This is a genomic window from Pseudomonas delhiensis, assembly GCF_900187975.1.
Taxonomy (GTDB): Bacteria; Pseudomonadota; Gammaproteobacteria; order Pseudomonadales; family Pseudomonadaceae; genus Pseudomonas; species Pseudomonas delhiensis.
In genome coordinates this window covers 1-48,285 of the sequence record NZ_FZPC01000042.1, presented here as the reverse complement: position 1 = coordinate 48,285, position 48,285 = coordinate 1, and the positions used below count along the sequence as shown (strand labels likewise).

General features: G+C 64.9%; 57 protein-coding genes and 1 tRNA gene. 40 read left to right on the top strand and 18 right to left on the bottom strand.

Translation table 11 applies throughout. The annotated features are described in order from the left end of the window. A partial coding sequence (locus tag CHC02_RS27475) for a filamentous hemagglutinin N-terminal domain-containing protein (protein WP_141137703.1) occupies positions 1-272 on the bottom strand: 272 nt, incomplete at its 3' end. Between the two features lie 192 nt (positions 273-464). Between CHC02_RS27475 and CHC02_RS27470 the strand changes: the two genes are divergently transcribed. Next, positions 465-1,103: a DUF746 domain-containing protein gene (locus CHC02_RS27470; RefSeq protein WP_167364861.1), complete on the top strand. Its 639-nt coding sequence runs from the start codon at positions 465-467 to the stop codon at positions 1,101-1,103. Positions 1,104-1,186: 83 nt separating this feature from the next. Here CHC02_RS27470 and typA read toward each other — a convergent pair whose 3' ends face one another. Then, a complete protein-coding gene (gene typA, locus CHC02_RS27465; RefSeq protein ID WP_089394552.1) occupies positions 1,187-3,007 on the bottom strand; it encodes a translational GTPase TypA in 1,821 nt (606 codons plus the stop codon). Between the two features lie 130 nt (positions 3,008-3,137). Further along, positions 3,138-4,643 carry a tRNA uracil 4-sulfurtransferase ThiI gene (thiI, locus tag CHC02_RS27460; protein WP_089394551.1) on the bottom strand — a complete coding sequence of 502 codons (1,506 nt, stop codon included), beginning with the start codon at positions 4,641-4,643 and terminating at the stop codon, positions 3,138-3,140. 332 nt (positions 4,644-4,975) lie between these two features. Here thiI and glnA point away from each other — a divergent pair, with 332 nt between their 5' ends. Both glnA and CHC02_RS27445 read left to right on the top strand, forming a co-directional pair. Further along, positions 4,976-6,385, top strand: a complete 1,410-nt coding sequence (glnA, locus tag CHC02_RS27450) for a glutamate--ammonia ligase (protein ID WP_074980078.1) — start codon at positions 4,976-4,978, stop codon at positions 6,383-6,385. 420 nt (positions 6,386-6,805) lie between these two features. After that, complete coding sequence (locus CHC02_RS27445) at positions 6,806-9,025, top strand: mechanosensitive ion channel family protein (protein ID WP_089394556.1); 2,220 nt, start codon at positions 6,806-6,808, stop codon at positions 9,023-9,025. Between the two features lie 10 nt (positions 9,026-9,035). Here CHC02_RS27445 and CHC02_RS27440 read toward each other — a convergent pair whose 3' ends face one another. Then, positions 9,036-9,803, bottom strand: a complete 768-nt coding sequence (locus CHC02_RS27440; RefSeq protein WP_089394550.1) for a bactofilin family protein — start codon at positions 9,801-9,803, stop codon at positions 9,036-9,038. A gap of 352 nt (positions 9,804-10,155) precedes the next feature. Here CHC02_RS27440 and CHC02_RS27435 point away from each other — a divergent pair, with 352 nt between their 5' ends. From CHC02_RS27435 to ntrC, 4 genes are all read left to right on the top strand, one after another. Beyond that, positions 10,156-10,701 (top strand): DUF4124 domain-containing protein, encoded by a 546-nt coding sequence (locus tag CHC02_RS27435; RefSeq protein WP_089394549.1) that lies wholly within the window; start codon positions 10,156-10,158, stop codon positions 10,699-10,701. After that, positions 10,701-11,255 (top strand): DUF4124 domain-containing protein, encoded by a 555-nt coding sequence (locus CHC02_RS27430; protein ID WP_089394548.1) that lies wholly within the window; start codon positions 10,701-10,703, stop codon positions 11,253-11,255. Before CHC02_RS27435 ends, CHC02_RS27430 begins: the two co-directional genes overlap by 1 nt. Before the next feature lie 229 nt (positions 11,256-11,484). Next, positions 11,485-12,567 carry a nitrogen regulation protein NR(II) gene (gene glnL, locus CHC02_RS27425; protein ID WP_089394547.1) on the top strand — a complete coding sequence of 361 codons (1,083 nt, stop codon included), beginning with the start codon at positions 11,485-11,487 and terminating at the stop codon, positions 12,565-12,567. Next, positions 12,564-13,994, top strand: a complete 1,431-nt coding sequence (ntrC, locus tag CHC02_RS27420; protein WP_009613816.1) for a two-component system response regulator NtrC — start codon at positions 12,564-12,566, stop codon at positions 13,992-13,994. The genes glnL and ntrC overlap by 4 nt, the downstream gene beginning before the upstream one ends. Positions 13,995-14,569: 575 nt before the next feature. Here ntrC and trmL read toward each other — a convergent pair. Then, positions 14,570-15,031: a tRNA (uridine(34)/cytosine(34)/5-carboxymethylaminomethyluridine(34)-2'-O)-methyltransferase TrmL gene (gene trmL, locus CHC02_RS27415; protein ID WP_089394546.1), complete on the bottom strand. Its 462-nt coding sequence runs from the start codon at positions 15,029-15,031 to the stop codon at positions 14,570-14,572. Between trmL and CHC02_RS27410 the strand changes: the two genes are divergently transcribed. Next, positions 15,030-15,479 carry a hypothetical protein gene (locus CHC02_RS27410; protein WP_139210255.1) on the top strand — a complete coding sequence of 150 codons (450 nt, stop codon included), beginning with the start codon at positions 15,030-15,032 and terminating at the stop codon, positions 15,477-15,479. The two genes, trmL and CHC02_RS27410, sit on opposite strands and share 2 nt — an antisense overlap. A gap of 584 nt (positions 15,480-16,063) precedes the next feature. Here the strand turns inward: CHC02_RS27410 and secB are convergent. From secB to CHC02_RS27395, 3 genes are read right to left on the bottom strand one after another with little or no spacing between them, the layout of a single operon-like run. Next, positions 16,064-16,549: a protein-export chaperone SecB gene (gene secB, locus CHC02_RS27405; RefSeq protein WP_089394544.1), complete on the bottom strand. Its 486-nt coding sequence runs from the start codon at positions 16,547-16,549 to the stop codon at positions 16,064-16,066. A gap of 39 nt (positions 16,550-16,588) precedes the next feature. Beyond that, the gene (gene grxC, locus CHC02_RS27400; protein WP_089394543.1) at positions 16,589-16,843 is read right to left on the bottom strand and encodes a glutaredoxin 3; all 255 of its coding nucleotides are present in this window, start codon (positions 16,841-16,843) and stop codon (positions 16,589-16,591) included. 1 nt (position 16,844) lies between these two features. Beyond that, on the bottom strand, positions 16,845-17,267 hold the full coding sequence (locus tag CHC02_RS27395; protein WP_058070782.1) for a rhodanese-like domain-containing protein: 423 nt from the start codon (positions 17,265-17,267) through the stop codon (positions 16,845-16,847). Between the two features lie 145 nt (positions 17,268-17,412). Between CHC02_RS27395 and gpmI the strand changes: the two genes are divergently transcribed. The 4 genes from gpmI (at position 17,413) to CHC02_RS27375 (ending at position 22,444) form a co-directional block, all read left to right on the top strand. Next, positions 17,413-18,948, top strand: coding sequence for a 2,3-bisphosphoglycerate-independent phosphoglycerate mutase (gpmI, locus tag CHC02_RS27390; RefSeq protein WP_089394542.1), 1,536 nt, complete (start codon positions 17,413-17,415; stop codon positions 18,946-18,948). Positions 18,949-19,063: 115 nt separating this feature from the next. Further along, positions 19,064-20,350 carry a murein hydrolase activator EnvC family protein gene (locus CHC02_RS27385; protein ID WP_089394541.1) on the top strand — a complete coding sequence of 429 codons (1,287 nt, stop codon included), beginning with the start codon at positions 19,064-19,066 and terminating at the stop codon, positions 20,348-20,350. Positions 20,351-20,377: 27 nt separating this feature from the next. Further along, positions 20,378-21,682: a S41 family peptidase gene (locus CHC02_RS27380; protein WP_089394540.1), complete on the top strand. Its 1,305-nt coding sequence runs from the start codon at positions 20,378-20,380 to the stop codon at positions 21,680-21,682. A 3-nt stretch (positions 21,683-21,685) separates the two neighbouring features. Continuing rightward, positions 21,686-22,444 (top strand): divergent polysaccharide deacetylase family protein, encoded by a 759-nt coding sequence (locus CHC02_RS27375; protein ID WP_089394539.1) that lies wholly within the window; start codon positions 21,686-21,688, stop codon positions 22,442-22,444. A gap of 285 nt (positions 22,445-22,729) precedes the next feature. On the opposite strand, the gene CHC02_RS27370 is transcribed toward CHC02_RS27375, so the two are convergent. From CHC02_RS27370 to hisB, 7 genes are all read right to left on the bottom strand, one after another. Beyond that, positions 22,730-23,488, bottom strand: a complete 759-nt coding sequence (locus CHC02_RS27370; RefSeq protein WP_089394555.1) for a substrate-binding periplasmic protein — start codon at positions 23,486-23,488, stop codon at positions 22,730-22,732. Positions 23,489-23,636: 148 nt separating this feature from the next. After that, positions 23,637-24,383: a substrate-binding periplasmic protein gene (locus CHC02_RS27365; RefSeq protein ID WP_089394538.1), complete on the bottom strand. Its 747-nt coding sequence runs from the start codon at positions 24,381-24,383 to the stop codon at positions 23,637-23,639. Between the two features lie 203 nt (positions 24,384-24,586). Next, positions 24,587-25,357 carry an imidazole glycerol phosphate synthase subunit HisF gene (gene hisF / locus CHC02_RS27360; RefSeq protein ID WP_089394554.1) on the bottom strand — a complete coding sequence of 257 codons (771 nt, stop codon included), beginning with the start codon at positions 25,355-25,357 and terminating at the stop codon, positions 24,587-24,589. A 60-nt stretch (positions 25,358-25,417) separates the two neighbouring features. Then, positions 25,418-26,167: a 1-(5-phosphoribosyl)-5-[(5-phosphoribosylamino)methylideneamino]imidazole-4-carboxamide isomerase gene (gene hisA / locus CHC02_RS27355; RefSeq protein WP_089394537.1), complete on the bottom strand. Its 750-nt coding sequence runs from the start codon at positions 26,165-26,167 to the stop codon at positions 25,418-25,420. A gap of 41 nt (positions 26,168-26,208) precedes the next feature. Beyond that, complete coding sequence (locus CHC02_RS27350) at positions 26,209-26,469, bottom strand: DUF2164 domain-containing protein (RefSeq protein ID WP_089394536.1); 261 nt, start codon at positions 26,467-26,469, stop codon at positions 26,209-26,211. Between the two features lie 3 nt (positions 26,470-26,472). Further along, positions 26,473-27,111: an imidazole glycerol phosphate synthase subunit HisH gene (hisH, locus tag CHC02_RS27345; RefSeq protein ID WP_089394535.1), complete on the bottom strand. Its 639-nt coding sequence runs from the start codon at positions 27,109-27,111 to the stop codon at positions 26,473-26,475. Then, complete coding sequence (gene hisB, locus CHC02_RS27340; protein WP_089394534.1) at positions 27,111-27,704, bottom strand: imidazoleglycerol-phosphate dehydratase HisB; 594 nt, start codon at positions 27,702-27,704, stop codon at positions 27,111-27,113. Before hisB ends, hisH begins: the two co-directional genes overlap by 1 nt. A 151-nt stretch (positions 27,705-27,855) precedes the next feature. On the opposite strand from hisB, the gene CHC02_RS27335 reads away from it, so the two are divergent. From CHC02_RS27335 to CHC02_RS27225, 26 genes are all read left to right on the top strand, one after another. Then, positions 27,856-28,254: an acetyl-CoA sensor PanZ family protein gene (locus CHC02_RS27335; RefSeq protein WP_089394533.1), complete on the top strand. Its 399-nt coding sequence runs from the start codon at positions 27,856-27,858 to the stop codon at positions 28,252-28,254. 45 nt (positions 28,255-28,299) lie between these two features. Next, positions 28,300-28,536, top strand: a complete 237-nt coding sequence (locus CHC02_RS27330; RefSeq protein ID WP_089394532.1) for a Pathogenicity locus — start codon at positions 28,300-28,302, stop codon at positions 28,534-28,536. After that, positions 28,533-29,633 (top strand): NAD(P)/FAD-dependent oxidoreductase, encoded by a 1,101-nt coding sequence (locus tag CHC02_RS27325; protein WP_089394531.1) that lies wholly within the window; start codon positions 28,533-28,535, stop codon positions 29,631-29,633. The genes CHC02_RS27330 and CHC02_RS27325 overlap by 4 nt, the downstream gene beginning before the upstream one ends. Positions 29,634-29,695: 62 nt before the next feature. Beyond that, a complete protein-coding gene (locus tag CHC02_RS27320; RefSeq protein ID WP_089394530.1) occupies positions 29,696-31,933 on the top strand; it encodes an AsmA family protein in 2,238 nt (745 codons plus the stop codon). Then, on the top strand, positions 31,930-32,997 hold the full coding sequence (gene mutY, locus CHC02_RS27315; protein WP_089394529.1) for an A/G-specific adenine glycosylase: 1,068 nt from the start codon (positions 31,930-31,932) through the stop codon (positions 32,995-32,997). Before CHC02_RS27320 ends, mutY begins: the two co-directional genes overlap by 4 nt. Beyond that, complete coding sequence (locus tag CHC02_RS27310; RefSeq protein ID WP_089394528.1) at positions 32,994-33,266, top strand: oxidative damage protection protein; 273 nt, start codon at positions 32,994-32,996, stop codon at positions 33,264-33,266. The genes mutY and CHC02_RS27310 overlap by 4 nt, the downstream gene beginning before the upstream one ends. Positions 33,267-33,343: 77 nt before the next feature. Then, a tRNA-Phe gene (locus tag CHC02_RS27305) sits at positions 33,344-33,419 on the top strand. A 208-nt stretch (positions 33,420-33,627) separates the two neighbouring features. Then, on the top strand, positions 33,628-34,839 hold the full coding sequence (locus CHC02_RS27300; RefSeq protein ID WP_089394527.1) for a tyrosine-type recombinase/integrase: 1,212 nt from the start codon (positions 33,628-33,630) through the stop codon (positions 34,837-34,839). Continuing rightward, positions 34,836-35,339 carry a hypothetical protein gene (locus CHC02_RS27295; RefSeq protein ID WP_139210254.1) on the top strand — a complete coding sequence of 168 codons (504 nt, stop codon included), beginning with the start codon at positions 34,836-34,838 and terminating at the stop codon, positions 35,337-35,339. The genes CHC02_RS27300 and CHC02_RS27295 overlap by 4 nt, the downstream gene beginning before the upstream one ends. An 82-nt stretch (positions 35,340-35,421) precedes the next feature. Beyond that, the gene (locus CHC02_RS27290; protein WP_089394525.1) at positions 35,422-35,631 is read left to right on the top strand and encodes a helix-turn-helix transcriptional regulator; all 210 of its coding nucleotides are present in this window, start codon (positions 35,422-35,424) and stop codon (positions 35,629-35,631) included. Positions 35,632-35,909: 278 nt separating this feature from the next. Beyond that, a complete protein-coding gene (locus tag CHC02_RS27285) occupies positions 35,910-36,173 on the top strand; it encodes a hypothetical protein (RefSeq protein WP_089394524.1) in 264 nt (87 codons plus the stop codon). Beyond that, the gene (locus tag CHC02_RS27280; RefSeq protein ID WP_089394523.1) at positions 36,166-36,399 is read left to right on the top strand and encodes a hypothetical protein; all 234 of its coding nucleotides are present in this window, start codon (positions 36,166-36,168) and stop codon (positions 36,397-36,399) included. The genes CHC02_RS27285 and CHC02_RS27280 overlap by 8 nt, the downstream gene beginning before the upstream one ends. Next, on the top strand, positions 36,392-36,550 hold the full coding sequence (locus CHC02_RS30320) for a hypothetical protein (protein ID WP_167364860.1): 159 nt from the start codon (positions 36,392-36,394) through the stop codon (positions 36,548-36,550). Before CHC02_RS27280 ends, CHC02_RS30320 begins: the two co-directional genes overlap by 8 nt. Further along, entirely contained in the window at positions 36,547-36,801 is a 255-nt protein-coding gene (locus CHC02_RS30105; protein ID WP_139210253.1) for a hypothetical protein, read from the top strand. The genes CHC02_RS30320 and CHC02_RS30105 overlap by 4 nt, the downstream gene beginning before the upstream one ends. Further along, positions 36,798-37,343, top strand: a complete 546-nt coding sequence (locus CHC02_RS27275; protein WP_089394522.1) for a hypothetical protein — start codon at positions 36,798-36,800, stop codon at positions 37,341-37,343. Before CHC02_RS30105 ends, CHC02_RS27275 begins: the two co-directional genes overlap by 4 nt. A 5-nt stretch (positions 37,344-37,348) precedes the next feature. After that, positions 37,349-37,630 carry a hypothetical protein gene (locus tag CHC02_RS27270; RefSeq protein ID WP_089394521.1) on the top strand — a complete coding sequence of 94 codons (282 nt, stop codon included), beginning with the start codon at positions 37,349-37,351 and terminating at the stop codon, positions 37,628-37,630. Next, positions 37,623-37,841 carry a hypothetical protein gene (locus CHC02_RS27265; RefSeq protein WP_089394520.1) on the top strand — a complete coding sequence of 73 codons (219 nt, stop codon included), beginning with the start codon at positions 37,623-37,625 and terminating at the stop codon, positions 37,839-37,841. Before CHC02_RS27270 ends, CHC02_RS27265 begins: the two co-directional genes overlap by 8 nt. Beyond that, positions 37,838-38,716 carry a toprim domain-containing protein gene (locus CHC02_RS27260; RefSeq protein ID WP_089394519.1) on the top strand — a complete coding sequence of 293 codons (879 nt, stop codon included), beginning with the start codon at positions 37,838-37,840 and terminating at the stop codon, positions 38,714-38,716. Before CHC02_RS27265 ends, CHC02_RS27260 begins: the two co-directional genes overlap by 4 nt. Then, on the top strand, positions 38,709-40,247 hold the full coding sequence (locus CHC02_RS27255) for a DUF3631 domain-containing protein (protein WP_089394518.1): 1,539 nt from the start codon (positions 38,709-38,711) through the stop codon (positions 40,245-40,247). The genes CHC02_RS27260 and CHC02_RS27255 overlap by 8 nt, the downstream gene beginning before the upstream one ends. Beyond that, positions 40,247-40,546, top strand: coding sequence for a hypothetical protein (locus tag CHC02_RS27250; RefSeq protein WP_089394517.1), 300 nt, complete (start codon positions 40,247-40,249; stop codon positions 40,544-40,546). The genes CHC02_RS27255 and CHC02_RS27250 overlap by 1 nt, the downstream gene beginning before the upstream one ends. Continuing rightward, a complete protein-coding gene (locus tag CHC02_RS27245) occupies positions 40,539-40,805 on the top strand; it encodes a hypothetical protein (RefSeq protein ID WP_089394516.1) in 267 nt (88 codons plus the stop codon). The genes CHC02_RS27250 and CHC02_RS27245 overlap by 8 nt, the downstream gene beginning before the upstream one ends. 98 nt (positions 40,806-40,903) lie before the next feature. Then, entirely contained in the window at positions 40,904-41,923 is a 1,020-nt protein-coding gene (locus CHC02_RS27240) for a phage major capsid protein (RefSeq protein WP_167364859.1), read from the top strand. Next, positions 41,923-42,138: a hypothetical protein gene (locus tag CHC02_RS27235; RefSeq protein WP_089394514.1), complete on the top strand. Its 216-nt coding sequence runs from the start codon at positions 41,923-41,925 to the stop codon at positions 42,136-42,138. The genes CHC02_RS27240 and CHC02_RS27235 overlap by 1 nt, the downstream gene beginning before the upstream one ends. Continuing rightward, the gene (locus CHC02_RS30100; protein WP_139210252.1) at positions 42,135-42,320 is read left to right on the top strand and encodes a hypothetical protein; all 186 of its coding nucleotides are present in this window, start codon (positions 42,135-42,137) and stop codon (positions 42,318-42,320) included. The genes CHC02_RS27235 and CHC02_RS30100 overlap by 4 nt, the downstream gene beginning before the upstream one ends. Positions 42,321-42,329: 9 nt before the next feature. Continuing rightward, positions 42,330-44,786 (top strand): phage tail tape measure protein, encoded by a 2,457-nt coding sequence (locus CHC02_RS27230; RefSeq protein WP_089394513.1) that lies wholly within the window; start codon positions 42,330-42,332, stop codon positions 44,784-44,786. After that, on the top strand, positions 44,786-45,103 hold the full coding sequence (locus CHC02_RS27225; protein ID WP_089394512.1) for an HNH endonuclease: 318 nt from the start codon (positions 44,786-44,788) through the stop codon (positions 45,101-45,103). Before CHC02_RS27230 ends, CHC02_RS27225 begins: the two co-directional genes overlap by 1 nt. 246 nt (positions 45,104-45,349) lie before the next feature. Here the strand turns inward: CHC02_RS27225 and CHC02_RS27220 are convergent, their stop codons facing one another. Next, a complete protein-coding gene (locus CHC02_RS27220) occupies positions 45,350-45,760 on the bottom strand; it encodes a hypothetical protein (RefSeq protein ID WP_089394511.1) in 411 nt (136 codons plus the stop codon). Continuing rightward, positions 45,741-45,971, bottom strand: a complete 231-nt coding sequence (locus tag CHC02_RS27215; protein WP_089394510.1) for a helix-turn-helix transcriptional regulator — start codon at positions 45,969-45,971, stop codon at positions 45,741-45,743. Before CHC02_RS27215 ends, CHC02_RS27220 begins: the two co-directional genes overlap by 20 nt. 555 nt (positions 45,972-46,526) lie before the next feature. Here CHC02_RS27215 and CHC02_RS27210 point away from each other — a divergent pair. Both CHC02_RS27210 and CHC02_RS27205 read left to right on the top strand, forming a co-directional pair. Beyond that, positions 46,527-46,760: a hypothetical protein gene (locus CHC02_RS27210; RefSeq protein WP_089394509.1), complete on the top strand. Its 234-nt coding sequence runs from the start codon at positions 46,527-46,529 to the stop codon at positions 46,758-46,760. A 111-nt stretch (positions 46,761-46,871) separates the two neighbouring features. Then, positions 46,872-47,336, top strand: a complete 465-nt coding sequence (locus CHC02_RS27205; RefSeq protein ID WP_089394508.1) for an ImmA/IrrE family metallo-endopeptidase — start codon at positions 46,872-46,874, stop codon at positions 47,334-47,336. Between the two features lie 323 nt (positions 47,337-47,659). Here CHC02_RS27205 and CHC02_RS30865 read toward each other — a convergent pair whose 3' ends face one another. Beyond that, on the bottom strand, positions 47,660-47,974 hold the full coding sequence (locus tag CHC02_RS30865; RefSeq protein WP_341845160.1) for a hypothetical protein: 315 nt from the start codon (positions 47,972-47,974) through the stop codon (positions 47,660-47,662). Between the last annotated feature and the right edge of the window lie 311 nt (positions 47,975-48,285).

Here is a 48,285-nt window from a genome sequence, read left to right as displayed (position 1 = left end):
TGGGTGCTGGCGGTCTTGCCGGTGGCGTTGTTGAGGATCAGGCCCTGCTGGCCCACCGAGTAGTCGCTGAATTTGTTGTGCGACAACCCCGCGCCGTTGGGCGTGGCGATGTTGACGATGGGCACGCCGTTGCCCGCCGCGCCGAGCTGGGTGTTGCCACCGGCGGCCGCATCCACCGCCAGCTGGGCCGCGGCCGCGACTATGGGGTTGAGGAACAGGATGCCGGCCAGGGCACTGGCGATGGCCTGGTGGAGGGGGCGGCGGATGTCCATATCGGGGGGCTCGCGCGGGGGTGGTGATTGGCCCGGCGGACTCTATTCCCCCGCATGGCGTGGGGCCTTGAGCGTTTCGCGCGCCCTTTTGTAGGACTTTTCCGAACTACGCCCTGCTCCCCATGGAGCGCATTCCCAAGGCCCCGGCGCCGCGGCTCAAATAGCGCTCCGACGTCACGCAAAGCCCGCCCCATGCCCCGCCGCCAACTCGACCACGCCTTGCCCATCCTCGACCGTGGCCAGGACATCCCCCGGCACGAAGACCCCGCGCTGACCGCCTTCCTGCAACGGCACATCGACGAAGCCCTGTCCAAGGACCCGACACCGCCGCCCTGCCATCACTGCGGCAGCCACCAGGTGGTGTTGCGCTACCGGGGCAGGCCGCCGAACGGCATCCCCTATTTCAATTGCCAGCGCTGCGGCAAGGGCTTCAACCGGCGTACCGGCACGGCGCTGAGGCACTTCCTGCGCTGTGACAAGCTGGAGGCGTTCCTGCCCCTGCTGTCGCAACAACGCTCGATCGCCAACGCCAGCGAGCGGCTGGGGGTATCGCACATGATGCTGGCCCGCTGGGTCAGGGTGTTCCGCCAGTGGCTGCTCAGGCTCGACCCCAGCGGCGAATGGGAGGCGAAGGTCAAGCTGGGCATGCGCCCCGAACTACCTGCCCTGCAATGCCCGAACTGCGGTAATCGCGAACGGTTTTTCCGCTACGGCTTCGTCGACGGCAACCGCCAGGGCAAGCGGATGTTCCAGTGCAAGACCTGCCGACGCTGCATAAGCGAGCCGGACGAGCACTTCAAGAAACGCACCGCCAACCGCCCGGAAGAATGAAAAAGGCCCCGCCGGATCGCTCCGACGGGGCCTTCGTCTTTCGCTTGCAGCTTGCCGCTTGAGGCCTGCAGCCGCTCTTGGACTTAGACCTTGCTACGCTCGTAACGCTTGCGGTCGTTCTCGTTCAGCAGTTTCTTGCGCAGGCGGATGGACTTCGGCGTCACTTCCACCAGTTCGTCGTCGGCGATGAATTCCAGCGCCTGCTCCAGGGTGAAGCGGATCGGCGGAACCAGGGCGATGACTTCGTCCTTGCCCGAAGCGCGCATGTTGTCGAGCTTCTTGCCCTTGGTGGGGTTGATCACCAGGTCGTTGTCGCGGCTGTTGATGCCGGCCAGCTGGCCTTCGTAGATTTCGTCGCCCGGGCCGAGGAACAGCTTGCCGCGGCTTTGCAGGGTTTCCAGCGAGTAGGTCAGCGCGGTGCCGGTGGCCATGGAGACCAGTACGCCGTTCTGGCGGTTGCTGACTTCGCCGGCCTTGATCGGGCCGTAGTGGCTGAAGGTCGAGGTCAGGATGCCGGTGCCCGAGGTCAGGGTCAGGAAGTTGTTGCGGAAGCCGATCAGGCCGCGCGCCGGGATGGTGTATTCCAGGCGCACGCGGCCCTTGCCGTCGGGGATCATGTTGCTCAGGTCGCCCTTGCGCAGGCCCATCTGCTCCATCACCGAGCCCTGGTGCTGCTCTTCGATGTCGATGGTGACGTTCTCGTAGGGCTCCTGCTTCTCGCCGGCCTCGTTCTCGATGATCACCACTTCCGGACGGCCCACGGCCATCTCGAAGCCTTCACGGCGCATGGTTTCGATCAGGACGGACAGGTGCAGCTCGCCACGGCCGGAGACCTTGAATTTCTCCGGGCTGTCGCCCTGCTCGACGCGCAGGGCCACGTTGTGCAGCAGTTCCTTCTCCAGGCGCTCCTTGATGTTGCGGCTGGTGACGAACTTGCCTTCCTTGCCGGCGAACGGCGAGTCGTTGACCTGGAAGGTCATGCTCACGGTCGGCTGGTCGACGGTCAGCGGCGGCAGGGCCTCGACGTTCTGCGGGTCGCACAGGGTGTCGGAGATGAACAGTTCTTCCATGCCCGAGACGCAGACGATGTCGCCGGCTTCGGCTTCCGGCACTTCCACGCGCTGCAGGCCGGAGTGGCCCATGATCTTCAGGATGCGGCCGTTGCGCTTGCTGCCGTCGTCGCTGACCGCCACCACCGGGGTGTTGGCCTTGACCTTGCCGCGGGTAATGCGGCCGATGCCGATCACGCCGAGGAAGCTGTTGTAGTCCAGCTGCGAGATCTGCATCTGGAACGGGCCTTCGGTGTCCACCACCGGGGCCGGGACGTGGTCGATGATCGCCTGGAACAGGGCGTCCATGTTGTCGTCCATCTTCTCGTGGTCCATGCCGGCGATGCCGTTCAGGGCGCTGGCGTAGACGATCGGGAAGTCGAGCTGCTCATCGGTGGCGCCGAGGTTGTCGAACAGGTCGAAGATCTGGTCGATGACCCAGTCGGGACGGGCGCCCGGGCGGTCGATCTTGTTGACCACGACGATCGGGCGCAGGCCGGCCTTGAAGGCCTTCTGGGTCACGAAGCGGGTCTGCGGCATGGGGCCGTCCTGGGCGTCGACCACCAGCAGCACGGAGTCGACCATGCTCATCACGCGCTCCACCTCGCCACCGAAGTCGGCGTGGCCGGGGGTGTCGACGATGTTGATGTTGTAGCCGTTCCACTTGATCGCGGTGTTCTTCGCCAGGATGGTGATGCCGCGTTCCTTTTCCTGGTCGTTGGAGTCCATCACGCGCTCGGATTCCGCTTCTTTGCGGTCGAGGGTGCCGGACAGCTTCAGCAGCTTGTCCACCAGGGTGGTCTTGCCATGGTCGACGTGGGCGATGATGGCGATGTTGCGGAGATTTTCGATCACGGTGTTTTCCTAAAAGAGAGCGGCAAGCTTCAAGCCGCAAGCTGCAAGTAAAAGCGTTGGAAAGGGTGCGCAGGCCAGAGGTCGGGTGGATGCCGACGGCGCCGCGCGCTGCGGCGAATATGGCAGGTTCTCATGACCGTTCGCTCTGCTCTTGCAGCTTGCCGCTTAGAGCTTGCGGCTGCCCAACGGGCCTGTATACCCGCACGTTGGTATGCCCTTCGTTGACCAGGTGGTGAGCGTGCAGCCGGCTCATCACGCCCTTGTCGCAGAACAGGAGGTACTGGCGGTTGGGGTCCAGTTCCTTGAACTTGCTGTTGATCGCGTAGAACGGCATGGCCAGCACTTCGATGCCTTCCAGCGCCAGGGGTTCATCTTCCTGGGCGTCGGGGTGGCGGATGTCGACCACGATCTGCCCGGGCAGCACTTCGTCGACCATCTCCACCGGCAGGTCCTTGCCCAGCTCGTCGATGACGCGGTCGACGGTCATCTGGGTGGCGCGCTCCAGGGCGCGGTCGAGCACGGCCATGTCGAACCGGGTCTCTTCGTGCTCGACGCGGTAGGGCTTGGCCTGGGTGGTCGGGTTCACCGAGATCACGCCGCAGTACTCGGGCATGTGCTTGGCGAACTCGGCGGTGCCGATCTTCGTCGCGGTGTCGATGATGTCCTGCTTGTGGCTGACGATCAGCGGGCGCAGCACCAGGGTGTCGGTCACCCGGTCGATCACCGAGAGGTTCGGCAGGGTCTGGCTGGACACCTGGGAGATCGACTCGCCGGTGACCAGCGCGTTCAGCTCCAGGCGCTCGGCCACGCGGCTGGCGGCGCGCAGCATCATGCGCTTGAGGGTCACGCCCATGTAGCTGTCGTCGACCTTGGTGAGGATCTCGCCGACCACTTCCTCGAAGGGCACGCTGACGAACAGCACGCGCTGCGAGCGGCCGAACTTCTCCCACAGGTAGTGGGCCACTTCCATCACGCCCAGTTCGTGGGCGCGGCCGCCGAGGTTGAAGAACACGAAGTGGCTGATCAGGCCGCGGCGCATCATCTGGTAGGCCGCCACGGTGGAGTCGAAGCCGCCGGACATCAGCACCAGCACCTGCTCCAGGGCGCCCAGCGGGTAGCCGCCCAGGCCCTCGTGCTGGGCATGGATGACGTACAGGCGGTCGTGGCGGATTTCCACGCGCACCTGCACTTGCGGGTTCTTCAGCGACACGCCCGCCGCGCCGCAGTGCTGGCGCAGGCCGCCGCCGACGTAGCGCTCCACGTCGATGGAGGTGAAGGCGTGCTTGCCGGCGCGCTTGCAGCGCATGGAGAAGTGCTTGCCGGGCAGCAGGTGGCCGAAGTGCTGCTTGCACTTCTCGAGGATGTCGTCGAAGTCGCCCAGCGGGTATTCGTGCACTTCCAGGAAGTGGCCGATGCCCGGCACGCAGGTCAGGCGCTCGATCATCTCGCGCAGGGCCTTGGCGTCGGTCACCCGGGTTTCCACCTCCAGGTTGTCCCATTCGCCCTCGACCAGCAGCGCCGGGTCCAGGTCGCGCAGCACGGTGCGGATGTTCTTCGCGAGCTGGCGGATGAAGCGCTTGCGCACCGGCCGGCTCTTGATGGTGATTTCCTGGAAGACCTTGACGATGAGTTTCATGCGAGAAAAGGCGCAAGCCCGAAGGGACGAAAAAAAGGGGCGGAATTATACCCGAAATTGCTCAAGACTTGAGCAGCCGCGTGCAGATTCTTTTTGATGCACCAAAATGGACTCATGCAGCATTGCGTAGCACCAAATCGGTGCAACAATTCCGCCATCCACGCCCAGCACCCTGCGCAAAGCCCTGTAGCGCGGGGCTCTGTCCAAAATCGGGCACTGGCACGCTACTTGCTCTCTTGTGAGGCAGGTTGCCCTGGCGGAGTATTCCGGCCGGCATCACCCGATACTGGGGCACAGAAAGCTCCCAGCTCTAATCCCTCCTGGAGGACAGCATGTCGTACAAGTCGCACCAACTGATCAAAGACCATGACGTGAAGTGGGTAGACCTGCGCTTCACCGATACCAAAGGCAAGCAGCAGCACGTCACCATGCCGGCCCGCGACGCGCTGGACGATGACTTCTTCGAAGCCGGCAAGATGTTCGACGGCTCCTCCATCGCCGGCTGGAAAGGCATCGAAGCCTCCGACATGATCCTGCTGCCGGACGACAGCACCGCCGTGCTCGACCCCTTCACCGAAGAGCCGACCCTGATCCTGGTGTGCGACATCATCGAGCCGAGCACCATGCAAGGCTACGAGCGCGACCCGCGCAACATCGCCAAGCGCGCCGAGGAATACCTGAAGTCCACCGGTATCGGCGACACCGTGTTCGTCGGCCCGGAGCCGGAGTTCTTCATCTTCGACGAAGTGAAGTTCAAGTCCGACATCTCCGGCTCGATGTTCAAGATCTTCTCCGAGCAGGCTTCCTGGAACACCGACGCCGACATCGAGTCGGGCAACAAGGGCCACCGTCCGGGCGTGAAGGGCGGCTACTTCCCGGTACCGCCGGTCGACCACGACCACGAAATCCGTACCGCCATGTGCAACGCCCTGGAAGAAATGGGCCTGGTGGTCGAAGTTCACCACCACGAAGTCGCCACCGCCGGCCAGAACGAAATCGGTGTGAAGTTCAACACCCTGGTCGCCAAGGCTGACGAAGTCCAGACCCTGAAGTACTGCGTGCACAACGTCGCCGACGCCTACGGCAAGACCGTGACCTTCATGCCGAAGCCGCTGTACGGCGACAACGGCTCGGGCATGCACGTGCACATGTCCATCTCCAAGGATGGCAAGAACACCTTCGCCGGCGAAGGCTATGCCGGCCTGTCCGACACCGCCCTGTACTTCATCGGCGGCATCATCAAGCACGGCAAGGCCCTGAACGGCTTCACCAACCCGTCGACCAACTCCTACAAGCGCCTGGTCCCGGGCTTCGAAGCCCCGGTGATGCTGGCCTACTCGGCCCGCAACCGTTCCGCCTCAATCCGTATCCCCTACGTTTCCAGCCCGAAAGCCCGGCGCATCGAAGCGCGCTTCCCGGACCCGGCCGCCAACCCCTACCTGGCCTTCGCCGCGCTGCTGATGGCCGGCCTGGACGGCATCCAGAACAAGATCCACCCTGGCGACGCCGCCGACAAGAACCTGTACGACCTGCCGCCGGAAGAGGCGAAGGAAATCCCGCAGGTTTGCGGCAGCCTGAAAGAGGCGCTGGAAGAACTCGACAAGGGCCGCGCGTTCCTGACCAAGGGCGGCGTGTTCACCGACGAGTTCATCGATGCCTACATCGAGCTGAAGTCCGAGGAAGAAATCAAGGTGCGCACCTTCGTGCACCCGCTGGAATACGACCTGTACTACAGCGTCTGATCCACGAATACCTATATAAGTAGCGGCAACATTAAGGCCTCCTTCGGGAGGCCTTTTTTATTGTTGGTGTTCCGGACTGTCGCTTTTCGTAGGAGCGTGCTTGCTCGCGAACGGTGTTTCCAGGCGACCTGGGTGTTTCGGGTTGACTCCGCCCCTCTCCCCAGCCCTCTCCCTGAAGGGAGAGGGGGTTTGTCCGTGCCGAGAGAAGGAGTGGTTTCAGCTGAAAGCCACTGGAGCTGCCGGCTGACTCAGGAACACCCGAACACGCCGAACGGTCCCCTCTCCCTTCAGGGAGAGGGTTAGGGAGAGGGAAAGGGGGTTCAACCCCAAGGCACCGAAGCCACCGGCGAGCACCGTTCGCGAGCAAGCTCGCTCCTACAGATTGCCCCCCAATTCGGCTCAGCCCCCGGCATCTGTATGATGTGCCGAGTTTCGCCCTGCTCCGGAGTGCCATTCGTGACCGACCTTCTTCGCCGCTTCCTGCTGCTGTGCTGCCTGGGCCTGTTCCTCGCCGGGCCGGCATCCGCCGCGCTGCCCAGCATTCCCGGCGTGACCGGCGGCGGCGATGGCAAGGTCAGCGAGGCGCAGCTGCAGCAGTCGCTGGACCAGGTGATCAAGACCCTGGAGAACGACCAGCAGCGCGCCGACCTGCTGAAGAAGCTCAAGCAGTTGCGCGACGTCACCCGGAAAGGCGCGGAGGACCAGGGCGGCGTGCTGGGCCTGATTGGCGACACCCTGGGCAGCCTGGAGAAGCGCTTCGAGGGCAGCAACAGCCCGGCGCTGCGCTGGAGCGGCCTGTTCCAGCAGGCCGGCGCCGAGCTGCAGGAACGCACCCCGTCCCTGCAGGAGTGGCCGGGGATGATCCTCGACTTCTCCCTGGTGATCCTGCTCTGGGCCTGCCTGGCCCTGGGCCTGCGCTGGGTGGCGCGGCGCATGCGCGAGCGCTTCGGGCTGGCCGAGGAGCTGCCGCAGCACCCCAAGACCCGCGACCTGCTGCTGTTCGCCCTGCGCAAGCTGGGGCCCTGGCTGGTGGCCTTCCTGATCACCGTCTACCTCTCCGTGGTGCTGCCCAGCTCCCTGGGCAAGCTGGTGGCCATGGTGGTCGCCTACGTGCTGGTGTGCGGCACGCTGTTCTCCGCGCTCTGCGTGATCTCCCTGTCGCTGCTCGGCGGCCCGCACCGCGCGCGGGCGCTGAACATCCTGCGGCGCCGCGCCTTCCGCCCGCTGTGGCTGATCGGCAGCCTGGCCGCCCTGGGCGAGGTAATGCACGACCCGCGGGTGACCGACAGCCTCGGGCAGAACATCGCGCTGGCCGTGGGCTCGCTGGCGAACATCTGCGCCGCGCTGTTCACCGCCCTGTTCGTGCTGCAGTTCCGCCGGCCCATCGCCCACCTGATCCGCAACCAGCCGCTGGAGCGCCGCCTCAAGCGCCGCGGCCTGCACGAGCTGGTGGAGCTGGTCGGCTCGCTGTGGTACGTGCCGGTCCTGCTGCTGGTGGGCATCTCGCTGTTCGCCACCGTGGTCACCGCCGGCGACAGCAGCTACGCCCTGCGCCGGGCCCTGCTGTGCGCGCTGATCGCGGTGGTGGCGATGACCGTCAACGGCCTGATCCGCCGCGCCCACCTGCGTTCGGCGCAACGCAGCAGCCGGCGCAGCGCGCCCTACATCGAGCAGTTGCAGAACTTCGGCTACACCCTGCTGCACATCGCCACCCTGCTGGTGTTCCTGGAGGTGGGCCTGCGCGTCTGGGGCATGTCGCTGATCGGCTTCGCCGAGGGCGACGGCTCGCAGATCAGCCTCAAGCTGATCAGCTTCGGCAGCACCCTGCTGGTGGCCTGGCTGATCTGGATCCTCACCGACACCGCGGTGCAGCACAGCCTCGGCCTGGGCGGGAAGAACCGCGCCAACACCCGCGCGCTGACCATGCTGCCGCTGATCCGCAACGTGCTCTTCATCACCATCGCGGTGATCGCGCTGATCGTCGCCCTGGCCAACATGGGCATGAACGTCACGCCGCTGCTGGCCGGCGCCGGCGTCATCGGCCTGGCCATCGGCTTCGGCGCGCAATCGCTGGTGGCCGACCTGATCACCGGGCTGTTCATCATCATCGAGGACTCGCTGTCGATCGACGACTACGTCGACGTCGGCGGCCACCTGGGCACGGTGGAGGGCCTGACCATCCGCACCGTGCGCCTGCGCGACCTGGACGGCGTGGTGCACACCATCCCGTTCAGCGAGATCAAGAGCATCAAGAACTACTCGCGGCAGTTCGGCTACGCCATGTTCCGCTGGCCGGTGCCGGCGAGCATGCCGATCGACGACGCCCTGGCGCTGGTGAAGGACGTGGCCGGCGAGCTGCGCAACGACCGCAGCATCAACCGGGCGATCTGGTCGCCGCTGGAAATGCAGGGCGTCGAGAGCTTCGACAACGGCCAGGCGATCCTGCGCTTCCGCTTCAAGACCGCGCCGATCCGCCAGTGGGAGGTGCAGCGCGCCTTCAACCTGCGCCTGCGCCAGAAGCTGGACAAGGCCGGGCTGGAGCTGGCCATGCCGCGCCTGAACGTGCAGCTCTCGCGCATGCGCAAGCCGCGCGAGGAAGATCCGCAGGCCCCCGCCGAACCCGCCGACGGCGGCATCTGAAGCCGCCGGCTCAGACCGGCTCGCGCGAGGCCTCGGCGCCGGCCAGGGCGTTGACCTGGGCGCCCTTCTCGGCCAGCACCTGGCCGTAGACCTTGCAGCCTTCGTTGATCCGCACCCGGTCGGCGCTCACGGTGGTCGGCCTGCCCTGCGCGCCGACCACGCAATCGCGCCCCAGGCTGATGCTGCGCCCGGCGCTCAGCGGCCCGGCGACGCGCGAACGGCGGCCGACGCGCACCGAGCCGCGGGCCAGGATGCCGCCGGCCACTTCCGCGCCCTCGTCCATCCATACGCCACCCTCGACCTGCACCGAGCCGAGCACGCGGGAATAGCGGCCGAGGAACAGGTCGCCACGCACCAGCAGGTCGCCCTCCAGGCAACCGCCAGCGGCCACGCGGTACTCGCCCTCCTCGACCTGGTTGCGGCCAGCGCCGGCCCTGGCGATGCCGGTCGGCGTGCGCGAACAGTCGCCGAAGCGGATTTCCCCCGCGCAGATCCGCCAGAACTGCAGCGGCGGGCGGATGCGTATCAGCCCTTCCACCACCAGCGGCCCATGCAGGCAGCGGTCGGCCGGGTGCAGGCCCAGGGGCAGGTAGAGCAGGTTGCTCGGCGCCGCGCCGGCCTGCGGCCTGGGCGAGGCCGGTGGATCGGGCAGCTCGCAGGCGTGCCAGGTGGCGGCGGCAGCGGCCGGCGCGCCGGCGGTGCTGGCCACGGGCAGCGGCAACAGGCGCGGCAGGGCCACCAGCAGCAGGGCGATGAACAGGGGCAGCAGCAGGGTCATGCTCGGCACCTCCCGCGGCAGGTGCCAGCGGCCAGGCGCGAGGAGAGGCGCGGGGGATGAGAGGAATGAATGGACATGGCGTCAACTCCGGGCGCCCCGGCACGAGGCGCGCGTACGATTCGGTGCGCCTATCTCAAGCCATGCCCCCGGGAATACCGTTGACATTCGTCAGAAAACGCAGAAATCACCAACGAAACCGCGCTAGATATCAAATAAGTTCTAGAAAAGCAGCAGCTGTCCGTCGGCTGCGCACTGTTAACTTCCACGCAAACCGGACCGCGGGATGGCGTTTCGCTTGCCACCCGTCGGCGCCGATGCAAGGCTTAGCCCATTGCCTTTCGGGAGATCACGCATGCGCGTGCCAGTCCTCTGCCTGCTGCTCGCCCTGGCCGTGCCGGCCAGCGCGCAGATCTACAAGTACACCGATGCCAACGGCAAGACGGTCTTCACCAACCAGCCGCCCAGCGGCGTGAGCGCCAAGCCGGTGGAACTGCCGCCGACCAACACCGTGGGCGCCCAGTCCCCCGGCGCACCGCTGGGCGGCGGCGACGGCGAGCAGCGCCAGGCCCGCTACGCCATCCTGGCCATCACCGGCCTGCCCGACGAGGAGGCCCTGCGCGCCAACAACGGCAACTTCGACATCGAGGTGGCCATCCAGCCGCAACTGGCCATGGGCGACCGCCTGCAGCTGCGCCTGGACGGCCAGCCCTACGGCGCGCCCAGCAGCGCCACGCGCTTCAGCCTGAGCAACCTCGAACGCGGCGAGCACAGCCTCTCGGTGGACGTGGTGCAGGGCGAGCGCGTGCTGCAATCCAGCGCGCCGGTCAGCTTCACCCTGCAACGCATCAGCACCAACAGCCCGGCGCGCGTCAGGCCCATGCCGAGGAGCGGCAACTGATGAAACGCCCACTGCTGCTCGGCCTGCTTTTGCTGGCGGCGTTCCAGGCCAGCGCCGAGGTCTATACCTACATCGACAAGGACGGCAACCGCGTCTTCACCGACCAGCCCACGCGCAGCAATGCCCAGCGCCTGAACCTGGCGCCGCCCAACGCCATGCCGAACATGCCGCCGCCACTGTATGCGCCCGCCGCGCAGGCCCTGCCGCCACAGCCGCCGCAATACCAGGTGCTGCGCATCCTGGTGCCCGAGCCCGACGCCACCGTGCGCGCCAACGACGGCGAGCTGATCGTCACCGTCTCCAGCGACCCCAACCTGCTGCCCGGGCACAGCTACCGGCTGTTCCTCGACGGCGTGCCGGTGGGCGCGCCCAGCCGCAGCCCGGTGTTCCCCCTGCACAACCTGGATCGCGGCACCCACCAGCTGTCGGTGGAAATCCTCGACCAGCGCGGCCAGACCCTCGAACAGACGCCGAACCAGCCGTTCCACATGAAGCGCGTCTCGGTCGCCGAGGCCGACGCCAGCGGGCAACCGGCCCTGGCCGCCCAGCGCTGAGCCCGGCGACGCTTCGCACGCCCTCTTAAGAAGCCTTTCCCGAGAATGCGCACCACTTTGGTGCGCAAGCCTGCACCACTTTCTATACTCTCCCCATTTCGGGTCACGACTACGGCGCGTTTTCCCTGAGGAAATGCCACGAGTCGGCGCAGATCGCGGCCTGGCGCGTCTTTTCGGGGCTTGGTTTGCTTTTTGCATTTTCCTGCCCAACCTTGGAACGCTGCCCGCCATGCCTACAGAAACCCAGCTCAGACTGTTGCTCGACAACCTCACCACGGCGGTGATCCTGCTCAACGCCGAACTGCGCCTGGAGTACATGAACCCGGCCGCCGAGATGCTCCTGGCGGTCAGCGGCCAACGTAGCCACGGGCAGTTCATCAGCGAGCTGTTCACCGAGTCCCAGGAGGCCCTGCAGTCGCTGCGCCAGGCGGTGGAGGAAGCGCACCCGTTCACCAAGCGCGAAGCCACCCTGACCTCGCTCACCGGCCAGAGCATCACCGTCGACTACGCGGTGACGCCCATCCTCAACCGCCGCGAGACCCTGCTGCTGCTGGAGGTCCACCCGCGCGACCGGCTGATGCGCATCACCAAGGAAGAGGCCCAGCTGTCCAAGCAGGAGACCACCAAGCTGCTGGTGCGCGGCCTGGCCCACGAGATCAAGAACCCCCTGGGCGGCATCCGCGGCGCCGCCCAGCTGCTGTCCCGCGAGCTGCCCGACGAGTCGCTCAAGGACTACACCAACGTCATCATCGAGGAGGCCGACCGCCTGCGGAACCTGGTGGACCGCATGCTCGGCTCGAACAAGCTGCCGCAACTGCGGGTGACCAACATCCACGAAGTGCTGGAGCACGTCTGCAGCCTGGTGGGCGCCGAGACCCAGGGCAGCATCCCGCTGATCCGCGACTACGACCCGAGCATTCCCGACCTGCTGCTCGACCGCGAGCAGATGATCCAGGCGGTGCTCAACATCGTGCGCAACGCCATGCAGGCCGTCGCCGCGCACAACGAACTGCGCCTGGGCCGCATCACCCTGCGCACCCGCACCCTGCGCCAGTTCACCATCGGCCACACGCGCCACCGCCTGGTGTGCAAGGTGGAAATCATCGACAACGGCCCGGGCATCCCGGCCGAGCTGCAGGACACCATCTTCTACCCCATGGTCAGCGGCCGCCCCGACGGCACCGGGCTGGGCCTGGCCATCACCCAGAACATCATCAGCCAGCACCAGGGGCTGGTCGAATGCGAGAGCCACCCCGGCCACACCGTATTCAGTCTGTTCCTGCCCCTGGAACAAGGAGTGCACCACCCATGAGCCGTTCAGAGACCGTCTGGATCGTCGACGACGACCGCTCCATCCGCTGGGTACTGGAAAAAGCCCTGCAACAGGAAGGCATGACCACCGTCAGCTTCGAGAACGCCGACAGCGTCATCCACCGCCTCGGCCGGCAGCAGCCGGACGTGATCATCTCGGACATCCGCATGCCCGGCTCCAGCGGCCTCGACCTGCTGGCGCAGATCCGCGAGCTGCACCCGCGCCTGCCGGTGATCATCATGACCGCCCATTCCGACCTGGACAGCGCGGTGGCCTCCTACCAGGGCGGCGCCTTCGAGTACCTGCCCAAGCCCTTCGACGTCGACGAGGCCGTGTCCCTGGTCAAGCGCGCCAACCAGCACGCCCAGGAGCAGCAGGGCCTGGAGGCGCCGGCCAACCAGGCGCGCACCCCGGAGATCATCGGCGAGGCGCCGGCGATGCAGGAGGTGTTCCGCGCCATCGGCCGCCTCAGCCATTCCAACATCACGGTGCTGATCAACGGCGAGTCCGGCACCGGCAAGGAACTGGTCGCCCACGCCCTGCACCGCCACAGCCCGCGCGCGGCCGAGCCGTTCATCGCGCTGAACATGGCGGCGATTCCCAAGGACCTGATGGAGTCCGAGCTGTTCGGCCACGAGAAGGGCGCCTTCACCGGCGCCGCCGCGCAGCGCCGCGGGCGCTTCGAGCAGGCCGACGGCGGCACCCTGTTCCTCGACGAGATCGGCGACATGCCGGCCGACACCCAGACGCGCCTGCTGCGCGTGCTGGCCGACGGCGAGTTCTACCGCGTCGGCGGCCACACCCCGGTGAAGGTCGACGTGCGGATCATCGCCGCCACCCACCAGAACCTGGAAAACCTGGTGCGCGAGGGCAAGTTCCGCGAGGACCTGTTCCACCGCCTGAACGTCATCCGCATCCACATCCCGCGCCTGGCCGACCGCCGCGAGGACATCCCGGCGCTGGCCCGGCACTTCCTCGCCCGCGCAGCGCAAGAGCTGGCGGTGGAGCCCAAGCTGCTCAAGCCCGAGACCGAGGACTACCTGAAGAACCTCGGCTGGCCGGGCAACGTGCGCCAGCTGGAGAACACCTGCCGCTGGATCACCGTGATGGCCTCCGGCCGCGAAGTGCACATCGACGACCTGCCGCCGGAGCTGCTGACCCAGCCCCAGGACAGCCTGCCGGCGGCCAACTGGGAACAGGCCCTGCGCCACTGGGCCGACCAGGCCCTGGGCCGCGGCCAGTCGAGCCTGCTCGACAGCGCCGTGCCGGCGTTCGAGCGGATCATGATCGAGACCGCCCTGAAGCACACCGCCGGCCGCCGCCGCGACGCCGCCGTGCTGCTGGGCTGGGGACGCAATACCTTGACGCGCAAGATCAAGGAACTGGGCATGAAAGTGGATGGCCCGGACGACGAAGGCGACGACTGAAACGCCCTTGGAGCGATCGAAGGGGCCTGCGGGCCCCTTTTTCGTGGGGAAGCGTTCTGCACCTTGTAGGAGCGAGCTTGCTCGCGAACCGCATTACCCCTTGGCGACGGTGTGTCGGCTCAACTCCGCCCCTCTCCCTAGCCCTCTCCCTGAAGGGAGAGGGGACCGTTCGGTGTGCTCGGGTGTTTCGGCGTTAGCCGGTTAGCGCGTGGTTTCCGACTGACTCCAAATTCTTTCTCGGCACGGACAAGCCCCCTCTCCCTTCAGGGAGAGGGTTGGGGAGAGGGAGCGGAGTCAAACTGAAATACCAAGGCCGCCTGGAAACTCCGTTCGCGAGCAAGCTCGCTCCTACAACACCCCCGAAATACCCCCATAACCTGTGGATAACCCTGTGCACAGGCCGGGGAACGATCGCCCCGCAGCCCAGGCCCCGCGCCCCTTACAGCCCCGGCTGAATTCTGTGCAGGATTTCCCACCTTGCCCACAATCACTGTGCGCCCACCTGTGGACAACCTTGGGATGAATGGCCACGACGCAGACCCCACGGGCCCTGCGCCGGATCGATCAATCGCTGCTCAATCCATGGCGAAGCCGAGCTGGCGCCAGGCTTCATAGACGGTCACGGCGACCGTGTTGGACAAGTTCAGGCTGCGGCAATCGGGGCGCATGGGCAGGCGCAGGCGCTGCTCCGGCGGCAGCGCGTTGCGCACCTCCTCCGGCAGGCCGCGGCTTTCCGGACCGAACAGGAAGGCGTCGCCGCGCTGGTAGGCGACCTCGTGGAAGGCATGGGAGCCCTTGGTGGTGAAGGCGAACAGGCGCGGGTGGCCGAGCTTCTCCAGGCAGGCCTCCAGGCTCGCGTAGCGCTGCACCGGGGCGTACTCGTGGTAGTCCAGGCCGGCGCGGCGCAGGCGCTTGTCGTCCAGTTCAAAGCCCAGCGGCTCGATCAGGTGCAGGCTGCAGCCGGAATTGGCGCAGAGCCTGATAATGTTGCCGGTATTCGGTGGAATTTCCGGTTGGAAGAGGATGACGTGGAACATGCAGCGCTCCGGGCCTGAGGACGGCCGGCATTCTACTCCCGCGGCGGCGGATGTGCGGCCCCGGCCGTGGCTGCGGGTATTTTCGGCACTGGCCATCGGCGGGCTGATGATCGGCCTGATGCTCGGCCGCCTCACCGGCCCCACCCCGGGCGAGCCGCGCCTGCTCGCCGTACAGGCCCAGGAGGGCACCCTGCTGCTGCGCTTCGACCAGCGCGCCACGGTCGAGGCCGGGCAGATCGAGGGCGCCCTGGCGCTGCGCGTGCGGGCGGCGGGCGCGGCGACGGAAGGCCGGATGCGCCTGGACGGCCAGCCGCTGCGCTGGCGCGTGGAAAACCGCGACGGACAATTGTGGATAACCCTGCTGTCCACCCGCCACCTGGGCGGTAGCTGGGACAGCGAGGAGAAGGACGGGGACTGGGTGCTGCGGGTCCATCCGCAATTGCGCTGAGGGCGCCGGCGGCAACCCTCGGGAAGAAAGAAGGGGATTCCCCGGCCTGCCTGAACCGAGGGCCCCGAAAGGGGCGGAGGCCGCATTGCGGCCCTCCGGTGTAAAAAGGGGGTTTCCCCGGCCTGCCTGTACCAGGACCCCCGAACCGTTCGCGCCATCCACCGCATCGGGTCGCGGCGGCGCGCCTTGTGTAAAAGTGGGGTTTCCCCAGCCTGCCTGTACCGAGGCCCCCGAAATCGTCATTGGGACCATTGCAGGGGCTGTGCCAATTTTGCGAAAGGACCGGGATTTCACTTCCACACAGCCGCGCAGGCCAGTATTCATGGGGTTTTCAGAGAATCCCCCCGTGGACGTCCAGGCCAAAACGGCATGGCCGAAATGCCCGCACAGGCTGGCCGAGAAGGCGCCTTGCTAGTGCACGCGCACCAAAGTTGAACGCGCAGAGATGCTTTTCGTAGGAGCGCGCCCTGCGCGCGAATCGCGGGCAGGGTCCGCTCCTACAGGTGCGGCAGAAACGTCATCGCCAAAAAACCACGGGCAAAAGAAAAGGCGCCCTGGGGCGCCTTTCTTCGCTACGACGGACCTTACTGGACCGAAGGAATCTCGCCGGAAGCCTGCAGGCGGGCGATTTCCTGGGCGTACAGGGCGTCGAAGTTCACCGGCGAGAGCATCAGCGCCGGGAACGAGCCGCGCACCACCAGGCTATCCAGGGCTTCGCGGGCGTAGGGGAAGAGGATGTTCGGGCAGAAGGCGCCCAGGGTGTGGCTCATGCTGGAAGCGTCCAGGCCCTTGATCAGGAAGATGCCGGCCTGCTGCACTTCGACGATGAAGGCCACGTCTTCCTTGTTCTTCACGGTCACCGAAACGGTCAGCACCACTTCGTAGAAGTCGCCGTCGAGCTGCTTCTGGCGGGTGTTCAGGTCCATGCTGATCGCCGGCTGCCATTCCTGGCGGAAGATTTCCGGAGCCTTGGGCGCCTCGAAGGACAGGTCGCGGATGTAGATGCGCTGCAGGGAGAACTGCGGGCCGTTTTCTTGCTCGTTGGCGCCGTTGCTAGCTTGCTCAGTCATTTCAGGACCTTCTTGTGGCTCGTTTGCAGTAATAGGGGATCACGCCGACAGCAGCGCATCCAGCTTGCCCGCGCGTTCCAGCGCGTAGAGATCGTCGCAGCCGCCGACGTGGGTGCTGCCGATCCAGATTTGCGGTACCGAGGTACGGCCGGCCTTGCGGCTCATTTCGGCGCGCAGGTCGGGCTTGCCGTCCACGCCGATTTCCTCGTAGGCCACGCCCTTGCTGTCCAGCAGCGCCTTGGCACGGATACAGTAGGGGCACCAGGCCGTGGTGTATATCAGAACCGCCTGCATCTCACTTCACCAGGGGCAGGTTGTCACCGCGCCAGCTGCCGATGCCGCCGCCCAGCTTGGCCACGTTGTAGCCGGCCTTCTTCAGCACGCCGCACCAGGTGCCCGAGTGCTGGCCCATGGCGTCGACCACGATGATGGTCTTGGCCTTGTGCTTGTCCAGTTCGCTCATGCGGCTGTTCAGCTTGTCGGCCGGAATGTTCAGCGAGCCGGAGATGTGGCCGCCGGAGAACTCCTTGCTCGGGCGGATGTCCAGTACGACACCCTGCTCGGCATTGACCAGCGCGGTCAGTTCGCGGGTCGACAGCGCGCGGCCGGCCTTGTTCAGCTCGTGCAGCGCGAGCAGGACCAGGAGCACCACCAGGGCGCCGACCAGCAGGTAGTGATGGGTGGCGAATTCGATCAGACGGGGAAGGAACGACGACATGGCGCAAGGCATCCACAGGTAAAAATGCCGGCCAGTATACACGCGCCCTCCTGACGGCTGAACCCTGCCAATCATGGCGCCCGTCGCCCCCAGACGGTAAAATGCCGATCCTTTTCTGACCCCCGTTTTGGAAAGAGCCGCACCTATGACTGCATCGCCCAAACCCTTGGTCCTGATCATCCTGGACGGCTTCGGCCATAGCGACAGCCCCGAGTACAACGCCATCTTCGCCGCGAAGAAGCCGAATCTCGACCGCCTGCTGGCCACCCAGCCGCACGGCCTGATCTCCGGTTCGGGCATGGACGTGGGCCTGCCGGACGGGCAGATGGGCAACTCCGAGGTCGGCCACATGAACCTCGGCGCCGGGCGCGTCGTCTACCAGGACTTCACCCGCGTGACCAAGGCCATCCGCGATGGCGAGTTCTTCGACAACCCGGTGCTGACCAGCGCGGTGGACAAGGCCGTGGGCGCCGGCAAGGCCGTGCACATCCTCGGCCTGCTTTCCGACGGCGGCGTGCACAGCCACCAGGACCACCTGGTCGCCATGGCCGAACTGGCCGCCCAGCGCGGCGCGCAGAAGATCTACCTGCACGCCTTCCTCGACGGCCGCGACACCCCGCCGCGCAGCGCCGAGCCGTCGCTGAAACTGGTCGACGAAGCCTTCGCCCGCATCGGCAGGGGCCGCACCGCCAGCATCATCGGCCGCTACTTCGCCATGGACCGCGACAACCGCTGGGACCGCGTCGAAGCCGCCTACAACCTGATCACCGAAGGCGCGGCCGAATTCACCGCCGACAACGCCGTGGCCGCGCTCAACGCCGCCTACGCGCGCGGCGAGAGCGACGAGTTCGTCAAGGCCACCCGCATCGGCGAGCAGGTGCGCGTGGAAGACGGCGACGCCGTGGTCTTCATGAACTTCCGCGCCGACCGCGCCCGCGAACTGTCGCGCGCCTTCGTCGAGCCGGGCTTCAAGGAATTCCCGCGCCGGCGCGAACTGCGCCTGGCCGACTACGTGATGCTCACCCAGTACGCGGCGAACATCCCTGCGCCCAGCGCCTTCAAGCCCGAGTCCCTGGACAACGTCCTGGGCGAATACCTGGCCAAGAACGGCAAGACCCAGCTGCGCATCGCCGAGACCGAGAAGTACGCCCACGTCACCTTCTTCTTCTCCGGCGGCCGCGAAGAGCCCTTCGAGGGCGAAGAACGCATCCTCATCCCCTCGCCGAAGGTCGCCACCTACGACCTGCAGCCGGAGATGAGCGCGCCGGAAGTCACCGACAAAATCGTCGAGGCCATCGAGAACCAGCGCTATGACGTCATCGTGGTCAACTACGCCAACGGCGACATGGTCGGCCACACCGGCGTGTTCGAGGCCGCGGTCAAGGCCGTGGAGTGCCTGGACACCTGCGTCGGGCGCATCGCCGCGGCGCTGGACAAGGTCGGCGGCGAAGCCCTGATCACCGCCGACCACGGCAACGTCGAGCAGATGGAAGACGAGAGCACCGGCCAGGCGCACACCGCGCACACCTGTGAGCCGGTGCCCTTCATCTACGTCGGCAAGCGCAAGCTGCGCATCCGTGAAGGCGGCGTGCTGGCCGACGTGGCGCCGACCATGCTGACGCTGATGGGCCTGCCGGTGCCGGCCGAGATGACCGGCACCTCCATCGTCACCCTGGAGTGACTCGCCGCGGGGCGCGGGCGGCGTGACGCTTTTCACTCGCCGCTCGCGCCTTGCAGCTTGTAACGATTTTTTTATGCATACTAGGCCGACCCCGCCCTCAGGTGCCCGCCACTCCATGCATCGCGCCCTCGCCTCCCTGCTGCTGATCTGCCTGCTGAGCCCGCTGGCGGCCGTCGCCGACGATCGCGCCGAGACGCAGAAACAGATCGAGCAGACGCAGAAAGACATCGCCGAGCTGAAGAAGACCCTCAGCGGCATCCAGGAAGAGAAATCCGGGGTGCAGAAGCAGCTCAAGTCCACCGAGACCCAGATGGGCGACCTGGAGAAGCAGGTCAAGGCGCTGCAGGAGGAGCTGGAGAAGAGCGAAAAGGAGCTGCAGCGCCTGGACGAGGAGAAAAAAAAACTCCAGGGCGCGCGCCTTGAACAGCAAAGGCTGATCGGCATCCAAGCCCGCGCCGCGTACCAGAGCGGCCGCGAGGAATACCTCAAGCTGCTGCTGAACCAGGAACACCCCGAGAAGTTCAGCCGCACCCTCACCTACTACGACTACATCAACCGCGCGCGCCTGGAACAGCTCGCCGCCTTCAACGAGACCCTGCGCCAGCTGGAGAACGTCGAGCGCGACATCACCACCCAGAAGAGCCAGCAACTGGCCCAGCAGCAGGACCTCGAGTCCCGCCGCCAGGCATTGGCCGAGGCGCGCAAGCAGCGCCAGGCGGCCCTGGCCAAGCTCAACAGCGACTACAGCGACAGCAACCGCAAGCTCCAGGACCGCCAGCAGGCCCAGGCGGAACTGAACAGGGTGCTCAAGACCATCGAGGAAACCCTCGCCCGCCAGGCCCGCGAAGCCGAGGAAGCGCGCCAGCGCGCCCTGGCCGCCGAACGCGAGCGGGCCCGCCGCGAACGCGAGATGGCCAGCAGCGGCGGCAGCGTGAAGCCCAAGGCCCGCGCGGACTACAGCGGCCCGCTGGTGTCCAGCGGCACCGGCTTCGGCGGCGCCTTCGACGCCACCCGCGGCAAGCTGCCCTGGCCGGTCAACGGCCGCATCCTGGCGCGCTTCGGCAGCCCGCGCGGCGACGACCCCCGCGCCACCTGGGACGGCGTGCTGATCGGCGCCAGCGCCGGCAGCACGGTACGCGCCGTGCATGGTGGGAGGGTGGTGTTCGCCGACTGGCTGCGCGGCGCGGGGCTACTGGTTATCCTCGACCACGGTGGTGGATACCTGAGCCTTTATGGTCATAATCAGAGTCTTCTGAAAGGCGCCGGGGATACGGTCAAGGCCGGTGATCCCATCGCCACTGTCGGCACCAGCGGCGGGCAGGACACTCCGGCGGTGTATTTCGCCATTCGTCATCAGGGCCGCCCGACGGACCCCACTACCTGGTGCCGCACGCAAGGATAAGCGGCGGACACGCCTTAGGAGCCAAACATGTCGCATCGCTTCCGTCTCATCACCCTGGCCCTGCTGCTCGGTATCGGGGCGGCCCAGGCCGCCGAGACACCGCCCGCCGCGCCCGCTGCGGCCAGCGGCAAGGAGGCGCCGCTGCCGCTGGATGAACTGCGCACCTTCGCCGAGGTCCTGGACCGGGTGAAGGCCGCCTACGTCGAGCCGGTGGACGACAAGACGCTGCTGGAGAACGCCATCAAGGGCATGCTCAGCAACCTCGACCCGCACTCGGCCTACCTGGACCCGGAAGAGTTCGCCGAGCTGCAGGAAAGCACCAGCGGCGAGTTCGGCGGCCTGGGTATCGAGGTGGGCACCGAGGACGGCTTCATCAAGGTGGTCTCGCCGATCGACGACACCCCGGCGGCCGCGGCCGGCATCCAGCCGGGCGACCTGATCGTGCAGATCGACGGCAAGCCGACCAAGGGCCAGTCGATGAACGAGGCGGTGGACAGCATGCGCGGCAAGCCCGGCTCGCCCATCACCCTGACCATAGTGCGCGGCGGCGGCCGGCCGTTCGACGTCAGCCTCAAGCGCGCCATCATCAAGGTCAAGAGCGTCAAGAGCCAGCTGCTGGAGCCGAACTACGGCTACCTGCGCATCACCCAGTTCCAGGTCAACACCGGCGACGAGGTGGTCAAGGCCCTGGCGCAGCTGAAGAAGGACAACAAGGGCAAGCTCAAGGGCCTGGTCCTGGACTTGCGCAACAACCCCGGCGGCGTGCTGCAGTCCGCGGTGGAAGTGGCCGACGCCTTCCTCACCAAGGGCCTGATCGTCTACACCAAGGGCCGCATCGCCAACTCCGAGCTGCGCTTCTCCGCCGACCCGGCCGACCCCAGCGAGGGCGTGCAGCTGGTGGTGCTGATCAACGGCGGCACCGCCTCGGCCGCGGAAATCGTCTCCGGCGCCCTGCAGGACCAGAAACGCGCCATCCTCATGGGCACCGACAGCTTCGGCAAGGGCTCGGTGCAGACCGTGCTGCCGCTGAACAACGACCGCGCCCTGAAGCTGACCACCGCGCTCTACTACACCCCCAACGGGCGCTCCATCCAGGCCCAGGGCATAGTCCCGGACATCGAGGTGGAACGCGCCAAGGTGACCCGCGAGCAGAGCGACTTCGAAGGCTTCAAGGAAGCCGACCTGCAGGGCCACCTGGCCAACGGCAACGGCGGCAAGGACCGTCCGACGCAGTCGGGCAAGGCGCCGGCGGCCGCCCCGCAGGACAGCGACTTCCAGCTGAGCCAGGCCCTCAGCCTGCTGAAGGGGCTCAGCGTCAGCCGCGGCAACTGACCGGTGCGCCGGGCACGGCTGCTGTTCGGCCTGTGCCTGGCCGCCCTGCTCGGCCAGGCGCAGGCCAGGCCGCTGCTGAGCGTGGTGATCGACGACCTCGGGCAGAACCTGGCGCGCGACCGCCAGGTGTTCGAACTGCCACCGGCGGTGGCCCTGGCGATCATGCCGGACACCCCGCACGCCGCCGAACTGGCCCGCGAAGCCCACCAGCGCGGGCGCACCCTGATCCTGCACCTGCCGATGGACCCGGCCGGCGGCCCCTACGCCTGGCGCCCGGACCTGCCACGGGCGGAACTCGCCCGGCGCCTGGACGCGGCACTGGCCGCGGTGCCCTTCGTGCAGGGCGTGAACAACCACGAAGGCAGCCGCATGACCGCCGACCGCGCCGGCATGGACCTGCTCATGGGCACCCTGCAGGAACGCCACCTGTTCTTCCTCGACAGCCGCACCAGCGCCGCCACGGTGGCCGCCGCCGAGGCCCAGAAGCGCGGCCTGGCCAGCCTGTCCCGCGACGTCTTCCTCGACGACCAGCCGGATGAAGCGAGCATCGCCCGCCAGTTGCAGACCGGCGTGGCCCTGGCGCGCAAGCAGGGCTCGGCGCTGCTGATCGGCCACCCGCGCCCGGCCACCCTGCGGGTGCTGCTGCGCGAGCTGCCGAAGCTGAAGGCCGCCGGCATCGAACTGGTGAAGCCCGACCTGCTGATCGCCGAACGCGGCAACCGCGCCATGGCTGCCCACGGCAAGGATGGCGTCTACCGCTGAGCCCCCCGCTCCAACCGCGCCTCAGCGCTTTTCGTAGGATGGGTTGAGCGAAGCGATACCCATCGCTGCGCCCGTTGCAGGCGAGCATGGCTCGCTCCTACGAAGAGCACCCCGGTGCGGCCTTCGCACCCACACCTGTAGGAGCGCGCCCTGCGCGCGAATCGCGGGCAGGGCCCGCTCCTACAATCGTGCATCCGCGGATAACCGCGAACGGTTATCCGCCCTACAGATGCATGGCGGGCGCAGGAGCGGACTCCGTCCGCGATCCGGCCGACAGGCCGGGTCTCAGAGGTAGTTGTTGGTGACCTCGTCCACGTACCCCTCGGCGCGCATCTGGTCCAGGGCCTTCTGCAGGCGCTCGACCACCTCGTCCGGGGTGTCCTTGTTCAGCGCCAGGTACAGCTGCGCCTCGTTGAAGCGCAGCACCGTCTGCAGGCCGGTCACGCCCTCCTGCTTGGCCAGGTAGCGGCCCACCGGGTCGGTGGTGGCCCAGAGGTCGATCTGCCCGCTCATCAGCTTCTTCACGTTCTCCTGGTCGCGCAGTGCGTTGACCACCGGGATGCCCTGGCTCTCCAGGGCCTGGCTGACGGCGTCGTTCTTGTAGGCGCCGAGCTTGTACTTGCCGGCTTCCTTGACGTCCTTCAGCGTCGTGATCTTGCTGCCCGGCGGCGCCAGCACCACCCAGCCGGTCTTCGCCAGCGGGCCGACCCACTTGAACAGCGGCACCCGCTCGGGGGTGTAGGTGGTGGAGAACAGGCCGTAGCCGGCGCGGTCCAGGGTCAGCTTGTACAGCCGGTCCCAGGGGAAGCGCAGGCTCAGGGTGTAGCCGATGCCGGCGCGCTTGAACATCTCGCGGACGATGTCCGCGCTGATGCCGTCGATGCCTTCGTCGCGGGCGAAGTTCTTGTCGTCCACCGCCATGTTGAACGGCGGGAAGTTCTCCGTCAGCAGCACCACCTTGTAGTCGGCGGGCAATTCGGCGCGGGCCGTGGCGGCCCCCAGCAGCAGGCCGATGAACAGCCCGCAGGTCTTGAGTTTCAGCATGGTCATACCGCTCGCTTGGTTATCGTTATGGCTAGCGGCATCCCTGCATCGCGGACGCGATTCCCGTCCCGTACACCGTCCCTGGCACAGCTCCGGCCGTGGCCGGCAACGCATCGCGGCGCCGCCCCCCTCGGGCGGCGCCGGCGAATCACAGGTAGCTGTTCAGTACATCGTCGACGAAGCCTTCGGCGCGCATCTTGTCCAGCGCGGCCTGCAGCTTCTGCACCACTTCGTCGGGGGTTTCCCTGTTCAGCGCCAGGAACAGCTGGTCGCTGTTGAAGCGCAGCACCGTCTTCAGGCCGCCGACGCCGACCTGCTTGGCCAGGTAGCGCCCGGCCGGGTCGCCGCTGGCCCAGAGGTCGATCTCACCCTTCTGCAGCTTGCCGGCGTTCTCCTGGTCGCGCAGCGCCAGCACCGGCTCGAAGCCGTGCTCGGCGAGGTACCCGGCCATGGCGTCGCCCTTGTAGGCGCCCACCTTGTATTTCTTCGCCTCGTCCAGGCTCTTCAGGGCGATGGGGCTGTCGCCGCGGGCCAGCAGCACCCAGTCGTCCGGGCCGATGGGGCCGACCCACTTGAAGGCGTTTTCCCGCTCCGGCAGCCGTGCGGTGACGAACACGCCGTAGTCCGGCTTCTCCAGCGCCAGCTTGTAGATGCGCTCCCAGGGGAAGCGCAGGGTCATGCTGTACTTGATGCCGGCGCGCTTGTACATCTCCCGGACGATGTCCACGGCAATGCCGTCGATGTTGTCTTCCTGGGCGAAATTCTTGCCGTTGATGGCCATGTTGTAGGGCGGGAAGTTCTCCGTCAGCGCCACCATGCTGTAGTCCGGGGAGATTTCCGCATGCGCTGTGCCGGCCAACAGCAGGGTACTGGCCAGCAGGAGGCGTTTCAGCATCGAGAAGCATTCCTGGTCGAAAACGAAGGCACAGAGCTTACCGCAAGTTTGCCATCATTCGGCCTTGCATCTTTCGGACCGCGTCACGCCTTCCGGAAGCCGTGTCGGAACGCTCTGGCGCGGGCCCCGCGGCCGGCCATGAAAAAGGCCCGGGCCGTCGCGGGACGGGCCGGGCCTGCACAACGGGCGTGCGCCGCGCCGCCTCAGCGCACCACGATGCCGCGGCTGGCCAGGTAGGCCTTGGCTTCCGGCACGCTGTATTCGCCGAAGTGGAAGATGCTCGCCGCCAGCACCGCATCGGCCTTGCCTTCGAGGATGCCGGCGGCCAGGTGCTCGAGGTTGCCGACGCCGCCGGAAGCGATCACCGGCACGTTCACCGCCTCGCTGATGGCGCGGGTCACGCCCAGGTCGTAGCCGCTCTTCACGCCGTCCTGGTCCATGCTGGTCAGGAGGATCTCGCCGGCGCCCAGGCCTTCCATCTTCTTCGCCCACTCCACCGCGTCCAGCCCGGTGGGCTTGCGCCCGCCGTGGGTGAAGATTTCCCAGCGCGGGGTTTCGCCCGGCGCCGAGACCTTCTTGGCGTCGATGGCGACCACGATGCACTGCGAGCCGAAGCGCGCGGCGGCCTCGCCGACGAACTCCGGGGTGAACACCGCGGCGGTGTTGATCGAGACCTTGTCCGCGCCGGCGTTGAGCAGGTTGCGGATGTCCTGCACGGTGCGCACGCCACCGCCGACGGTCAGCGGGATGAACACCTGGCTGGCCATGCGCTCGACGGTGTGCAGCGTGGTGTCGCGGCCGTCGACGCTGGCGGTGATGTCGAGGAAGGTGATCTCGTCGGCGCCCTGCTCGTCGTAGCGCCGGGCGATCTCCACCGGGTCGCCGGCGTCGCGGATGTTCTCGAACTTGACGCCCTTGACCACGCGGCCGTTGTCCACGTCGAGGCAGGGGATGATGCGTTTTGCCAATGTCATGGCTTTCTCCGAAAGCAGCTCCAAGCCATAAGCCTCAAGCTGCAAGTAAGAGCTTGTGGCTTACAGCTTGCCGCTTGCCGCTGCCTTGTCGCAAAGCGCCTGCGCCTCGGCGACGTCCAGGGTGCCCTCGTAGATCGCCCGGCCGGTGATGGCGCCGATGATGCCCGGGGTGCGCGCGTCGAGCAGCTTCTGGATGTCGCCCAGGTTGTGGATGCCGCCGGAGGCGATCACCGGAATCTTCGTGGCGTTGGCCAGGGCGGCGGTGGCTTCGACGTTGCAGCCCTGCATCATGCCGTCCTTGGAAATGTCGGTGTAGACGATGGCGGAGACGCCGTCGGCCTCGAAGCGCCTGGCCAGGTCGATGACCTGCACTTCGCTGACCTCGGCCCAGCCGTCGGTGGCGACGAAGCCGTCCTTCGCGTCCAGGCCGACGATCACCTTGCCGGGGAAGGCACGGCAGGCTTCGCCGACGAATTCCGGCTGTTTCACCGCCTTGGTGCCGATGATCACGTAGCTGACGCCGGCGCGCACGTAGTGCTCGATGGTCTCCAGGGAGCGGATGCCGCCGCCGATCTGGATCGGCAGGTCCGGGTAGCGCCTGGCGATGGCGGTGACCACCTCGCCGTTGACCGGCTTGCCCTCGAAGGCGCCGTTGAGGTCCACCAGGTGCAGGCGGCGGCAGCCACCTTCGACCCATTTGGCGGCCATGGCCACCGGGTCGTCGGAGAAGACGGTGGCGTCTTCCATCAGGCCCTGGCGCAGGCGCACGCAGGCGCCGTCCTTCAGATCGATTGCGGGGATGATCAGCATCGGTTGAACCTGCTCGAATCCAAGTCGTGAATGGGGTCGGGTCAGCTCTTCTCGAGCGCCCACAAGTCGCTTTCGATGCTTTCGAACCTGTCCTTCAGGTGCGCTTGCACATCGAGAATCGCCTTGTTGTAGAACAGCGGGCCGAACTCGCGCATGAAGAAGTCCAGCGCTTCCTCGGCCTCGAAGGAGCCGACGTCCAGCTCGAAACGCTCCTCGAGGAAGCGCTGGATGGCCCGCGCCGCGCTCTGGCGCTGGGCGCCATCGAGCTGGAGGATCGCCGGCTTGTCCTTCTGGCGCGCCATGGCCTACCAGCGGCCGTCCCAGGCGGCGAAGTTCTGCAGCAACTGCAGGCCATGGGTATGGCTCTTTTCCGGGTGGAACTGCACGGCGAAGCGCGGGCCCTCGGCCAGCGCGGCGGTGAAGTCGCGGCCATAGTGGCCGCGGCCGGCGACCTGGCGCGGGTTGCCCGCCTCGATGTAGTAGCTGTGCACGAAGTAGAAGCGCGCCTCGTCGGGGATCTCGTGCCACAGCGGGTGATCGAGGGTCTGCTTGACCTGGTTCCAGCCCATGTGCGGCACCTTCAGGTGCTCGCCGTCCTCGTACAGGTCCTTGCCGAAGAAGCGCACCTGGCCGGGGAACAGGCCGATGCAGTCGACGCCGCCGTTCTCCTCGCTGTGCTCCAGCAGCGCCTGCATGCCGACGCAGATGCCGAGGAAGGGGCGGTCCTGGCTGACTTCACGCACCAGCGCGTCGAAGCCCAGGCGCCTGATCTCGGCCATGCAGTCGCGGATGGCGCCCACGCCGGGGAACACCACGCGGTCGGCCTCGCGGATCACCGCGGCGTCGCTGGTCACCAGCACGCGGCCGGCGCCCACGCGCTCCAGCGCCTTGGACACCGAGTGCAGGTTGCCCATGCCGTAGTCGATGACGGCGACCGTCTGCATTACAGGCACCCCTTGGTCGACGGCATCTGCCCGGCCATGCGCTCGTCCAGCTCGATGGCCATGCGCAGGGCGCGGCCGAAGGCCTTGAACACCGTCTCGATCTGGTGGTGGGTGTTGTGCCCGCGCAGGTTGTCGATGTGCAGGGTCACCTGGGCGTGGTTGACGAAGCCCTGGAAGAACTCCATGAACAGGTCGACGTCGAAGCCGCCGACGCTGGCGCGGGTGAAGGGCACGTGCATCTGCAGGCCGGGGCGGCCGGAGAAGTCGATGACCACGCGCGACAGCGCCTCGTCCAGCGGCACGTAGGCGTGGCCGTAGCGGCGGATGCCCTTCTTATCGCCAATGGCCTTGGCGAAGGCCTGGCCGAGGGTGATGCCGATGTCTTCGACGCTGTGGTGGTCGTCGATGTGCAGGTCGCCCTTGCACTCGATGTCCAGGTCGATCAGGCCATGGCGGGCGATCTGGTCCATCATGTGCTCGAGGAAGGGCACCCCGGTATCGAAACGGGCCTTGCCCGTGCCATCCAGGTCGATGGACACCTTGATCTGGGTTTCCAGGGTGTCGCGCGCGACGGTTGCCTTGCGTTCGGCCATCACCAGCTCCACAGCTAACACTGCACTTAATTATAAGAGGGCCCGCATTATAGGCGCGGCGGGCCCCGCAGGGCTACGGGCGACGGTCGGCGGCGCTGGCCGCGGGCCACCGCTTGTCCGTAAACTGCGCGTCCCCGCCGAGGATGCCGCCATGCCCGTGATCGTCGAACACCTTGCCCAGCCCTCCGCCCAGGACCGCCAGGACCTGGCCAGGCTCTACGCCGAGGCGCCGGCCTGGCTGCTCGCGCCCTTCGCCGATGGCGAGGCCCTGGTGGACGCCGCGCTGGCCGCCGGCACGCTGCTGACCGGGCGCTTCAACGACCGCCTGCTGGGCGCCGCCTGGCTGCGGCGCGACGCCGACGCCTGGCGCCTCTCGCGCCTGTGCGTGCGCCGCGTCACCCGCGGCCGCGGCGTGGCCCGGCGGCTGCTGGAAGAAGCCCAGCGCCAGGCCGTGCTCGCCGGCTGCCCGCTGCACCTGCAGGCCCCGGCCGGGCAGGAAGACGCCGCGAAACTGGCCGGGCACCTGGGCCTGGCCCTGGAATGGACCTGAGCTGCTAGCCTGGGACGGACTGCGCAACCACGAGGTACGAGGCACATGCCTTTCGAAGAGCGCGAACGCGCGGCCCTGCTCGCCCTCAAGGGCGTCGGCCCGACGGTGCTGCAGCGCCTGGAGCAGATGGGCCTGGACAGCTTCGGCAAATTGCGCGGAAGCGATGCGCAGAGCATCCTCGGCGCCGGCGCCGCGCTGACCGGCAGCAGTTGCTGGAAAAACAGCCCGCAGGCCCGCGCCGCCATCGCCGCGGTGCTGCAACGGGCCACCGAGGACGCATGAACGACATCGACAGCCTGGTCATAGGCGCCGGCGCGGTCGGCCTGGCCTGCGCCGCGCGCCTGGCCGCCGCCGGGCGCAGCGTGCTGGTCGTCGAGGCCGAGCGGCTGATCGGCAGCCACACCTCCAGCCGCAACTCCGAGGTCATCCACGCCGGCCTCTACTACCCGCCCGGCTCGCTCAAGGCCGAACTCTGCCTGGAGGGCCGCGAGCGCCTGTACGCCTGGTGCGCCAGCCACGACGTGGCGCACAGCCGCATCGGCAAGCTGCTGGTGGCCGTGGAGGACGCCGAGCTGGGCAAGCTGGAAACCCTCGCCGCCAATGCCCATGCCTGCGGCGTGCACGACCTGCAGCCGCTGGACGCCGCCCAGCTGCACGGCCTGGAGCCGGCGGTGCGCGGCGTGGCCGCCCTGCTCTCGCCGAGCACCGGGATCATCGACAGCCACGCCTACATGCTGTCGCTGCAGCACGCCGCGGAAAACCGCGGCGCGCAGCTGGTGCTGGACACCCGCATCGACAGCCTGCGCCGAGCCGCCGATGGCTGGATCGCCGAGGGCGTCAGCGTCGGCGAACCCTTCAGCATCCAGGCCGCACAGGTGGTCAACGCCGGCGGCCTGTTCGCCCAGCAACTGGCCGCCCGCACCGAAGGCCTGCAAGGCGTGCCGCCGCTGCACCTGTGCCAGGGCCGCTACTTCACCTACGGCGGCCGCTCGCCGTTCAGCCACCTGATCTACCCGATGCCCGAGGCCAACACCGCCGGCCTGGGCGTGCACGCCACCCTCGACCTCGGCGGCCAGCTGCGCTTCGGCCCGGACGTGCGTTACCTGGAAACCATCGACTATCTGGTCGACGAGGCGCTACGCGAGCCCTTCGCCCAGGCCATCCGCCGCTATTTCCCGGGCCTGGACGCCGGGCGCCTGCAGGCCGGCTACGCTGGGATTCGTCCTAAACTGAGCGGCGCCGGGGAACCCGCTTCCGACTTCGTCATCCAAACCGCCGTGGACCACGGCCTGCCGGGCCTGGTCAACCTGTTCGGGATCGAGTCGCCGGGGCTCACCGCCAGCCTGGCCATCGCCGAACGCGTCGCCGCCGCCTGCTGAAGCGGGCGGGCGCATTGATATACTCCCGCCAATTCACCCGCCGCCAGAACAAGGACCCGTCCATGAAAGCGTTCGGCAAGATCCTGGGCATAGCCGTCCTCGCCCTGCTGCTACTGGTAGTCGCCGCCGGCTTCATCCTCACCCATTTCTTCGACCCCAACGACTACAAGGACGAGATCCGCCAGCTCGCCCGCGACAAGGCCAACCTGGAGCTGGACCTGCGCGGCGACATCGGCTGGAGCCTGTTCCCCTGGCTCGGCCTGGAACTGCACGACACCAGCGTGGCCAGCGTGCGCAGCCCGGCCAAGCCGTTCGCCGACCTGCAGCTGCTGGGCCTGTCGGTGCGGGTGCTGCCGCTGCTGCGCCGCGAAGTGCAGATGAGCGACATCCGCGTGCAGGGCCTGACCCTGACGCTGAACCGCGACAAGGCCGGCAAGGGCAACTGGGAAGACATCGGCAAGCCGGCCCAGCCTGCCGGCGCCACTCCCGCCACGCCGGCCGGCCAGGCCAGCGCGCCCGCCGAAGCGCCCAAGGCGCCGGCCGAAACCGCGTCCACGCCGATGAAGCTGGACATCGACAGCCTCAACGTCAGCGGCGCGCGCATCGACTACAGCGACGAGCAGAGCGGCAAGCAGTACACCGTCGAAGGCCTGGACCTGAACACCGGCGCCATCCGCGAAGGCAGCAGCATCCCCTTCAAGCTCAACGCCTACCTGGGCACCAACCAGCCGGTGACCCGCGCCAAGACCGAGCTGACCGGCAACCTGCGCTTCGACCGCGCGCTCAAGCGCTACCAGCTGGAAGACGCCAAGCTCTCCGGCGAGCTGGCCGGCGACCAGCTGCAGGGCCGCACCGCGACCTTCTCCGCCCAGGGCCAGCTGCTGCTCGACCAGGCCGCGCAGGTCGCCGAATGGAACGGCCTGAAGCTGTCGATCAACCAGTTGCGCGCCCTCGGCGAGCTGAAGGCGCGCAACCTCGACAAGGAGCCGCAGTTCACCGGCGGCCTGTCCATCGCCCCGTTCAACCTGCGCGAATTCCTCGACGGCCTCGGCCAGAAGCTGCCGGAGATGGCCGACGGCAACACCCTGACCAGGCTGGAACTGGCCGCGCGCCTGGACGGCAGCCGCAACGCCGTCAATCTCAGCGACATCCAGCTCAAGCTCGACGACAGCAGCTTCAGCGGCAGCCTGGGCCTGGCCGACATCGCCAGGCAGGCCGTGCGCGCCCAGCTCAGCGGCGACAAGCTCAACCTCGACCGCTACCTGCCGGCCAAGGCCGCCAAAGGCGCCGAGGCGGCCAGCGCCAGCCGCAAGGCGGAAGTCGACGCCACCGTCGCCAGCGCCACCGGCAAGGGCGACAGCCCGCTGCCCAACGCCCCGACCCAGCAGGCCTGGAGCGACGCGACTCTGCTGCCGCTGGCCAAGCTTCGCACGCTGGATCTGGACCTTAACCTGAATCTCGGCCAGCTCACCCTGGACAAGCTGCCGATCGAGAACGCCGTGCTCAAGCTGCGCGGGCAGAACGGCCAGTTCAGCCTCGACGACATGCGCGGCGAACTCTACGACGGCCGCTTCAACGCCAAGGCCAGCCTCGACGTGCGCCAGGACGTGGCGCTGCTGGCGGCGCAGAAGCACATCGAAGGCGTGCCGGTGGAGAAACTCCTCGAAGCCCGGGGCCAGAAGCCGCCGGTCACCGGCCTGCTAAACCTGGACGCGGACATCACCACCCAGGGCAACAGCCAGAAGGCCTGGATCGACAACCTGAACGGCAAGGCCAACTTCAAGCTGAGCAAGGGCGTGCTGCTCAACGCCAACCTGGAAGAGCAGCTGTGCCGCGGCATCGCCACCCTCAACCGGAAGAGCCTGAGCGCCGAGCACGGCGGCAAGGACACCCCCTTCCGCGAGCTCAACGGCAGCCTGACCTTCCACAACGGCGTGGCCAGCAACCCCGACCTGCGCGTCGCGGTGCCCGGCCTGACGGTGAAGGGCGACGGCGACCTCGACCTGCGCGTGCTGGGCATGGACTACCGCGTCGGCGTGATCATCGAAGGCGACAAGAGCGACATGCCCGACCCGGCCTGCGAAGTGAACAAGCGCTACGTCGGCATCGAATGGCCGCTGCGCTGCCGCGGCCCGCTGGAACTCGGCGCCAAGGCCTGCCGCCTGGACCAGGAAGGCATCGGCCGCATCGCCGGGCAACTGGCCGGGCAGCGCCTGAACGAGAAACTCGAAGAGAAATTCGGCGACAAGGTCAGCCCCGACCTGAAGGACGCCCTGAAGAACCTGCTGAAGAAGAAATGACCCCCGAACGCTTCAATACCGCGGTCCTCGACTGGTACGACCGCCACGGCCGCCACGACCTGCCCTGGCAGCGCGACATCAACCCCTACCGGGTGTGGGTGTCGGAAATCATGCTGCAGCAGACCCAGGTAAGCACCGTGCTGGGCTACTTCGACCGCTTCATGGCGGCGCTGCCCACGGTCGCCGACCTGGCCGCAGCGCCCGAGGACGAAGTCCTGCACCTGTGGACCGGGCTGGGCTACTACACCCGCGCGCGCAACCTGCAGAAGACCGCGAAGCTGGTGATGGAGCGCCACGGCGGCGAATTCCCCCGCGACCTCGAGCAGCTCACCGAGCTGCCCGGCATAGGCCGCTCCACCGCCGGGGCCATCGCCAGCATCTCCATGGGCCTGCGCGCGCCCATCCTCGACGGCAACGTCAAGCGCGTGCTGGCCCGCTACCTGGCCTGCGACGGCTACCCGGGCGAGCCCAAGGTGGCGAAGCAGCTGTGGGAAGCCGCGGAACGCTTCACCCCGCACGCGCGGGTCAACCACTACACCCAGGCGATGATGGACCTGGGCGCCACCCTCTGCACCCGCAGCAAGCCCAGCTGCCTGCTGTGCCCGTTGCGCGAAGGCTGCCGCGCCCACCTGCTCGGCCGCGAAAGCGCCTACCCGGTGCCCAAGCCGCGCAAGGAGCTGCCGCAGCGGCGCACGCTGATGCCGATCCTGGCCAACCGCGAAGGCGCCATCCTGCTCTACCGCCGCCCGTCCACCGGCCTGTGGGGCGGCCTGTGGAGCTTCCCGGAACTGGACGACCTCGCCCAGCTCGACCCGCTCGCCGCGCAGCACGCCCTGCGCCTGGGGCAGCGCCACGAGCTGCCCGGCCTGACCCATACCTTCAGCCACTTCCAGCTGGCCATCGAGCCCTGGCTGGTGCGCGTGGAGGACGCAGACGGCGGCGTGGCCGAGGGCGACTGGCTCTGGTATAACCTGGCCACCCCGCCGCGGCTCGGTCTCGCGGCCCCGGTCAAGAAGCTGCTCAAACGGGCAGCCGACGCGTTGAATGCAGGAGAGATGACATGAGCCGAATGGTGATGTGCCGCAAGTACAAAGAAGAGCTGCCCGGCCTCGATCGCCCGCCCTACCCCGGCGCCAAGGGCCAGGACATCTACGAGCACGTGTCGCGCAAGGCCTGGGACGAGTGGCAGAAGCACCAGACCATGCTGATCAACGAGCGCCGGCTGAACATGATGAACGCCGAGGACCGCAAGTTCCTCCAGGCCGAGATGGACAAGTTCCTCTCCGGCGAGGAATACGCCCAGGCCGAGGGCTACGTCCCGCCGAGCGCGTAAGTTTCGGTATTAACTGAAAATTTTTTCGCGGCACGCTTGACACCCCAAACGAAAACCCTTTTAATGCGCGCCACGTTGCCCAGGTAGCTCAGTTGGTAGAGCAGGGGATTGAAAATCCCCGTGTCGGCGGTTCGATTCCGTCCCTGGGCACCACATACTAGTCCCGAGAGTTCTCTAGCAGTCTCGGAACCCCAAGAAAACCGGCCTCTGAGCCGGTTTTTTTGTTTCTACCGATCCCAAGCGATCCCTTGTAAGCCCAAAACTTTGTGAGTAGATTCGTGAGTAGACGCAGTTCGGTCATGAATTTCTACTCACACCCGGATGCCTATCCGGCGCCCGGTGTGGCTTTCCGGGGATATCCGTGCCTCTCACCGACTCCGCAGCCCGTACCGCCAAGCCCCGCGAGAAGCTTTACCGCCTCGCTGACACCCTGGGCCTGAGCCTCGAAATCCCTCCCACCGGCAGTAAGCTCTGGCGCTTCCGCTACCGCTTCGCCAGCAAGCCAAAGATGATCAGCCTGGGTTCCTACCCGGCCGTCACGCTCGCCAAGGCCAGAGAATTGCGCGACGTTGCACGATCACAGGTTGCTGCTGGGGTAGATCCGTCCAAGCACAAGCAGGCCGAGAAACGCGCCAGAGAGGCCGAGGCGTACACCTTCGAGAAACTGGCCAACGAGTGGTACGCCTACAGCGCCCCTCGATGGGCAGACGCCACCGCCTACAAGGCCCGCCTGTACCTGAACAACGACATCATCCCTGGCATCGGCAAGCGCCCGGTGGCCGAGATCACCCGGCCCGATCTGGTGGAACTAGTGCGCAAGGTCGAAGCCCGGGGAACCCTGAACGCCGCCGGCAAGATCCGGCAGTGGCTCAACCAGATATTCCGCTTCGGCCTGGCCAAGGGGGTGGCCACCACCAACCCGGCCACCGACCTCGACGTGGTGGCCGCGCACGCGCCCCAGGTGAAGCACCACCCTCACGTCCCGCTGGCAGAGCTCCCCGAGCTGCTGGAGAGGCTGGCCGGGGCCAGGTGCGATCAGCCCACCAAGATAGCTATTCGCCTGCTGGTGCTGACCGGCGTGCGCCCCGGCGAGCTGCGCCAGGCACCTTGGAATGAGTTCGATCTGGACGCCGCCACCTGGACCATCCCAGCGGCCAGGATGAAGGCCAGGCGCCCGCACATCGTCCCGCTACCCACCCAGGCCGTGGACCTGCTGCGCGACCTGCAGGAGATCACCGGCCGGTATGACCTCGCCTTTGCCGGCAAGGCAAACCCCGGTCGCCCGCTGAGCGAGAACACTATCAACAAGGCGCTCAGGATCATCGGCTACGAGGGGCGGCAGACAGGCCATGGCTTCCGGCACCTGATCAGCACCGAGCTGAACAGCCGCGGCTACAACCGCGACTGGATCGAGCGCCAGCTCGCCCACGGTGACGCCGACGAGATGCGCGATACCTACAACCATGCCCACTACCTCGAGCAGCGCCGGGAAATGATGCAGGCTTGGGCGGATGCAATCGACGCAGTCTGCACAGGCGGCCGAGTTGTCGGAATTAGGACTGGTTCTAGATGAGCAAGAAGCCCAATCTTCCCCGCCACAAGAGAGCCAAAATGGCCTTCACCTTCGAAGGCGGAGATATTGAGACCAAGGACCTCTCCGAGATAACCGAAAGCCTAATCATCCAGTTCGCCAGGATGGCGATATCTGACGATCCAATGCTTAGAGCTCAGGGATTGGAGCGAATTAAAATGGTGGCCGAGCTTTGTATCGCAGGACAGTTCTACCTAGCAGACCAAGCTCCCAAGTCCAAGAAAAGCCGAAGCACAGTTGAGTCAGACGAAGGCCGAACCAGCGTCACAGAAATCATCAAGGGGCTTGCATCTAAAAAGGATTCGCTAGGGGACTACCTGAAGCCAAGCGAGCTATGGGGAGAGTACGTCTCCGTTCTGGATGAACTTGGGTTATGCCCCAAAGAGGACAAGCTAGAGGTAACGTTTGAAGGAGGGAAAACTACAAAAGACTCCTTCCGTGCAACTCTATCCAGAATCCGAAAGCACACACGCGTCGACTAAAAGCGAAACATAGCCGGGCTACCGTTCGTTCGCCGGAAATATCTAGCCATCGCTCCCAACCAGCCCCAAGGAGGGTAGTGCGATGGCAGACAATGCAACCCAGCCCCAACGCTTCATCCGCATCAAAGAGGTGCTTTCCATCACCTCGCTCAGCAAGTCGGATCTCTATCGTCGGATCGCGGACGGCACCTTCCCCTCTCAAGTAAAACTTGGCCCCATGACCACGGCTTGGCAGGAAAGCGAAGTACGTGCCTGGATGGACGCGCGTATCGCCGAGAGGAGTGCCGCCTGATGCTTGCGCTCATCTCCCCTCGGAGCTACATTGGTGCCGTCACGGTAAATCCCGTGGCCGACCTTGGCCGGTCGAACTTCTCTAGGCGCACAGGCGCCCTCCATCCGAAAGCAGGCGCTTTTTTTGTGCCCGCAGTTTCGTGTTATGGCGGCTGTGCGTGGGACACCTTCGGGTGTGCCGGGTTCCTAGAGTCCCGGTCGGCCAACCCGCGTACAGCTGCCACCCTCCAATCGCTTGGCCGCGATCGGTGGCAGCTCCTCAACTCTAGGAGCTACACCATGCACACCCGCAATCCGTCTAAAGCACGCGCCGCCGCCCATCGGGCCATGGCCCTTGCCGCACTCCGTAGCAATTCCTCCCTCTCCGTCCGCCTGGCTCGCTACAACCACCACCGCGCTATCCAGCGCGCCCTTGAAGCCCGGCCCAACGCCTGCGATTGGCTGGAGAACCTGGAAGGGGATGCCTGGGCCGATGCCTGCGAAGAGATTGCCGCCGCTCTGAGAGCCCGCGCCCTGGAAGCTCAGGAGGTGGACCATGCATAGCCTCACTCGCCTCTCCGGCCGGGTCGGAAATAACCTTGTCGGCGCCGGCCTTGCGCTTGAAACGCTGTGCAATCTGCTAACCGCTCATCGCTCCAAGTACAACTTGGAAGAGCGCGATATCGATGGCCTGAACCAAGCAGTGCTGACCATCTCGGCCTACGTCATGTCCGCTGGATACGACCTCTGCGAGGCAGCAGAAGCAGAGCAGGAGGCGAGCCATGTGTAACCTCAAACTCGTTCCCAAGAAGCCTAAGCCCACCGCCGAGCAACTGAAAGAGATGCTCAAGGACAGAGCGCGCACCATTGATGGTGAACAGTGGATTTCGATTCGTGACCTGAATGCGGCTATCCGCCTGATCATGGGGGATGAGCAATGAACGCTATCACTGATTTCGAGCTCGAGTCGGCGCTGGCAGCCTCGCGCGCAAGTTTTGTAGTTCGAGCCTTCGATCACCAGGGCCGAATTCTTGCCGAATATGGCCCGATTCTTGGCGTTCACGCCATGCGTCAATTGGCTGATCAGGTTAGCGAGGAGAATCCGGATTGCCATCTCACCATGTGCCGCATGCGTGCCAACCACCCCATCGTTCAAGCGAACATTGCTGAAAGCAAAGGCGGTGCTCAATGAATGCGTCCGTAAAGATTCAGCGTCTCAACGCAATCCCAACCACTCTGAAAGAGACCTACCCCAAGGCCCAGAAGAATCGTTTGCGCTTCAAAAAACCGCAAAAGCGCGGCGGCGATTTCTTCACCCTCCCCTTCGTTGGCAAGGATCACGGCCAGTTCAGCTACTGGGATGTCCCACTGACAACCGATTTCTTGGTCGGTACCTATCTCGGCAGCGCTCTTGCTGGCATCTACCTCAACTACATCCAGCGCTCTGAAAACGTCATCAAGCATTGCTTGCTTGGCGATATCGCAGAGGCCTGGGCGGAAAAGTCTCGCTCGTGCACACAGTCTGAGCTCGAAGGGCTGCGCGGCCAGATCAAGGGCTTCATAGGCAAGGTTAATCCCTGCCAGATCGAAACCTCTTGGCCCGGCGCCGCTGAAGCAAATGCGCCGCGGAGCGATGGGCAGTGGCTCGCCGAGGCCAACCGCTGGCTGGCGTTGGGAAGTGACGATGCGCTGCTCGCCCTCGTGAAAGCCTCCGAAAAGCCGGCCAAGGAGTAACAGCCATGACGATGAAAAACGGCGCCTGCGCGCCGACGGGATCGGCTTACCCGAAGAAAGCCACCGAGCTGTTCGACGTGTCCCATCCGCAGGCCACCCGGGCGTTGCTCGGGCCGTTCCTGAGCGTGGCCGATGCCAAGTGCAGCCGCACTGTCATGCACAGTGCTGGTGCGGTGGTGACGTCGTCTCTGGTCGAGCACCTGGACGACCTTACCTACTGGCATGAGGTGAACAACGGGCAGGTTTTCCGGGCCTTCGCTGACGTCCGGGAGGTGGCCCATGGATAACGTCACGCCGATGAAGCACAAGGGAAGCGGCGAGCAGCCTGCCCATATCGACAGGACCAGCTATGTGCTGCTGGTGGATACCTTGATCGGCTTTATGCAACTGCGAATTGCCGAGGGCGACGCCGGCCGTCATTGCGATGAACTGGATCGCCTCATTGGCCAACTGGATCGCCTCGCTGATCGCTTCACGCCGCCGAAGGGGGTCGCATGACGGACGCATCGATTCTCTTCCGCGATGCCCTTCAAGGCGTGTTCGGCAAACTGGACTGGCTGCCTGCCGCCGATGGAAGCATTCACCGTTTCCACGTCCAGGGCGACAGGACGGGCAGTCTCAACGGATGGTATCTGCTATTCGCGGACGGCATCGCATCGGGGTGTTTCGGTAGCTGGAAGGCCGGCGAGGTTCACCATTGGAGTAACCGTGGCGAGGTAACAGCCCTCGAAGCCGAGCAGATGCGCCAGCGCATCGAGCAGGCCCGGCGCCAGCGTGAAGCCGAGCAGCGCCAGCGCCAGCAGCAGGCATCCGAATACGCTGGCTGGCGCTGGGACAGTGCCCGGCGCGCAGATCCTACTCACTCCTACCTGCAGGCCAAGCAGGTTCGCTCCTACGGCCTGCGCCAGCACCGGGACGAACTGCTGGTGCCGCTCTACCTGGACGGCGTGCTGGTGAACCTGCAGCGCATCGATGCCGGCGGCGGCAAGCGCTTCTTGCGCGGTGGCCGCATCACCGGCTGCTATTCACCTCTCGGCAACTTCACCCCGGGGCGCCGGCTGTACGTGTGCGAGGGGTGGGCGACCGGCGCCAGCATTCACGAAAGCAGCGGCAGCCCCGTCGCCTGTGCGATGAACGCCGGCAACCTCAAGCCAGTAGCTCTGGCCCTTCGTGCGAAGTACGGCGACCTGATGGAACTGGTTATTGCCGGCGACGACGATCGCCAGACGCCAGGTAATCCAGGCCGCACTTCGGCAACCGCAGCCGCCTTAGCTGTGGGTGCGATGGTCACGTTCCCCGACTGGCCTGATGCCGCGCCGATCCATTTGACCGACTTCAACGATCTGGCCAATTGGAGCGCTGCCCATGAGTAAAGTCCTGACGCTCAAAGCTGAGAGCCCCATCCAGGAGGCTATCCACAGCCTCAAGAACGATGCTGGCGCGTTGTACGCGCCAGCGATCCTGGAGCAGCTTCGACAGATGCGTGGGAAGGATCCTGCAGCGTTCGCTCGACTGCGTATCCAGGTCAAAGAAACCAAGATGCTGAGCATGTCGGAGTTCGATCGCCTGACCGCTCCAGGGGAAGCAGAGAGCGAGGCAGCAAACTCCGACATCTTCGCCGAGGTCGAGCCATGGGCCGATCCCGTGGATGGGGCAGACCTGCTGGATGACATCACCCATGCCCTCGCCCGCCATGTGATTGCCGACAAGGAGACGCTGCGAGCGGCCGCACTATGGGCAACCTTCACCTGGTTCGTCGACGTGGTTCAGGTGGCTCCCATCGCCAACATCACAGCCCCGGAGAAGCGCTGCGGCAAGTCCATCCTGCTCACCGCCCTGGGCAAGCTGGCGAATCGCCCCCTGCAGGTATCCAACATCGCACCGGCCGCCCTCTTCCGGTCCATCGAGTTGTGGTCGCCAACCCTGCTGATCGATGAGGTGGATGCTTTCCTGTCCGCTCACGATGATGCCCGAGGCATCCTCAATGCTGGCTTTACCCGGGACAGTGCAATCGTCATCCGTTGCGTGGGCGACGATCACATGCCAACCCCGTTCAATGTCTGGGGCGCCAAGGCCCTCTGCGGTATCGGCAAGATTGCCGACACCCTGGCCGACCGTAGCGTGCCCTTGCGCCTGCGTCGCCGCACTCCAGGCGAGAACGTGGAGAGCCTGCGCCACTCCGATCCGGTCTTGTGGGGGCGGCTGCGCTCGAGGCTGGCGCGCTTTTCCCTCGATGCTGCTGCGTCGATCAGCAAGGCCAGACCCACCCCCATCAACGGCTTGAACGACCGCGCCAACGATACCTGGGAACCGTTGCTGGCCATCGCTGATCTGGTAGGTGAGCACTGGCCAAAGTCGGCCCGCAATGCCGCCATCACGCTCCACGGCCTGGAAGGTGAAGCGCCAAGTATTGGCGCCGAACTGCTGGCCGATGTGAAAGCCATCTTCGACGACAAGAAAGCCAGCAAGATCTTCAGTGCCGATCTGCTTGAAGCCCTGGTCGCAGACGAGGAAGCACCGTGGGCCACCTGGAACAAGGGCAAGCCTATTTCACCTCGGCAATTGGCGAACAGGCTGGCTGACTTCGGCATCAAATCCGGAACAGTTCGCCAGGGCTTCGACACCAAGAAAGGCTATTCCCTGGATCAGTTCCGTGACGCCTTCGATCGATACCTTTCCAGCGTCGCACCCTCTACAAGCGTCACACCGCCACAAGCCAGTAACGGCGCGGCATCCAGCGATTTTCAAAGCGTCACACACCCCAGCAATGTGACGGATAAAAAGCCGCTGAAAGCCACGGCTGACACGGGTTGTGACGATGTGACGGATAGAACGCCTATTCAGCCAATGGAAGAAGGAGAAGAACTTCCGCAGTGGGATGACACCGACAAGGAGGAGTTCTGATGGGTGCCGCTATCGACTTCCTCCATGACCATGGGCTCAGCGCCAAGGTGAATGGCAAGCGTCTGGTCGTTTCACCGGCCTCAAGACTCACCCCGGACGTTCGCCAGTACATCAAGGTGCACCGCCTGGAGTTGTTGGCGGAGTTGGCAGCCAACGATGGACAGGAACGCCGCAGCCATTGGCAGATCACTCTTGGCGGGAAACCTCTCTGTATCATGATCGGGGAACCGATGACGGAGGCAGAGGCACTCGAGGCGGCAACCTGGCGCTGGCCCGGGGCGGAGGTTCGTCATGGCTGAGTCCTTCGAAGATCGCGTTGAAGCAACCGCTCGGATGCTCCTCGCCTCCTGCCGCGAACAGGGGATCATTCTTTCAGGTGATCTACGAGTGACCGAGGCTGACGCCGCTGCGCTGCTCAACATCGCACCTGGCTATCTGAAACAGATGCGAACAGGCGACGGGAGCGCACCGAGGCATTATCGAATCCCAATGTCGGGTTGCCAGGTTAGCTACCGGCTGCGGGACATCGCCGTGTGGATAGAAATAGGCGCCGAGTAAGTGCGCGTTAGCTGATGTACTTCCACGTCAGTTGGCGGCATGGTTCCAAGGCCGCAAGGACGCGACCATTTCTCCAGCATCTTTTCCTGGAGAACCCCATGCGCGAGCTCGTCCTTTCTCAATTCACCAAGGCGCTTCTGGCTAACCGCGGCAATCGCCAGACCGCTCTGATGGTGAGCAGAACCCTCTACGGCCACTCCAGCGTCGTGGTTCGCCTGCTGGAGAAGGCCGTTGTCACCACCGGCGATCTACATGCTGATCCTGACTTCCGCTCCGCTGGGCGGGCATTCATCGAGCTTGTTCAAACTCGCTCCCTGATCGGCAAAATCAACGCGATCTCTCCCTTCCGCGCGATCCCTGCGAAGACCCGAGTGCTGGCGCAAACTGAGAGACCGGTTGCTTACTGGACTGCCCAGGGCCAGCCGAAGATGGCCACTCACACTGCCTTCGAGCAGAAGCGTCTCGACTCGAAAAAGATCACCGGACTGCTGGTGCTGACCAACGAACTCCTTGAAGGCCAAGGCGCAGCTTTCGAATCCGCGGTGAGCAATGATCTGGTCAATCCGGTCGCTGCTCTTGAAGGCCTTTCCTTCTTGGATCCAACCAGCGCAGGTGGCATCGACTCTCCTGCTTCGATCACAAACGGAGTCGCTCCGGTCCCGTCATCTGGCAGCGATGCCGATGCCGTTCGAGCAGACATCCACGCACTCTTTTCCGCCTTCGATGGCTCGCTCGAAACCGCAGTGATCGCCATGCATCCAGAGACCGCCCTTGAGCTGTCGATGATGCAAGCGTCGCTTGGCGAGACCAGTCTGACTGTGCGAGGTGGTGAGCTGTTCGGTGTCCCAGTTGTGACTAGCGACTCAGTACCTAAGGACTCCAACGGCGCTCTGGTGGCTCTGATCGATCCAGCAGGCATTCTCCTCACCGACGAGGGTGTCGATATCCTTCAATCCAATATCACCACCATCCAGGTAGACGATGGGCAAGGTGGTACTGGGTACCTTCCGCTCTGGCAGAACAACCTCACCGCCGCCCTGGCCGAACGCTTCCTGAACTGGGAAGTCGCCCGGGCTGGTTCTGTTGCCTGGCTGTCCGGCGTTCAGTGGGGTGCGTAATGCGTACCGCTGCAGATCGAGCCGAGGAGCTCGTAAAGAGGATCGGAGCCCAAGCGAAGGAAGCCTCTGCGGGCGGAGCGAAGGAAGCCTTCGGCCTGGCAACCGCTGCGATTCTGAGCGGGCAGTTGATCAAGGCCCTGGAGCGCATCGAGCGCCTGGAAGGCGATATCAAGCTCCTGACCGAGCTTCTGGCGAGCGTGGAGAACAAGCGATGAGCGACCACCCCGTTATGTCTCCGCCGCTAGCGGCACGTCTAGCTGAGTTGAAAGAGTGCGGCATGGACCTGCAGGTGGTCATCGCGAAGCCTGATTACCTAACAGTCCTTGTCAGGAACGGCGATCCCGATCCGTTTCTGGTGACCATATCGATCGATTCACTCCCCAAAATCACGCACTGAGGAATGCTCATGGCTTCGAAAAGTCTAGGAACCCTCACACTCGATCTGATCGCCCAGGTTGGCGGTTTCGTTGCTGGCATGGACAAGGGCGGACGCAGCGCTGAGAAGTGGCGCAAACAGGTTGAGAAAAGCGCCGCTGCGGCCGGCAAGGCCATTGGAGCCGCCTCGGCTGTGGCGGTTGGTGCTGGCGCCCTCTGGATCAAGTCAACCGTCGAAACAGCCAATGAGATTGCCAAGCTGGCCGCCGTATCGAACGCCAGTAACACCGAGTTCCAGAAGATGGCCTATGCGGCTCAGACGGTCGGCATCGAACAGGATAAGCTCGCCGATATCTACAAGGACGTTAATGACCGCGTGGGTGAGTTCCTGGAAACTGGCGGCGGTCCGATGCTCGACTTCTTCAAGAACATCGCTCCCTACGTCGGTGTCACTGCGGACCAATTCCGCAACCTCTCTGGCCCGCAGGCTCTCGGACTGTACGTCAAGAGCTTAGAGAAGGCTGGGCTTTCCCAGCAGGAAATGACCTTCTACCTTGAGGCGATGGCTAGCGACACCACCTCCCTCATTCCGCTGCTGCGCAATGGCGGCAAGGGTATGGCCGATCTCGCTGACCAGGCAGACAACCTGGGCATCATCCTGGATGATAAAACCATCAAGGGCGCCCAGCAGTTCAATCGAGATCTGGATACCTTCGGAAAGATCTCCGGCGGTGTCGGTCAGAAGGTGGCAGCAGAACTGCTGCCGGAGCTCACTCAGCTCACCACCTTGCTGAAGGATCCTGACACTGCCGAAGCCGCCAGCAAGCTGGCGAAGGCCATTGTCACCATCACTACCGGCACCATTGATGCGGCCAAGGGTACGGTCGATTTCATGGGATGGGTAGGCGATAGCATTGCAGCCTCAATTACCGGGCCGGCGCTGGATGACATCGTGCGCATCGAGGATCGACTCGACAAATTGAAGAGTCACGCTGCTCTTTTCGAGAAGGGTGGACAAGCAGTGCCGCAGTCCATCCTGGCGGAAATCGACGAACTCAACGCCAAGCGAAAGGTCGCTGTCGAACTTCAGGAGCAGCAGGCTAAAGCCTCTGCCGCGGCTCAAAAGGCCGCAGAAGCCCAGGCCGCTGCCGAGAAGAAAGCCGCCGAGCAGCAGTCTGCAGATGCCGAAAAGGCTCGAAAGCAACGGGAAGAGCAGCGCAAGCTCGAAGAGGCCGCCGCTGCGGCAAAGAAAGAAGCCGAGAGGCTGGCTAAAGAGGCTGAGCGCGAGGCCAAGCGAGTTGCTGACGAAGCCGCAGCGGCGGCCAAGCGTAGGGCCGAGGCAATCGCCGATGAAATCACCAACCTGGAATACCAGGTGAAGACTCTGGGGATGTCTACCGACCAGGAGAAACTCTTCAAGCTGGCGACTGAAGGCGCCACTGAGGCCCAACTTGAAAGAGCGAAAGCAGCCCTCGCGACCGCCGACGCCTTCGACAAGCAGAAGAAGGCGCAGGAAGACTACAGGTCTCTGGTGTCCTCACTGCGCACGGAAGAAGAACAACTCACCGACCAGCTCAAAGAGCGTCTGAAGATCATCGAGTCGATGCCATCGCTGCCGGAAGGTGAGCGGCGCAAAGAGACCAATCGAGCCATCGATGCCGCATTTCCGGATGCTCCGAAATATGGCGGTATCGATGCCAATGTTGGTGGGCCGGCCGGGGAACTAATGAAGGTCGACGATGCGCAGAAGCAGCTCGAAGATTGGTATGCAACTCAAATGGAGATGCTCAGCAAATTCCGGGAACAGCGCGCCGACCTCAATTCCGAATGGGATGAGCAAGAGCTTGAACTCAAGCGCCAGCACGAAGCCGCATTGGCCAACATCGAGAAGAACCGCCAGCTTGTCCAACTCGCCACAGCAGAAAGCACCTTCGGCAGCCTGGCGGAGATGGCCAAGTCCTATGCCGGCGAATCCTCGGGGATCTACAAGGCAATGTTCGCCGTAGAGAAGGGCATCGCCATTGCCCGAGCTGCCGTCGCCATTCAGGAGGGTATCGCCTTGGCCGCCGCGAATCCTTTCCCCCTGAACCTGGCAGCGATGGCCACGGTAGCGGCAGAGACAGCCAGCATAGTCGGGAACATCGCTGCCATCGGCTTGGATGGCTTTGAGGTTGGTGGCTATACCGGCAATGGTGGAATTCATGACGTCGCAGGCTTCGTCCATGGGAAAGAATTCGTCTTCGATGCTGCGTCCACTGCAAGGATTGGCGTGGGCAATCTAGAGGCGATGAGGTCAGGAAAGCTGGATGCATCCATCAGCAAGGCAAGCACAGCGATAGCCGAGACCAACAATGACAACCGCACTACCAGCATTAATGTAACCGTCGCGCTGCCCGGCGGCGGCTCGACCAAAGAACAAAGGGCTAGCGGGGCGAAAATCGGGCGCCAGATCGCTCGCGCAGTCGATGCGGCCGGGAGGTATAGCTAATGGCCAGACTCCGGACACTGAAGCCGCGCCTGCAGGAGTTCAAGGGCAGGGAAGTTCGTAGCCTGCCAACCCCATCAGAGAAGCGCACCACCGGCCGCAAGCGCCAAGAGATGCGACTCAGGGTTTGGACCAAGGCAATGGCCTTCTGCGCTGGCTGCGGCAGGACCTGCGACTACGATAGTTGGCACATGGATCACGTCATTCCGCTGTGGAAGGGTGGTGATGACTTGGAGAGCAACATGCAGGTGCTCTGCATCCCTTGCCATGCTGACAAAACGGCAAAGGAGGCCGCAGAACGGGCCATGGTCATCCTCTGATCAGGGGGGTGGGGTAACTTTCAAAAGGACAATTGACAGGACCCCGCGTGCCCCCCCATTCGCAGATTAAATCCCCCTTTTGAGCCCCGGTTAACCTCGGCGTTAATCAGCAAATGGAGTTAACGACCAGCCCGAAGCCAGCGTAGCGTCTGGGCTTGAGCGGATTTTGAATATCGTTTGAATTCGTTAACTTAACCTTGCCAATCTAGCTATACCGATAGACCAATGCTTACCGGCATCCACCGATCACACCAGCAGTGGGTATGGCTTTCGGCGAGGCTTCATCTTACTGTTCATGCGGCGCTTTACTGGCTGCTGGCGCTGAACCGCAGGAGCGAGTCCATCAATTCGCTCATCCCACTCGGACTCCAACCACCGCTTATAGGCCTCGGTGCTATAGAGAACCTTCCGGCCCTGCCTCATCCAAACGCTGTCAGGAATCTGCTTTCGGAACCGCCTAGTTCGAAGCGCGGCCAGAGTCGTTCCGAGGTGCTCGGCCATTTGCGCTTCGGCCAAGAACCTCTCCCCGCCAGTCCAGTCCCTGGATAGTCCATCAAGCAGGTCAGCAAGCCGCCCCACGCTCTCAGCAAGAGCACTGATTTGTGAACGGATGGCCCTCAGTTCGCCGGCTATGGGGCTAGACTCGATCATCAGCATCCACCCTTCCGCAACCTTCACTATATCCAGCAGGATCACTCATCCATTCGGTGATATCCGACTGCCGCCAAGCTACCGAGTTTGGGCCGATCCTCACCTGTTTCGGAAACGAGCCTTCGCGAACCCGACGATACAGGGTGTTCTTGCCCAGGCCGGTGGTATGGAGCACCTCATCGAGGCGCATGAAGCGATCAATCATCACGTAATTCATCGACCTCGCACCTCAAAATTGACCTACCGATGCCACTCCGATATCAATGCCTTCTCAGCAAGGAGGCATTCATGGATATCAACATAACCGCAATCTGGCGCTGGTGCAGAAACCTAGCGCTTCCGGCCCTCACCTTCATAATCGGCATGGTGATAATGATCACGCTAGGTCGACTGCAGTCGGCTGACGGGCCAATGCTATTTCTTGGAAACATGGCGCAGTCGTTATTTCCATGGACGCCACTCATTCCATTCGCCGGCCTGTGTTGGGCGGCGTATGCGATATGGGCGATCTGGCGCTGGGAGAATGGCGAACGAGATGGCCCATGCCAGAATTGTGGAGGGCCGATGTCGAGTCATACTGGGCGCTATGGGGACTATAGCGTCTGCAAGATGTGCGGATCGAAGAGAGAGGGTTGGCACTGAGTCCGTATAGGGCGGGCCATGTCCGCTCTGCTGCAGATTCTGCGCTATCTGAGGTGTTACGGACCTGCGATACTCCGCGCCTTGATCAGCAGAACAGCCAAGATGCCCTACCGAAGACCTCGAACTACAGATGCGCGAAGCCCTGGGCATAGTCACGGCGAGAAAGAAGACGACAAAGGACGCCAGCAGGCCGGTTGGCGGCTACCTGGTGGTCTTGAGCGTGAGGGGCGATAGCGGCCCGGCGTTCCGCTTCGAGCACCGCTCGCGGAGCATCAGCCGGACCGAAGCGATACTGGCTGCCGAGAAGCAGGCCAAGGAGCAGGGGCTGCGGCCCTGGGCGCTGCTGGACGTCGAGCAGTTCTGACTCGTACCACCCTTGCAAACAATGCCAATTGCGCCCAAATTGACTATTGGAACGGCGCAAGCATAATGTCGCCGCCAAAAGCTTGTCATCAGCCATAGAGAGGAGGGACGCATGAGATACAGCACCGCGCTTGACGTCCTGAAGGCTCATTGGGACTTCAAGCTTCCAGTCGACCCCATCGCCATTGCCGAGAAGATGGGCATTGAGGTTCAGGCAGGTTCGCCGCTTGACCGCGAAAGCGGCCATTACAGCTATCGCGATGGTGATCCGCTGATTACCTACAATCCTGCTGATTCCGCAGTACGCCGTCGCTTCACGGTAGCTCATGAGATCGGGCACCATATAAATGGCGATGTTGACGCCCCGCGTGATACCGACAAGCAGATGAGCGCTAGCGTGCGCGACCCTAGAGAGGTTGCGGCAAACCGCTTTGCCGCATCGCTTCTGATGCCCGCCGCCTTGGTGAAGCACATGATTTTCGAAGAGAAGGTTGCCGATCTTAAAAAGCTGGCCGCTACCTTCGGTGTTTCGACCGCCGCAATGGAATATCGCCTGAGAAACCTCGGCATCCTATGAGCAACGACAACCAGGGATTGGCCGAAGGCGAAAGCTCCGTAGATCCAAAAATCCTTCAGAACTATCTGAGAAAGGAAATTTGGCGCTTCGAATGGGAGCAGAAGCTGGCCCGGCGAGCCATGCAGTTGGTTGGTTTTTTCTACCTTATGCTGGTTGGGTTCATCTTCCTCGGTAATGGTCGCTTCGTCTTTGGGAAGTGGTATGTCGTGCTCAGCTTTAAGTCCCATGCAGCCACTGACATTCCGATCATTTTGGCTTTGGCATCTATACCAACAGTCCTGCTCATAGCTTTGATGCGTTACTTCCACCATCGGGAGAAAGCATCAGAGGGGCAGGACTCGCCGCTGCCATTGAGCATGCAAACGGCAAAGGACCTTCTCGACATTATGAAGGACCAAAAGTAGTAGCCCGCAGCGGGGCTTTGCTATCTCTTCTTCGCGCGCAATCGGCTCCACCAGCGCCTCAGAAATGAACTCCGCATTCTCGATCAGCGTCTCCAGGTGGAGCTTCACGGCGTCTGAGGTCTCGGTGGAACCTCGTTGCTCAACCCAGATCGCCAGTTCTTCGACAGCCGAGCCGATGGCGTTGATGTTCAGGCTTAGGCGGTAGAGCGGGGCGGGGAGAAGGGAGTCGGCCATGGGAACCTCCAGAGCAGGGAATTCAGCTTAGGCCGGAAACGAAAAGGCCGCACTCAATGGCGCGGCCTTGTCCTGATAGCTGCTGTCTTCCCAGCTCCAGGGCAGGGAAAATTTACCAAAACGAGTAGGACGGTCAAGGGAGGGCGAAAAGCCCAGCGGGCGCGGGGCTTAGGGCCATGCTTAGTGATGACTTCGGCTGGCGCCGCGCTTCTCCAAGTCGGTGAACAGCATGGACTTCACCAGCGATGAGATGATGTCGCGCTCCATCAGGGCGCTCGCGTGGTCCTTACGGTCATCGATCACAACCATGA

What these genes read in the sequence shown, in the direction of transcription:
- CHC02_RS27245 (WP_089394516.1), top strand. Translation starts at nt 40,539, where the DNA reads ATGGCTGAGTCCTTCGAAGATCGCGTTGAAGCAACCGCTCGGATGCTC.
- trmL (WP_089394546.1), bottom strand. Translation starts at nt 15,031, where the DNA reads ATGTTCCACGTCATCCTCTTCCAACCGGAAATTCCACCGAATACCGGC.
- CHC02_RS27220 (WP_089394511.1), bottom strand. Translation starts at nt 45,760, where the DNA reads ATGCTGATGATCGAGTCTAGCCCCATAGCCGGCGAACTGAGGGCCATC.
- CHC02_RS27330 (WP_089394532.1), top strand. Translation starts at nt 28,300, where the DNA reads ATGCCTTTCGAAGAGCGCGAACGCGCGGCCCTGCTCGCCCTCAAGGGC.
- CHC02_RS27255 (WP_089394518.1), top strand. Translation starts at nt 38,709, where the DNA reads ATGAGTAAAGTCCTGACGCTCAAAGCTGAGAGCCCCATCCAGGAGGCT.
- CHC02_RS27370 (WP_089394555.1), bottom strand. Translation starts at nt 23,488, where the DNA reads ATGCTGAAACTCAAGACCTGCGGGCTGTTCATCGGCCTGCTGCTGGGG.
- gpmI (WP_089394542.1), top strand. Translation starts at nt 17,413, where the DNA reads ATGACTGCATCGCCCAAACCCTTGGTCCTGATCATCCTGGACGGCTTC.
- ntrC (WP_009613816.1), top strand. Translation starts at nt 12,564, where the DNA reads ATGAGCCGTTCAGAGACCGTCTGGATCGTCGACGACGACCGCTCCATC.
- CHC02_RS27470 (WP_167364861.1), top strand. Translation starts at nt 465, where the DNA reads ATGCCCCGCCGCCAACTCGACCACGCCTTGCCCATCCTCGACCGTGGC.
- CHC02_RS30100 (WP_139210252.1), top strand. Translation starts at nt 42,135, where the DNA reads ATGAGCGACCACCCCGTTATGTCTCCGCCGCTAGCGGCACGTCTAGCT.
- CHC02_RS27440 (WP_089394550.1), bottom strand. Translation starts at nt 9,803, where the DNA reads ATGACCCTGCTGCTGCCCCTGTTCATCGCCCTGCTGCTGGTGGCCCTG.
- CHC02_RS27280 (WP_089394523.1), top strand. Translation starts at nt 36,166, where the DNA reads ATGCATAGCCTCACTCGCCTCTCCGGCCGGGTCGGAAATAACCTTGTC.
- CHC02_RS27205 (WP_089394508.1), top strand. Translation starts at nt 46,872, where the DNA reads ATGAGATACAGCACCGCGCTTGACGTCCTGAAGGCTCATTGGGACTTC.
- hisA (WP_089394537.1), bottom strand. Translation starts at nt 26,167, where the DNA reads ATGCTGATCATCCCCGCAATCGATCTGAAGGACGGCGCCTGCGTGCGC.
- glnA (WP_074980078.1), top strand. Translation starts at nt 4,976, where the DNA reads ATGTCGTACAAGTCGCACCAACTGATCAAAGACCATGACGTGAAGTGG.
- hisB (WP_089394534.1), bottom strand. Translation starts at nt 27,704, where the DNA reads ATGGCCGAACGCAAGGCAACCGTCGCGCGCGACACCCTGGAAACCCAG.
- CHC02_RS27240 (WP_167364859.1), top strand. Translation starts at nt 40,904, where the DNA reads ATGCGCGAGCTCGTCCTTTCTCAATTCACCAAGGCGCTTCTGGCTAAC.
- CHC02_RS27385 (WP_089394541.1), top strand. Translation starts at nt 19,064, where the DNA reads ATGCATCGCGCCCTCGCCTCCCTGCTGCTGATCTGCCTGCTGAGCCCG.
- CHC02_RS27210 (WP_089394509.1), top strand. Translation starts at nt 46,527, where the DNA reads ATGCGCGAAGCCCTGGGCATAGTCACGGCGAGAAAGAAGACGACAAAG.
- CHC02_RS27410 (WP_139210255.1), top strand. Translation starts at nt 15,030, where the DNA reads ATGCAGCGCTCCGGGCCTGAGGACGGCCGGCATTCTACTCCCGCGGCG.
- CHC02_RS27325 (WP_089394531.1), top strand. Translation starts at nt 28,533, where the DNA reads ATGAACGACATCGACAGCCTGGTCATAGGCGCCGGCGCGGTCGGCCTG.
- CHC02_RS27225 (WP_089394512.1), top strand. Translation starts at nt 44,786, where the DNA reads ATGGCCAGACTCCGGACACTGAAGCCGCGCCTGCAGGAGTTCAAGGGC.
- CHC02_RS27230 (WP_089394513.1), top strand. Translation starts at nt 42,330, where the DNA reads ATGGCTTCGAAAAGTCTAGGAACCCTCACACTCGATCTGATCGCCCAG.
- hisH (WP_089394535.1), bottom strand. Translation starts at nt 27,111, where the DNA reads ATGCAGACGGTCGCCGTCATCGACTACGGCATGGGCAACCTGCACTCG.
- CHC02_RS27235 (WP_089394514.1), top strand. Translation starts at nt 41,923, where the DNA reads ATGCGTACCGCTGCAGATCGAGCCGAGGAGCTCGTAAAGAGGATCGGA.
- CHC02_RS27335 (WP_089394533.1), top strand. Translation starts at nt 27,856, where the DNA reads ATGCCCGTGATCGTCGAACACCTTGCCCAGCCCTCCGCCCAGGACCGC.
- CHC02_RS27265 (WP_089394520.1), top strand. Translation starts at nt 37,623, where the DNA reads ATGGATAACGTCACGCCGATGAAGCACAAGGGAAGCGGCGAGCAGCCT.
- secB (WP_089394544.1), bottom strand. Translation starts at nt 16,549, where the DNA reads ATGACTGAGCAAGCTAGCAACGGCGCCAACGAGCAAGAAAACGGCCCG.
- CHC02_RS27435 (WP_089394549.1), top strand. Translation starts at nt 10,156, where the DNA reads ATGCGCGTGCCAGTCCTCTGCCTGCTGCTCGCCCTGGCCGTGCCGGCC.
- mutY (WP_089394529.1), top strand. Translation starts at nt 31,930, where the DNA reads ATGACCCCCGAACGCTTCAATACCGCGGTCCTCGACTGGTACGACCGC.
- CHC02_RS27250 (WP_089394517.1), top strand. Translation starts at nt 40,247, where the DNA reads ATGGGTGCCGCTATCGACTTCCTCCATGACCATGGGCTCAGCGCCAAG.
- CHC02_RS27290 (WP_089394525.1), top strand. Translation starts at nt 35,422, where the DNA reads ATGGCAGACAATGCAACCCAGCCCCAACGCTTCATCCGCATCAAAGAG.
- CHC02_RS30865 (WP_341845160.1), bottom strand. Translation starts at nt 47,974, where the DNA reads ATGGCCGACTCCCTTCTCCCCGCCCCGCTCTACCGCCTAAGCCTGAAC.
- CHC02_RS30320 (WP_167364860.1), top strand. Translation starts at nt 36,392, where the DNA reads ATGTGTAACCTCAAACTCGTTCCCAAGAAGCCTAAGCCCACCGCCGAG.
- CHC02_RS27350 (WP_089394536.1), bottom strand. Translation starts at nt 26,469, where the DNA reads ATGGCGCGCCAGAAGGACAAGCCGGCGATCCTCCAGCTCGATGGCGCC.
- CHC02_RS27310 (WP_089394528.1), top strand. Translation starts at nt 32,994, where the DNA reads ATGAGCCGAATGGTGATGTGCCGCAAGTACAAAGAAGAGCTGCCCGGC.
- CHC02_RS27395 (WP_058070782.1), bottom strand. Translation starts at nt 17,267, where the DNA reads ATGTCGTCGTTCCTTCCCCGTCTGATCGAATTCGCCACCCATCACTAC.
- CHC02_RS27270 (WP_089394521.1), top strand. Translation starts at nt 37,349, where the DNA reads ATGACGATGAAAAACGGCGCCTGCGCGCCGACGGGATCGGCTTACCCG.
- CHC02_RS27320 (WP_089394530.1), top strand. Translation starts at nt 29,696, where the DNA reads ATGAAAGCGTTCGGCAAGATCCTGGGCATAGCCGTCCTCGCCCTGCTG.
- thiI (WP_089394551.1), bottom strand. Translation starts at nt 4,643, where the DNA reads ATGAAACTCATCGTCAAGGTCTTCCAGGAAATCACCATCAAGAGCCGG.
- CHC02_RS27365 (WP_089394538.1), bottom strand. Translation starts at nt 24,383, where the DNA reads ATGCTGAAACGCCTCCTGCTGGCCAGTACCCTGCTGTTGGCCGGCACA.
- CHC02_RS27295 (WP_139210254.1), top strand. Translation starts at nt 34,836, where the DNA reads ATGAGCAAGAAGCCCAATCTTCCCCGCCACAAGAGAGCCAAAATGGCC.
- glnL (WP_089394547.1), top strand. Translation starts at nt 11,485, where the DNA reads ATGCCTACAGAAACCCAGCTCAGACTGTTGCTCGACAACCTCACCACG.
- CHC02_RS27285 (WP_089394524.1), top strand. Translation starts at nt 35,910, where the DNA reads ATGCACACCCGCAATCCGTCTAAAGCACGCGCCGCCGCCCATCGGGCC.
- CHC02_RS30105 (WP_139210253.1), top strand. Translation starts at nt 36,547, where the DNA reads ATGAACGCTATCACTGATTTCGAGCTCGAGTCGGCGCTGGCAGCCTCG.
- hisF (WP_089394554.1), bottom strand. Translation starts at nt 25,357, where the DNA reads ATGACATTGGCAAAACGCATCATCCCCTGCCTCGACGTGGACAACGGC.
- CHC02_RS27275 (WP_089394522.1), top strand. Translation starts at nt 36,798, where the DNA reads ATGAATGCGTCCGTAAAGATTCAGCGTCTCAACGCAATCCCAACCACT.
- CHC02_RS27430 (WP_089394548.1), top strand. Translation starts at nt 10,701, where the DNA reads ATGAAACGCCCACTGCTGCTCGGCCTGCTTTTGCTGGCGGCGTTCCAG.
- grxC (WP_089394543.1), bottom strand. Translation starts at nt 16,843, where the DNA reads ATGCAGGCGGTTCTGATATACACCACGGCCTGGTGCCCCTACTGTATC.
- CHC02_RS27445 (WP_089394556.1), top strand. Translation starts at nt 6,806, where the DNA reads ATGTGCCGAGTTTCGCCCTGCTCCGGAGTGCCATTCGTGACCGACCTT.
- CHC02_RS27215 (WP_089394510.1), bottom strand. Translation starts at nt 45,971, where the DNA reads ATGAATTACGTGATGATTGATCGCTTCATGCGCCTCGATGAGGTGCTC.
- CHC02_RS27260 (WP_089394519.1), top strand. Translation starts at nt 37,838, where the DNA reads ATGACGGACGCATCGATTCTCTTCCGCGATGCCCTTCAAGGCGTGTTC.
- CHC02_RS27380 (WP_089394540.1), top strand. Translation starts at nt 20,378, where the DNA reads ATGTCGCATCGCTTCCGTCTCATCACCCTGGCCCTGCTGCTCGGTATC.